The following is a 57027-nucleotide window of genomic DNA, read 5'->3' on the forward strand; positions in this document are numbered from 1 at the left end:
AAAAAGCACCATTGCAAAATACGCATTAAACCTGTTCCCGGCGCAGGCCGGGAAATCCTTTCAGGAGTATGACCATGACCGCCATTCCCCAACCGACGGCCATTGATGGATACCGCTGGCTGAAGAACGACATCATCCGCGGTGTGTATCAGCCTGATGAAAAACTGCGTATGAGCCTGCTGACCTCGCGTTATGATCTTGGCGTTGGGCCACTGCGCGAAGCGCTTTCGCAGTTAGTTGCCGAGCGGTTGGTGACGGTGGTGAATCAGAAAGGGTATCGTGTCGCCCCGATGTCAGAGCAGGAGTTGCTCGATATTTTCGATGCCCGCGCCAATATGGAAGCCATGCTGGTCGCGCTGGCCATTGAACGCGGCGACGACGCCTGGGAGGCTGAAATTCTGGCGCGCGCGCATATGCTTAGTAAGCTTGAAGCCATTGATGCCAGCGAACAGATGCTCGACGAGTGGGATCAGCGCCATCAGGCGTTTCACTCGGCGATTGTCGCCGGTTGCGGTTCACAATATCTGCTGCAAATGCGCGAACGACTGTTCGATTTGGCGGCGCGCTACCGGTTTATCTGGCTGCGAAAAACGGTGCTGTCGGTGGAGATGCTGGAAGACAAACACGATCAGCACCAAACACTGACCGAAGCTATTCTGGCACGCGATGCCGCGCGCGCCAGCGAATTAATGCGCCAGCACCTGCTGACGCCGATTCCGATTATTCAACAGGCGATGTCCGGTAAATTGCTGACGGAATAAGCCTGAATAATATTACTGCTCCGGAATACGTAAAACCTGCCCGGGATAAATTTTATCCGGGCTTTTCAGCATCGGTTTATTGGCTTCAAATATTTGATTATACAAATTGGCGTTACCGTAAACCTGTTTGGCAATCGCGCTCAGGGTATCCCCTGATTTCACGGTATAAAACTGGCTTTCGCTCGCGGGCGCAGAGGTTTTAACCTGATCATCGACGCTGGCGATACCAGAGATATTACCAATCGCAATCAGGATTTTTTCTTTCGCTTCCTGACTTAATCCATCACCAGAAACGGTGGCTTTGCCTTCGTTAATTTGGACGTCCACTTTATCCGCATCCGGAATACCGGTTTTATTCAGATGTTCCTGCACTTTTTTTGCCTGATCGGCTGTGTCATGATTTCCAGTGACCGCATCCCACAGTTTTTCACCCGCATCTTTTACAAAATTGAAGAGTCCCATATCCACCTCGGTAATTAACAATCAACCCCAAAAGTGTAGCAGAGGAGAACGAGGCGCAAAGAAAACGGCGCCAAAGCGCCGCTGTAGAAGGGGAATTAGTTACGCGTCTGTATCCAGAAGGCGTGGATCAGACCTGGGATGTAGCCCAGCAGCGTCAGAACGATATTGAGGATAAATGCCCAACCGAATCCTTTACCCAGCAACACGCCGAGCGGAGGCAAAATAATAGTAAAAACGATTCTCCAGAAACCCATACACACTCCCTACAAGCAAAAAATTAATCATTGTTTAAAAAGAGATTTTATCTCTAAGAGTAGCCATTCTACCCAACTCCGCCAGCATTCCGCGGCTGTTTTACCCTCCTTTACGCTCTTTACGCTGGCGTACGTTGGTTGTTTATTTTAGAATATGCTTAATTTAGATTATGCTTAAATACATATGACTGAACTTGAACAACTCCAGGCCAGCGCTGAACAAGCTGCCGCCCTGCTAAAAGCGATGAGTAACCCGAAACGGTTGCTGATTTTGTGCATGCTCTGCGGTTCACCCGGTACCAGCGCAGGCGAGTTAGCCCGTGTTACCGGCCTTAGCCCTTCCGCCACTTCCCAGCATCTGGCGCGTATGCGTGAAGAAGGTCTGATAGCAAGCCAGCGCGATGCCCAGCGCATCCTCTACTCCATTAAAAATGCGGCCGTGAATTCGCTGATCGCTACATTAAAAACACTGTATTGCCCATAAGGAGCCATCATGACTATTGGGACGATTTCCCCGCGCGAGGCGCAGACACTGGTCGCACAGGGTGCAAAATTGATTGATATCCGCGACGCTGACGAGTATCTGCACGAGCATATTCCTGAGGCTCATCTGGCACCGTTGCCCGCGCTTGAGCAGGGATCGCTGCCTGCGAATTTACGCGCCGAGCAGGTGATTTTTCACTGCCAGTCAGGCAAACGTACACAAAATGCGGCAACAAAACTGAGCGCCATTGCTGCGCCCGCGCAGGTCTGGCTGCTGGAAGGTGGAATTGACGGCTGGAAAGCCGCAGGGTTGCCGGTGGCGAAAGACAGTTCACAACCGTTACCGCTGATGCGTCAGGTGCAGATAGCCGCAGGTAGCCTTGCCTTGCTTGGCGTCATTCTCGGTTACGCCGTTAACAGCGGCTTCTTCTTACTCAGCGGTTTTGTCGGTGCGGGGCTGATTCTCGCTGGCGTGACCGGCTTTTGCGGCATGGCGCGTCTGCTGGACAAAATGCCCTGGAACCGACGTACTCATTAAGCAGTAATCATTGAAACAGCACTGTACCCGCCGGTTGACGTGATCTATGGTGAGTTCTGCGATAAATGATAAATAAAGGAGCGCAACAATATGTTTAAACCTGGCGATCTGGTTCAACCGCGTATGGGCGGTCCAAAACTGAAGGTTGTTGAAGTCAATGACGATCAAATTGTGGCGGTACAAGCCAGCAATGAAAGTGGCGAAAAATACACCCTAAAAGTTGCTGATGTCACGCGATATTCTGAAGAGGGTGATTTCGGCGTCTGCTGAAAATAAGCGGTGAGGTTCCCCTCACCGCATTGATATTAGATCAAAAAATCATCGAGAGATTTACCGGCAGCCAGCGCCTGTGCAATCGGCTTTGGCGTGCGGCCTTGTCCTGTCCATGTTTTTGTTTCACCATTAGTATCCGTAAAACGATATTTCGCCGGACGCGGCTGACGTTTCTTAACCGAACGCGATGTTGCCGCCGACATGCTCAACAGTTCTTCAGGATCAATCCCATCAACTCTCATCATCGCCAGCAGTGTATTAATTTTTTCCTGCTGTTCTGCACGTTGGCGCTGCAGCAGTTCTTCTTCGTCACGTCGTTCTTTGGTGACTACCCGAAGTTTTTCCAGCATATCGTCCAGAACCTCGACGGATAATTCACGCGCCATGACACGTAGCGATCGAATATTATTTAAGTTTTTTAACATTGAACTCATATTAATAAAACCTCTTTAACGCAAAAACAGAAATCGGTATTACGAAGCAAATTGTATGCGAGTGTTTTTTCTTTTTCCAGTCTCTTTTTTGTCGCAAGATATTAAAACGACAATCGCTATTATTATTTGTCTTATCATACGGTGATCTTTAGTTAGCGATATTTTATATTCGGCCAGCAACCAGAATAAATAGATTTGGGATATCTCGCTGCCGCACCAGATAAACCAATACAGGCATCGCGCAGGCGTTGCGGTAGATATGCACAATATTCGTCAACATTCAAAAAGGAGCGCAAAAAGTTCAGAAAAACAAGTCAAAACAACCTATTGATTTTTAATGGTTTTAATTTTCATGACAACGAAAATACCAAAACGAACAAAAAACAAACCACTACAGAGCATTTTATCGACAAAAAGGCAATAAATAAAAATTTTAAGCTAGTTGATAGTTATTATCCAGGCAGATATCCTACTCAAACGCGAAAGCAGCAAGACAAATCACTAGCAAGAAGGTATTGAAAACCTTTTTCCCCCTTTTTACAAGGAGCATTAACATGTTCTCTCCGCAGTCACGCTTGCGTCATGCAGTAGCAGACACGTTCGCGATGGTTGTTTATTGTTCTGTCGTGAACATGTTGATCGAGATATTCCTTTCAGGAATGAGTTTCGAACAGTCACTGTACTCCAGACTGGTCGCTATCCCCGTCAACATCTTGATCGCCTGGCCATACGGTATGTACCGCGATTTGTTTATGCGCGCGGCACGCAAAGCCACGCAGGCAGGCTGGGGGAAAAACCTGGCGGATGTGCTGGCCTATGTCACGTTCCAGTCACCGGTATATGTGATTATTCTGCTGACGGTTGGCGCAGACTGGCACCAGATCACAGCTGCGGTAAGCTCCAACATCGTGGTCTCAATGCTGATGGGTGCAGTGTATGGCTACTTCCTTGATTATTGCCGCCGCTTGTTTAAGGTCAGCAGCTATCATCAGGCTAAAGCCTGACACGCTTCTTCGCGACTGGCCCTGCCAGTCGCGTTATTAGTTAGAATTAACGTCGCCAAACAACCCACTCAGATAACGTTCCAGCGCGATACGCGAGCTAAAGCCGTGTGGAATACCATAATGCTCGTGTATCTCACCGGCTAAATACAGTGGGAATTGCTGATAGTGATCGCAGGTTTTAATATCCGTCGCGGGTTCTGCCAGCGAAGAGCTGCGCTCTTTTAGCGTGGGATGGATAATTAATGCGGTACGTCCCATACGTGCTTCACGGTTAACGTATACATAATTCTCACCACGTCGATAACCGTATGTTTTCTGTGTGACTACATCAACGGTAAAGCCCACTTTTTCAAGTACGCGCGCCACCTCATCAGGTCGTAAATACATATTATTTTCCTCGTTATCTTTTACTGCGGGCTTACCTTACCTGATTCAGCATTAGCAACGCTTTCAGAAAAGTCCATAAACGAGTGAACACGATGGGACGAATATCTTAAGAACCGTATATACCCTAAATAATTCGAGTTGCAGGAAGGCGGCAAGAGAGCGAATCCCCAGGAGCTTACTAAAGTAAGTGACTGGGGTGAACGAACGCAGCCAACGCACATGCAACTTGAAGTATGACGGGTATAGATTTATGTCAGCGCCATCCGCAGTTGGTACGCCGCCTGTTGCGCCATCTCCGCCGAGCTGATATTGGTAAATGACAGCAAGATCCCCCCTTTTCCTGCTGAAGTCATTCGCCAACGGCTTAAGGCCTGAACCGCCAGCCCGGCCTGATTCGCTTTGCACACTAGCGCAACATCATCGCCGTCTACGGTCATCACCAGTTGGATCCCCCCTTCCTGAGGAATGACATTAAATCCTTGTTCGGTCAGGGCGTTTTCCATCCATTGACGCCGCTCGGCATAATGCTGGCGCATGCGTTTTAAGTGCCGCCAGAAATGACCGTCTTGCATAAAATCTGCCAGCGTTTGCTGCCATAAAACCGGAACGCTACAGGCCGTTAGCGACGCCTGCTGGCGAAAACGTTCAACCTGGGTCAGGGGTACCACCAGCCATGCCGTGCGCAACGCCGGAAACATCGATTTGCTGAACGTGCCGGCATAAATCACCCGCTGGGGCGCATCCAGACTTTTAAGCGGCGGCAACGGTTTACCGTGGTAGCGAAATTCACTGTCGTAATCATCTTCAATAATCCACGCCTGTTCGCGAGTCGCCCACTCCAGCAACCGATGACGGCGATCTAATGACAGAGCCACGCCCAGCGGACTTTGGTGTGCGGGGGTGAGCATGACAAAACGCGCCTGTGGAAAGTCGCGGATCCCGGCGCAGACATCCAGACCATCGGCATCAACCGCCACCGGCATCAGCTCAATGCGTTCCTGAGCCACCACGGGCCGAATCAACGGAAAGCCGGGATCTTCGACCCACATTCCCTCACCGGGTTGAGACAGGGCGCGCAGAATTAACGTCACTGATGCCGCGTAGCCTGACGTAATAAAAATCTGCTCCGGCTGGCACTCAATGCTGCGTGAAACGCGCAGGTAATCCACAATCGCCTGACGTAACGCGCGTTCGCCGCAAACATCTCCCACCGCAAGGTCAAAACGCGTTTGGGTGCGTAAACGCCGTCCCATCACCCGCGCCCAGACGTCACGCGGGAAGAGATCGAGTGCGGGTAATCCCATTTGAAAAGGGTGCGGTCTGGGGTTTTCTCCGGCGAAGATCGCGGGAGACGCAGGCGCCCTTTCGGGTCGCAGTTGCTCACTGACAAATGTTCCGGCCTGCCCACGCCGCGCGAGCCAGCCCTGCGCCACCAGCTCGGCGTAGGCATTTTCCACCGTCGAGCGTGACACACCCAATTCCTGGGCCCAGGTCCGACTTGATGGCAATCGGGTTCCGGGTTTGAGTTCACCTTTCTCAATTGCGTTTTTTAACTGACGGGCGATGTGCTGATAACGCGGCATTTATGGTCTGCTTTTTTGGCAACAATATGGCTCTCTATAGCAGTCCATTATAGTGCTACATTGCGGGTCATCCAAACGAGGAGAAATACTATGACCATGTTACGCCAGCCCTATTATGAACTCAGCCCTGAAGTCTATAACGCCCTGGTTCAGGCAAGCAAAGCGCTGGAGAACTGCGCGCTGGAACCCACGCTGACGGAACTGATTTACCTGCGGGTCTCGCAAATCAACGGCTGCGCCTTTTGTCTGGAAATGCACAGTAAAGCGCTGCGCAAATCCGGTGTTGCGCAGGCCAAACTGGATGCGCTGGCAGGCTGGCGGGTGAGTCACCACTTCAGCGAGCAGGAACGTGCGGCGCTGGCGTGGGCCGAATCCGTCACCGATATCGCCAGCACCCATGCCGGAGATGATGTTTATCTGCCGCTGCTCGACCATTTTAGCGCGAAAGAAATTAGCGACCTGACGTTTGCCATTAGCCTGATGAACTGCTTTAACCGTCTGGCGGTGGGGATGCGCATGTGATTCTGCGCTGCCGGATGACGGCATTAATGCCTTCTCCGACCTGGGATGTGCTCTCCTGTTGCCCGTAGGCCCGATAAGCTTAGCGCCTTCGGGCAATTTAGAACCACCAGTTAACCTTCCCCCGCCCCGCTCATCACCCTGGGTATCATCAATCTAAAATTCCCATATCTTGTATGGTTGAATCTTTTTAAAACTACATCTAGTATCTTTCCTATCAGGACACACACAACCCGACGCCCTCTATCGCGCCGATCTCTTATCTTTAAATGGAAATACGAATCATGCGTATTATTATTTACACTCGCAATAACTGTGTTCAGTGCCATGCCACCAAACGGGCAATGGAAAGCCGTGGTTTTGACTTTGAGATGGTAAACGTCGATTTACAGCCCGATTTGGCTGATAACCTGCGCGATCAAGGGTTTCGCCAGCTACCGGTCGTGGTCGCGGGTGAAACCAGTTGGTCAGGTTTTCGCCCGGACATGATCAACCGTCTGCATCCGGAACACCGTGTGGCCAGCGCATGAGTCAGCTCGTCTACTTCTCCAGCAGCTCCGAAAATACGCACCGCTTTATGCAGCGTCTGGGGCTGCCTGCCATCCGCATTCCGCTTAACGAACGCGAGCGGATCCGGGTAGACGAACCTTACATTTTAATCGTGCCGTCTTACGGCGGCGGCGGTACGGCAGGCGCAGTCCCGCGTCAGGTGATCCGCTTTTTAAACGATACGCACAACCGGGCGTTAATCCGTGGAGTGATCGCCTCCGGCAATCGTAATTTCGGTGACGCCTACGGTCGCGCGGGTGATGTCATCTCACAAAAATGCGGCGTGCCGTGGCTCTATCGCTTTGAGCTGATGGGCACCCAAAGCGATATCGACAACGTTCGAAAAGGAGTGAGCGAATTTTGGCAACGACAACCGCAGAACGTGTAATGCAGCCAACGCTGGATTATCACGCCCTGAACGCCATGCTGAATCTGTATGATAAGGCCGGGCGCATTCAGTTCGACAAAGACCATCAGGCGGTGGAGGTTTTCTTTGCCGCCCACGTCCGCCCCAACTCGGTGGCGTTTGCCAGCCAACAGGAGCGCCTGGAAACGTTGGTGGATGAAGGCTATTACGATGCCAGCGTGTTAGCCCGCTACGATCGCGCGTTCGTGCTGAAGCTATTCGCCCATGCCCACGCCAGCGGATTCCGTTTCCAGACGTTCCTCGGCGCATGGAAGTTCTACACCAGCTATACGTTGAAAACGTTCGACGGTAAGCGCTATCTCGAAGACTTTGAGGATCGGGTAACGATGGTGGCGCTCACGCTGGCGCAGGGCGATGAAGTGCTTGCCATGCAGCTCACTGATGAAATGCTCTCTGGTCGTTTTCAACCCGCCACGCCAACCTTTTTAAACTGCGGTAAGCAACAGCGTGGCGAACTGGTTTCCTGCTTCCTGCTACGCATTGAAGACAACATGGAGTCCATCGGTCGGGCGGTTAACTCAGCGCTGCAGCTCTCTAAACGCGGCGGCGGCGTGGCATTTTTACTCTCGAATCTGCGCGAGGCAGGTGCGCCAATTAAGCGTATTGAAAACCAGTCTTCCGGGGTGATCCCGGTCATGAAAATGCTGGAAGATGCGTTTTCTTATGCGAATCAGCTCGGCGCGCGTCAGGGCGCGGGCGCGGTGTACCTGCACGCGCATCATCCGGATATTTTGCGTTTTCTCGACACTAAACGTGAAAATGCCGATGAAAAAATCCGCATCAAAACGCTCTCGCTTGGCGTGGTGATCCCGGATGTTACCTTTCGACTGGCGAAAGAAAATGCCCGGATGGCGCTGTTTTCACCCTATGATGTGGAACGCATTTACGGCAAACCGTTCGGTGATATCGCCGTGAGTGAGCGGTATGACGAACTGGTGGCCGACACGCGCGTGTGCAAAAAATACATTAACGCCCGCGATTTCTTCCAGCGGCTGGCCGAGATCCAGTTTGAGTCAGGCTACCCATACATCATGTTTGAAGATACGGTGAATCGTGCCAATCCGATTGCTGGTCGGATCAATATGAGCAACCTGTGCTCGGAGATTTTGCAGGTTAACAGTGCCTCCACCTACGATGAAAATCTCAATTACGAGCAGACCGGGCACGATATCTCCTGCAATCTCGGCTCGTTGAACATTGCCCATACCATGGATTCACCCGATTTTGGCCGCACCGTGGAGACGGCAGTTCGTGGCTTAACCGCCGTTTCGGACATGAGCCATATCCGCAGCGTACCCTCAATTGAAGCCGGGAACAGCGCGTCGCACGCGATTGGCCTTGGGCAGATGAACCTGCACGGATATCTGGCGCGGGAAGGGATTGCCTACGGTTCGCCCGAAGGGCTAGATTTCACCAATCTCTATTTCTACACCATCACCTGGCATGCGCTGAATACGTCAATGAAGATCGCCCGCGAGCGCGGTAAAACCTTTGCCGGATTCCAGCAGTCCCGCTACGCCAGCGGCGAGTATTTTAGCCAGTATCTGCAGGGCGACTGGCAGCCAAAAACCGACAAGGTACGCTCACTGTTCGCCGCCAGCGGCATTACGCTGCCGACGCGCGAGATGTGGGCGCAACTGCGTGAAGATGTGATGCGCTACGGCATTTATAATCAGAATTTACAGGCGGTTCCGCCCACCGGTTCTATTTCCTACATCAACCATGCCACGTCAAGCATTCACCCGATTGTATCGAAAGTGGAGATTCGCAAAGAGGGCAAAACCGGGCGCGTTTACTACCCTGCCCCGTTTATGACCAATGAGAATCTGGCCTTGTATCAGGATGCCTACGAGATTGGCCCACAAAAGATCATTGATACCTACGCCGAAGCGACGCGGCATGTTGATCAGGGACTCTCACTGACGCTCTTTTTCCCCGATACCGCTACCACTCGAGATATCAACAAGGCACAGATCTACGCCTGGCGTAAGGGTATCAAATCGTTGTACTACATCCGGTTACGCCAGTTGGCGCTGGAAGGAACCGAAATTGAGGGTTGCGTGTCATGCGCACTGTAAGGAGAACCAAATGAAACTATCTCGCGTCAGCGCCATCAACTGGAACAAGATTGAAGATGATAAAGACCTTGAGGTATGGAATCGCCTGACCAGTAACTTCTGGCTACCGGAAAAAGTCCCGCTTTCCAATGATATCCCGGCCTGGCAAACGTTGAGCGCTGCCGAGCAGCAGCTCACTATCCGCGTATTTACCGGTCTGACGCTGCTCGACACGATTCAGAATATCGCCGGAGCCCCCGCGCTGATGGCGGATTCAATCACGCCACATGAAGAGGCGGTACTGTCGAATATCAGCTTTATGGAAGCCGTGCACGCGCGTTCCTACAGTTCTATTTTTTCCACGCTTTGTCAGACCAAAGATGTGGATGCGGCTTACCTCTGGAGTGAAGAAAATACTCCACTCCAGCACAAGGCACAGATAATTCTGACGCATTACGCCGGCGCGGAGCCGTTGAAAAAGAAAATAGCCAGCGTATTTCTGGAATCCTTTCTGTTCTATTCCGGCTTCTGGCTACCGATGTATTTCTCCAGCCGCGGCAAGCTGACGAATACCGCTGACCTTATCCGCCTGATCATTCGTGATGAAGCGGTTCATGGTTATTACATTGGCTATAAATATCAAAAAGGTCTGGAGCACGTTTCACCCTCGACGCGTGAAGCGCTACAGAATTATGCCCTCGATCTGTTGATGGAATTATATGACAACGAAGTTCGTTATACGGAGGAATTGTATGCGGAAACCCCGTGGGTGGAAGACGTCAAAGCCTTCCTTTGCTACAACGCCAATAAGGCGTTAATGAATTTAGGTTATGAGGCCCTGTTCCCGGCAGAAATGGCGGATGTGAACCCGGCAATCCTCGCTGCACTCTCACCCAACGCTGACGAAAACCACGATTTCTTCTCGGGTTCTGGCTCATCCTATGTGATGGGAAAAGCGGTCGAAACCGAAGATGACGACTGGAATTTCTAGCAATCATTCCTACGGGAAATACCGTACATTTTTCGCGGAAATATTTTAACAGGATCACACTTTTGTCGTGCAAATATAATTGTGTGATCTACACTCAATATCAGCCGCATTATTCGCCTGCATTCCAACAATTCAGGCGATTTTTCATTGCCATTTACAAAAAATATTAACCCGTTCACATTCGCGCTCAGCCCTTATATCACGGGAAGTCCCGCCATCTGGCCTTTGGCAATATTCATGCCACAACCAAATTCAGGGTTGTCTCAGATTCTCAGTATGTTAGGGTAGAAAAAGGTCACTATTTCCATCAGGTAATATATCGATATAAACAAATAACAGGAATCATTCTATTGCATGGCAATTAAATTAGAAGTTAAAAATCTCTATAAGATATTTGGAGAGCATCCGCAGAGAGCCTTCAAATATATTGAAAAAGGACTTTCAAAAGAGCAGATTCTGGATAAAACGGGGCTATCGCTTGGCGTTAAGAACGCCAGTCTGGCCATTGAAGAAGGCGAGATATTTGTCATCATGGGATTATCCGGTTCGGGTAAATCCACAATGGTACGCCTTCTCAATCGCCTGATTGAACCCACCCGCGGGCAGGTATTGATTGACGGCGTAGACATCGCCCGGATATCCGATGCTGAGCTTCGCGAGGTGCGCAGAAAAAAGATTGCGATGGTGTTCCAGTCCTTTGCCCTGATGCCGCACATGACGGTGCTGGACAATACGGCATTCGGTATGGAATTAGCCGGTGTTGGTGCGGATGAACGTCGTGAAAAAGCGTTAGATGCGCTACGTCAGGTTGGTCTGGAGAATTATGCTCACGGATACCCGGATGAACTTTCCGGGGGGATGCGCCAGCGTGTGGGACTCGCCCGTGCGTTAGCCATTAACCCTGATATCTTATTAATGGATGAGGCTTTCTCAGCCCTCGATCCCTTAATTCGTACCGAAATGCAGGATGAGCTGGTAAAACTGCAGGCGAAGCATCAACGTACCGTGGTCTTTATTTCCCACGATCTTGATGAAGCCATGCGTATTGGCGACAGAATTGCCATTATGCAAAACGGTGAAGTGGTGCAGGTCGGCACGCCGGATGAAATTCTGAATAATCCAGCCAATGATTATGTACGCACCTTCTTCCGTGGCGTTGATATTAGCCAGGTCTTCAGTGCGAAAGATATATCCCGTCGTAGCCCTGAAGGGCTAATTCGTAAAACACCAGGCGTCGGCCCCCGTTCAGCCCTGCAATTACTGCAGGACAAAGATCGCGAATATGGTTACGTGATTGAACGCGGCAATAAATTCGTTGGCGTTGTTTCAATCGACTCCTTAAAAACAGCGTTAAGTCAGGCGCAAGGTATTGAAGCGGCATTGATCGATGAGCCGTTAGCCGTGGATGCACAAACTCCTCTCAGCGAGTTACTTTCTCATGTCGGCCAGGCCCCGTGCGCGGTGCCGGTTGTCGATGAGGAACAGCAGTATGTGGGCGTCATTTCAAAACGCATGCTGTTACAGGCTTTAGATCGTGAGGGGGTAAACAATGGCTGATCAAACTAATCCGTGGGATACCACACCAGCGGCCGACAGCGCCGCACAAACTGCCGATGCCTGGAGCACGCCATCCGGTGCACCCACTGACGGCGGTGGCGCGGACTGGCTGACCAGCGCCCCCGCGCCGGCACCAGAGCATTTCAATATTATGGATCCGTTCCATAAAACGCTGATCCCGCTGGATAGCTGGGTCACCGAAGGGATTGATTGGGTGGTCACTCATTTCCGTCCGGTCTTCCAGGGCATTCGTGTCCCGGTGGATTACATTCTCAACGGCTTTCAACAACTGCTGTTGGGTATGCCTGCGCCGGTCGCCATCATCATTTTTGCGCTTATTGCGTGGCAAATTTCTGGCGTCGGAATGGGCGTCGCCACGCTGATTTCATTGGTTGCGATCGGTGCTATCGGTGCCTGGTCGCAAGCCATGATCACCCTGGCGCTGGTACTGACCGCGCTGCTGTTCTGCGTGGTGATTGGCCTGCCAATGGGGATCTGGCTGGCGCGCAGCCCGCGTGCGGCGAAGATTGTTCGGCCACTGCTGGATGCGATGCAAACCACACCTGCGTTCGTCTATCTGGTGCCGATTGTCATGTTGTTCGGTATTGGTAACGTCCCGGGCGTAGTGGTGACGATTATCTTCGCCCTGCCGCCAATTGTGCGTCTGACTATTCTGGGGATTAACCAGGTGCCAGCCGATCTGATTGAAGCCTCGCGCTCGTTTGGTGCCAGCCCGCGTCAGATGCTGTTTAAAGTGCAGCTCCCGCTGGCGATGCCCACCATTATGGCCGGGGTGAACCAGACGCTGATGCTGGCACTCTCCATGGTGGTTATCGCGTCGATGATCGCCGTCGGCGGACTGGGTCAGATGGTTCTGCGCGGTATCGGTCGTCTGGATATGGGGCTTGCCACCGTCGGCGGGGTTGGGATCGTGATCCTCGCCATCATTCTTGACCGCCTGACGCAGGCCGTCGGTCGCGACTCGCGTAGCCGTGGCAACCGCCGCTGGTACACCACCGGTCCTGTTGGGCTTATCACTCGCCCTTTCACGAAGTAATTCACCCGTTGCCCGGTAGCGCATTGCTTACCGGGCCGACAATTCATTAACTTGCGCAAAATCGTTCAAGTTGCATCGCGGCGGCAAACGAATGTATCCCCAGGAGCGTACAAGTAGTACGTGACTGGGGTGCATGAGTGCAGCCAACAAAGAGGCGGCTTGAAGGATGAAGTGCAATAAGGAACAACGATGCGACAGAAAATCATTATTGCCACAGCGTTTGCCACCCTTGTCTCCACCAGCACTTTCGCTGCCGACCTGCCGGGCAAAGGCATCACTGTACAGCCAATCCAGAGCACCATCTCTGAAGAGTCCTTCCAGACGCAGTTAGTCGCCCGTGCGCTGGAGAAACTGGGTTACACCGTTAACAAAACCAGCGAAGTTGACTACAACGTCGGCTATACCTCTATTGCCTCTGGCGATGCGACGTTTACCGCCGTGAACTGGCAGCCGCTGCATGATGATATGTACGCCGCAGCGGGCGGAGACAAAAAGTTTTATCGCGAGGGGGTATTTGTTACGGGTGCCGCACAGGGTTATCTGATCGATAAGAAAACCGCTGAGCAGTACAAAATCACCAATATTGCCCAGCTAAAAGATCCGAAGATCGCCAAAATCTTTGATACTAACGGCGATGGTAAAGCTGACATGATGGGCTGCTCACCGGGCTGGGGCTGCGAAGCGGTTATTAACCACCAGAACAAAGCCTTCGATCTGGAAAAAACAGTCGAGGTCAGCCACGGTAACTATGCGGCGATGATGGCCGATACCATTACCCGCTTTAAAGAAGGCAAACCGATCCTGTACTACACCTGGACACCATACTGGGTGAGCGACGTGATGAAACCGGGCAAAGATGTCGTCTGGCTGCAGGTGCCGTTCTCTTCCCTGCCTGGCGAACAGAAAGACATTGATACCAAACTGCCCAACGGCGCCAACTACGGCTTCCCGGTGAACACGATGCATATTGTCGCCAATAAAGCCTGGGCGGAGAAAAACCCGGCTGCAGCGAAACTGTTTGCCATCATGAAGCTGCCGCTGGCGGATATCAACGCGCAGAACGCAATGATGCATGATGGGAAAGCCTCAGAAGCTGACGTTCAGGGCCACGTTGACGGCTGGATCAAAGCCCACCAGCAGCAGTTCGACGGCTGGGTGAAAGAAGCGCTGGCTGCGCAGAAATAACCCCCCGTAGGCCTGATAGGCATAGCGCTATCAGGCCCGGTAACCACACCAATGCCGGATGGTGGCGTGATGCGCCTTATCCGGCCTACACGCCCCTCCCTCACCGCACAATCCATCACCCAACAAATCAGCAACATTTAATCACTTCCGTTATGATTGTTTTCTGCACCCCATTATTCAGTTGAAAACAATGACCAAACCCACTCAAGGGCTTAGCCCGGCACTGATTGTTTTAATGTCTGTGGCGACCGGCCTCGCCGTTGCCAGTAACTATTACGCCCAACCGCTGCTCGACACCATCGCGAGAAACTTTTCGCTGTCGGCCAGTACTGCGGGCTTTATCGTCACTGCAGCCCAGCTTGGCTACGCTGCAGGTCTCCTGTTTCTGGTACCGCTTGGCGATATGTTTGAACGCCGGATGCTGATTGTCTCGATGACGTTGCTCGCCGCAGGCGGCATGCTGATTACTGCCAGCAGTCAGTCGCTGGGGATGCTGATCCTCGGTACTGCGCTAACCGGGTTGTTCTCAGTTGTGGCACAGATCCTGGTTCCGCTGGCGGCGACGCTCGCCACGCCAGACAAGCGCGGTAAGGTTGTCGGCACGATTATGAGCGGCCTGTTGCTGGGGATTTTGCTGGCGCGAACGGTTGCAGGATTGCTGGCGAATCTCGGCGGCTGGCGCACCGTGTTTTGGGTGGCCTCAGTATTGATGGCGTTGATGGCGATTGCCCTGTGGCGTGGTTTGCCAAAGATGAAATCAGAGACCCATCTTAACTACCCGCAGCTATTGGGCTCCGTGTTTAGCCTGTTTATCCACGATAAATTACTCCGCACCCGCGCGATGCTGGGCTGCCTGACCTTTGCCAACTTCAGTATCCTCTGGACATCGATGGCATTTTTACTCGCCGCACCGCCGTTTAACTATTCAGAGGGGATGATTGGTCTGTTCGGTCTGGCCGGGGCCGCCGGTGCGTTAGGCGCTCGTCCGGCGGGCGGTTTTGCCGATAAAGGTAAATCACACCTCACGACTACCGCAGGCCTGCTGCTACTGTTGCTCTCCTGGCTGGCTATCTGGTTCGGACATACTTCAGTGCCGATGCTGATTATCGGTATCCTGGTACTGGATCTGACCGTTCAGGGGGTACATATCACCAACCAGACCGTTATCTATCGCATTCACCCGGACGCACGTAATCGCCTGACTGCCGGGTACATGACCAGCTATTTCATTGGTGGTGCTGCAGGTTCGCTGATTTCAGCTTCAGCCTGGCAGCATGCCGGCTGGGCTGGCGTTTGTCTGGCAGGTGTGACTGTTGCCGTACTCAACCTGCTGGTCTGGTGGCGAGGTTTTCACCGCCAGGAAGCCGTAAATTAGGCGTATAACGTCTGTTTATCTTTGATTGGGCTCCTCAGGGTGTTAAGGAGCCCATCAGTCTGCTAAGGTTATAACGCATTGAGCCAGGTTATTTTAATTTCGGTAATGAAGCCTATAATCCTATGGAAAGCCCCGTTCCCCAGTCTGAATCCCGTTCTGCAACGTTAACTGAAGGATTCAAAGACAGCCTACCGATAGTTATCAGTTATATTCCGGTCGCATTTGCATTTGGTATGAATGCGACTCGCCTGGGCTTTACTCCCGTTGAAAGCGTTTTTTTCTCCTGCATCATTTACGCCGGCGCCAGCCAGTTTGTCATCACAACCATGCTCGCCGCAGGCAGCTCACTGTGGGTCGCGGCTCTGACCGTCATGGCGATGGATGTTCGCCACGTTTTGTACGGCCCTTCTCTGCGTAGCCGTATCGCCCGACAGCTGAGCAAACCTAAAAGCGCGCTATGGGCCTTTGGCCTCACCGACGAAGTCTTTGCCGCGGCAACGGCGAAGCTGGTGCGGGATAACCGGCGCTGGAGTGAAAACTGGATGATTGGCATCGCGCTATGCTCCTGGGCTTCCTGGGTGCTTGGCACGGTGATCGGCGCATTTTCCGGCACTGGCTTACTGAAGGGGTTCCCGGCGGTAGAAGCGGCGCTGGGGTTTATGCTCCCGGCACTGTTTATGAGTTTTCTGCTGGCCTCTTTCCAGCGTAAGCAAACGCTATGCGTCACGGCGGCATTAGCCGGTGCGCTGGCTGGCGTGACGCTGTTCTCTATCCCGGCGGCCATCCTGGCGGGCATAGCCTGTGGATGCCTGACCGCGCTCATTCAGTCGTTCTGGCAGGGAGGTCCTGATGAGTTATGAGGTTCTGCTGCTCGGCCTGCTGGTCGGCTGCGTCAATTACTGTTTTCGCTATTTACCACTGCGTCTGCGAATGGGGAATGTGCGCCCGACAAAACGCGGAGCCACTGGAATATTACTCGACACTATTGGCATTACATCAATTTGCGCCCTGCTGGTGGTGTCTACTGCGCCAGAAGTGATGCACGACGCCCGTCGTTTTGTGCCTACGCTGGTGGGGTTTGTGGTACTGGGTGCAAGCTTCTATAAGACCCGCAGCATCATCATTCCGACCTTACTGAGTGCCCTGGGCTATGGATTAGCCTGGAAAATGTTGTTTGTCTTATAGATTAAAATAATCATTTTAAATAAATAATACATTTACTTTATTTGTCACTGTCGTTACTATATCGGCTGAAATTAATGAGGTTATACCCAAATGGATAGTTCGTTTACGCCCATTGAACAAATGCTAAAATTTCGCGCCAGCCGCTACGAAGAGTTCCCTTATCAGGAAGTGCTTCTGACTCGTCTTTGCATGCATATGCAGGGCAAGCTGCTGGAAAACCGCAATAAGATGCTGAAAGCTCAAGGGATTAACGAGACGTTGTTTATGGCGTTGATTACGCTGGAGTCTCAGGAAAACCACAGTATTCAGCCTTCTGAACTGAGTTGCGCACTTGGCTCGTCACGGACTAACGCTACCCGCATCGCGGATGAGTTAGAAAAGCGTGGCTGGATCGAGCGCCGAGAAAGCGATAACGATCGCCGCTGTCTGCATCTGCAATTGACCGAAAAAGGCCATGCTTTTTTGCAGGAGGTATTACCGCCTCAGCATAACTGCCTTCATCAGCTTTGGTCATCTCTCAGCACCACCGAAAAAGATCAACTTGAGCATATCACCCGTAAACTTCTGACCCGTCTTGATCAGATGGAGCAGGATGGCGCGGTGTTAGAAGCGCTGCGCTAACGCGCTGACTCGCTCAGAAATCCAGATTTATAAATGAAAAACCGACAGGCCAGCACGCATACTGCTGGCCTGTCTGATAAACAGGTCGGCTCAGCCGATGTGAAAAAAATAAGATCGTGGAGAACAACATGAGCGCAAATGCGGAGACTCAAACCCCGCAGCAACCGGTCAAGAAGAATGGCAAACGTAAAAGTATGCTACTCCTGCTGACCTTGCTCTTTATTATCATTGCCGTGGCATATGGGATTTATTGGTTTTTAGTACTGCGTCATATCGAAGAGACAGACGATGCGTACGTGGCAGGGAACCAGGTTCAAATTATGGCGCAGGTATCAGGCAGCGTGACGAAAGTCTGGGCTGATAACACTGACTTTGTAAAACAGGGCGATGTGCTGGTCACTCTCGACCAGACAGATGCCAAACAGGCATTTGAAAAAGCCAAAACTGCGCTGGCCTCCAGCGTGCGCCAGACGCACCAGTTGATGATCAACAGCAAGCAACTGCAGGCCAGCATTGAAGTGCAGAGAACTGCACTGGCCCAGGCACAAAGCGACTTTAATCGCCGTGTCCCGCTGGGTAATGCCAACCTGATTGGCCGCGAAGAACTGCAACATGCCCGCGATGCCGTCGCCAGCGCTCAGGCTCAGCTTGATGTCGCAATCCAACAATATAATGCGAACCAGGCAATGATTCTGGGTAGCAAGCTGGAAGATCAACCTGCTGTACAACAGGCTGCCACCGAAGTGCGTAATGCCTGGCTGGCACTGGAACGTACCAAAATTGTTAGCCCGATGACCGGCTATGTTTCCCGTCGTGCCGTGCAGCCTGGCGCGCAAATTAGCCCGACTACGCCACTGATGGCGGTTGTTCCGGCCACTAACCTGTGGGTGGATGCCAACTTCAAAGAAACACAGCTGGCGCACATGCGTATTGGCCAACCGGCGACCGTTATCAGTGATATTTACGGCGATGACGTGAAATACACCGGGAAAGTCGTCGGCCTGGATATGGGTACGGGCAGCGCGTTCTCCCTGCTGCCGGCGCAAAACGCGACCGGTAACTGGATCAAAGTCGTCCAGCGTTTGCCGGTACGTATCGAACTGGATGCACAGCAGCTGGCACAACATCCACTGCGTATTGGTTTGTCAACACTGGTTACGGTAGATACCGCTAATCGTGACGGGCAGATCCTGGCAAGCCAGGTCCGCACCACGCCAGTATCAGAAAGTAATGCACGTGAAATCAACCTTGATCCGGTCAATAAGATGATCGAAGAGATCGTGCAGGCCAACGCGGGCTAATTTAAAGGTGCGTGTGATGCAACAGCAAAAACCGCTTGAAGGCGCGCAGCTCGTCATTATGACGATTGCGCTGTCCCTGGCGACATTCATGCAGGTGCTGGACTCCACCATTGCTAACGTGGCGATCCCCACTATCGCCGGGAACCTCGGCTCTTCGCTGAGCCAGGGAACCTGGGTGATCACCTCATTCGGGGTGGCGAACGCTATCTCAATTCCGATCACCGGCTGGCTGGCCAAACGCGTTGGCGAAGTCAGACTATTCATGTGGTCAACTATCGCCTTCGTCATTGCGTCGTGGGCATGCGGGATGTCCACCAGCCTGAACATGCTGATTTTCTTCCGCGTCATTCAGGGTATTGTCGCTGGTCCATTGATTCCGCTGTCACAAAGCCTGTTATTGAATAACTATCCTCCCGCCAAGCGTTCCATTGCCCTCGCGCTATGGTCGATGACGGTGATTGTTGCCCCGATATGTGGCCCCATTCTTGGGGGCTACATCAGCGACAACTATCACTGGGGCTGGATATTTTTCATCAACGTGCCAATCGGTGCTGTAGTGGTATTAATGACGCTGCAAACTCTGCGAGGTCGGGAAACCAAAACCGAGCAGCGGCGTATCGACGCCATTGGTCTGGCTTTGCTGGTCATTGGTATCGGCAGTTTGCAGATTATGCTCGACCGCGGTAAAGAATTGGACTGGTTCGCCTCACAGGAAATTATTATCCTGACGGTTGTCGCCGTGGTGGCAATCAGCTTCCTCATCGTCTGGGAGCTTACCGATGAGCACCCCATTGTCGATCTCTCGCTGTTTAAGTCGCGCAACTTTACCATCGGCTGTCTGTGTATCAGTCTGGCCTATATGCTCTACTTCGGCGCAATCGTCCTGTTACCGCAGTTATTGCAGGAGGTGTACGGATATACGGCAACCTGGGCAGGTCTGGCGTCTGCGCCGGTTGGGGTGATTCCGGTGATCCTGTCGCCGATTATCGGCCGTTTCGCACACAAGCTGGATATGCGTCGGCTGGTCACGTTCAGCTTCATCATGTATGCCGTCTGTTTCTACTGGCGTGCGTGGACATTCGAACCCGGTATGGATTTTGGCGCATCGGCCTGGCCGCAGTTTATTCAGGGGTTCGCGGTAGCCTGCTTCTTTATGCCACTGACCACCATCACGCTATCGGGGTTACCGCCTGAACGAATGGCGGCAGCATCGAGCCTGTCCAACTTTACGCGAACGCTGGCGGGTTCTATTGGCACATCGATCACCACAACTATGTGGACTAGCCGTGAGTCGCTGCACCATGCGCAACTGACGGAGTCAGTAAACCCTTATAATCCTAATGCGCAGGCCATGTATAACCAGCTGCAGGGATTAGGGATGACCAAAGAACAGGCATCCGGCTGGCTGGCGCAGCAAATCACCAACCAGGGGCTGATTATTTCTGCTAACGAAATATTCTGGATGTCTGCAGGGATTTTCCTCGTGCTTCTCGGCCTGGTATGGTTTGCCAAACCGCCATTCGGTGCAGGCAGCGGCGGCGGCGGCGCGCACTAATATCGATTTGTCGGTACTGAGAATCAAAACCCAATATAGATATTGAATCTATATTGGGTTCAATTCATTGACTAATTCAATATAAATTAATGCTAAACCAGAGCAGTTTTTGATATTTTTCGTTGTCTCTTAGTAAGAGAATCGCCTTAGTGATAAACCAATCAATAAGGCGATGTCAATGGACAACATTAATGCTTTAGCACAAAAACATATAGATATACTGGTAAGCGCTGCAATGAGCCCAGACGATAAAACATTGCACAAAGAAGCAACTAAACTACATGGCGTAGTCGAGTGTCTGAAGTACATTTTTACTTTTGGAATTAAGGACTCAGGGGAGAAGCGTCTTAAGTCAGTCATCAATAGTCTCGCGAGCTCTTTGGCTTCAGAGGGTATGTCCCCGCGAAAAACACTGAACAGTATTATTGATAACCCCGACATTTCTATTAGATTCACTATTGATAAGTCAGAAAAATCGCTACAAGGTGAATATGAATTATGTATAAGTAAGGACACGGATGGAGCATACTCACTGAATATTAGTGAAGAAAACGTATCTGAACCATTAGAGTTACAATTAAGTGAAGCGCAGTTCATATCAGGGGCCAGATATCTTAGCACCATATATTTTCTGGATACAAACAACCTATCAGAAGCCCAGCAAAAATATATTGATACTGGATGCCTCGATCTATCAGGGGAAGATTTAAGCGAACTTGATATGAGCGATTTGGATTTGAGTAATGCTGACCTTTCCGAGGCAAATCTAAGTAGAACAAGTATAGCAACTGAACAACTACTTGATACTAGTTTAATACGTGACAATTTTAGCGAAGATAATCAGCCTGAAGCAGCTGCAAGGTTGAATGAGATAATGTTGTTGGAAAAAAATATCTTCAGTAAAAATAATAAATTATTCGAATCCATTAAGAATATGGCTAAACCAGAGTGTCAACAATTGTTTAGTAAAACATTGATTGAAGAAAAAGATTCAGACATGATGGTTTCATATTCAATCGCAGGAAACATTATTGCTAATGAATCAATATTGCATTATACCATGCAGAAATTTTCAGAAGCAGGAATGGGTAACTTAAAGCAGGTTATCGACAAATTTTCAAAACTCTTTTTTGAACAACCTGCTGTATATAAAGATATCATTCCTGCCGAATCAAGCCTTAGGAAAATAACAACTCTAGATAAATGGAATGAAGCCGTACAATCCGGTTACTTTGATGCAGATAAAATGGCACTACTTTCGAGAGGACTCAGTACGACCACAGAGTACAAGGATTTCATCAAGGATCTAAAAGATGATCTGGAATCCTTTAACATCACTAGCCAAGAGAGTTATTGTAAAATACTGGACAAAGGTGAGATTATGATGGGGAAATATGACTATTGTACCAATGTCAGTGTAATAACCCCAGAAATCTTAGAAGACGTAGAAATCTTTGGACAATATACTTCTTTTTATAGAGAGTTTGGTAAATTAATTGATGTTATTTTTAATAAAACATAAAGGTAAAACTCAATAGTGCTTGCAACTACATTCTGACGATGTCATTTAAAGGTGCGATGGCCACGCGTATTGATAAAAAAAAGCCAGTTCATCTGAACTGGCTTTTTTTATACCGGCTGGAGCCTATTATTTGTAGACCAGATGAGAAACGTGAGCTTCACCATCCGGCATGACAACTAAATATGCAGTTCCTGCAGCTTGTCTTTTGGCAGCGCCAGCTCCTCATTGCTGTTAACGCGGACATCACGTTCCAGAATATGACGTGCAATGTCCTGCGCTTCGCTGAGGGAGTGCATCTGATACGTACCGCACTGGTAGACGTTCAGTTCCGGGATCTGACTCTGATCCTGCACTTTCAACACATCTGCCATTGCCGCTTTCCAGGCATCAGCTACGCGTTGTTCGTCCGGCGTTCCAATCAGGCTCATGTAGAAGCCGGTACGGCAACCCATTGGCGAAATATCGATAATCTCGACACCGTTGCCATTCAGGTGGTTACGCATAAAACCAGCAAACAGGTGTTCCAGCGTATGAATACCTTTCTCAGGCATCACTTCTTTGTTCGGAATGCAAAAACGCAGATCAAACACGGTGATTGCGTCGCCATGCGGGGTATTCATCGTTTTTGCAACCCGGACCGCGGGAGCTTCCATCCGGGTGTGATCGACAGTAAAACTATCTAACAACGGCATTTAGCCACCTCCGATAAATTTTTTTAAAATATTCTGAACTCTTTGTTCCGGGGCGAGTCTGAGTATATGAAAGACGCGCATTTGTTATCATCATCCCTGTTTTCAGAGATGAAATTTTGGCCACTCCCGAGTGGCCTTTTTCTTTTGTATCAGGCGTGCTTTTCCAGCCACACACCAAACGGCTCAGTATCTGCCGCTTCAATCTCCTGCTGACGGCGCTTAGAAGCCACACTTTCAGCAATAAATTCGTCTTCCTGCAGCAGTTCCAACGGCTCTTCGCGCAACAGGTTACGGTACGCTTCACCCAACGCTTTACCCGTGCCACCGATACCAGTATCAATCATAGACCGCAGGATCCGCGCTGAGAATGTCAGCTCAGGATTATCAAAGCAGGCAACCAGTTCGTCACATACTTTTTGATATTCCTCTCCTCCGTGAATGCCGTCCAGCGTTTGTGCCACACGTTTCAGATCACGGAACAGATCTTTACCCACTTTAGGCAACGGGAACTGAGCCGTTTCACAACCAATACCTAACGTCAGGCCTGGCTTGCGCCCTTCCAGAATAACGCGATTCCAGTTAGTACGCGTACACAGCAGCTCGTCGCTACTCATTTCCGGGGCATCAGCCAGAACGCACCAAACCATGAACAAATCGAGGAAGCGCACCTGTTGTTCATCTACGCCGATTGGCGAGAAGGGGTTGATGTCGAGCGAACGCACTTCGATATACTCAATGCCGCCGCGTAGAAGCGCATCAGACGGCGTTTCACCGCTGCGAGTCACGCGTTTCGGACGAATTGGCGCATACAGTTCATTTTCGATCTGCAAAACGTTGCTGTTGATTTGCAGGCGCTTACCGTCTTTCTCCAGACCGATCGCCGCGTACTCCTCTGAAGGCGTTTTAATCGCGCGCTTCAATCCTGCCACATACTCATGCAAATCGTTAAACGTAATTCCGAGATTGCTTTGCGACTTATTGGTATAACCCAGGTCACTCAGACGCAGCGACGTGGCATAAGGCAGGTAATACATACCACAATCGGTTTTTTCAAACGGCAGCGTTGTCGGTTTTCCTTGCAGGAAGGAGGAACAAATGGCCGGAGAGGCGCCAAACAGATACGGGATCACCCAACCAAAACGGTAGTAGTTGCGAATCAGACGGAAATACCCTGCTGACACTTTTTCTTTAGCGTCTTCATCGCCATCTGTTACGCCACATTTCGCCTGCCAGAAAGCCATCGGCAGCGAGAAGTTGTAGTGTACGCCGGAGATAGTCTGCATCAACGCGCCGTAACGGTTTTTGAGGCCTTCACGGTAAAGGGTTTTCAGACGACCGATATTCGACGTACCGTACTGCGCCAGCTCGATATCCTGACCTTCGGCAATATAGCAAGGCATGCTCAACGGCCACATACGCTCATCGCCAAGATTCCTGGCAGTATAGCGATGCAGATCGCGCATGAACGTGAGCATTTTGTGAATGTCATCGCCCGGTGGAGTAATAAACTCCAGCAGTGTTTCGGCAAAGTCAGTGGTTATCCATTTATGCGTTAGCGCTGAGCCTAACACTTCAGGATGGCCTGTCGTTGCCAATGAACCATCAGCATTAACACGCAGCGTTTCGCGCTCGAGCCCGCGTTGAATCCCCTCTAACGCATGAGGATGTTTTTCCAGCCAGGCCAGCGCCTGTGATACGTCCGGGATCAAATTGACCTCCCGCCTGTCAAAATCGTTTTAATTAGCATAATGGTATTGGTCAACCTGCAGGTTATTCCACAACACAATTAGTGCCACCACATAATGCCTTGCGTCGTAACCGCCGCAACCACAACATAGCGCAGCGCTTTGCCAAGACATAAAAAAAAGAGAACTGGGCCCCACGAGATGCGCATCCATCCCGCTAACAAGCACAGTAAATCACCCACAACCGGCATCCAGCTTAATAATAGTGTGACAGCGCCATAGCGCCTCAGCCAGCCAGTGGCTTTTTCTTGCCAGCGCGATGTTTTACGCAACGGAAAGAAACGCCCAAGGATAACGTTAGTTAACCCTCCAAGGCTATTACCCATTGTTGCTGTTAAAACTAAGACCCAGGGATGACTCGCTCCAGAAACCAGTAAGGCAACTAAAACAACTTCAGAATTTCCAGGTAATAGCGTGGCGCTGAGAAAGCTGCTGGCAAACAGCGAGAGGAGCGACAGTCCATCACTCACAATAACCGGACATCCACGGCGTCCATTCCTGCGGCACGCGCCGCCTGAAGTCCAAAATCGGCATCTTCAAACACGACGCAACGCGCCGGTTCAACGCCCATACGTTCAGCACAGAGCAAAAACGTATCAGGAGCCGGTTTGTGGCGTTGTACGTGATCGGCCGCCACCACGGCATCAAAATAACGACGCAGCCCAAGGTGAGTAAGCAGCGCTTCTGCAATCGCGCTTTCACTCCCCGTTCCTACCGCCATAGGCCGACGACCATGCCAGGCTTTCACGACGTCAACCAACGGCAGAGGCTGGACGCTATCCAGCAACATGCTTCTCACCTTGTCGGTTTTTTCACGCGCTAAGGCATGGAGGTCGAGATCGGCATGATTCAATTCAATTACCGACTGGGCAATACGCCACGTTGGGGAGCCGTTGAGGGCGACCATGGCTTGTTCATCAAAACGCAGCCCATAATGCCCCAATACCTCATGCCACGCCTTACGGTGCGTTGGCTCGGTATCCAGGATGGTGCCATCCATATCAAAAATCAAACCCGCATAACGTTCGTACATCGTCTTCTCACAAGCCGAATGACCAGACGTTATTTTATCGTAATTGATTGATTTTGTCGCTGACAGCGAATTGAGGGGCATTCAGAGAATATGTGGAAATAATTTAAAGGGGGAGATGGTGCATCCGGGAGGATTCGAACCTCCGACCGCTCGGTTCGTAGCCGAGTACTCTATCCAGCTGAGCTACGGATGCATCGGGAATTGCTGATTACTACTGATACTGCAGAGAAGATGGTGCATCCGGGAGGATTCGAACCTCCGACCGCTCGGTTCGTAGCCGAGTACTCTATCCAGCTGAGCTACGGATGCAAATGGCGGTGAGGCGGGGATTCGAACCCCGGATGCAGCTTTTGACCGCATACTCCCTTAGCAGGGGAGCGCCTTCAGCCTCTCGGCCACCTCACCAACACGCCTCTTGCGAGTGCTTCGAAGAACTTGTTTCTGCTCATCGTCGCTGCGTGGCGCACATATTACTTTCTGGGACTTATAAGTCAAACAATTTTTCCAGAGCTTTTATCGTTTGCACATTTCACGCGCAATTAGTCTGCAAAAACGGCAAAAAGAGTGTTTTATCAACAGATAAATTGGCAATTTCCTGAAGCAGTGAACAAACGGAAACTTCGTAGGGAAAGGCATTACGCCCAGTGGAATCGAAAAAATGGGGAGGACGAAGAAGAACAGAGAAGAAAAAGGGTAACTCAATCAGGTTGCGCCTCACCAGAAAGGTGAGACGCGAAAACCTTAGTAACTGGACTGCTGGGATTTTTCAGCCTGGATACGCTGGTAGATCTCTTCACGATGGACAGAAACTTCTTTCGGGGCGTTGACGCCAATGCGCACCTGGTTGCCCTTCACCCCTAAAACTGTCACGGTGACCTCATCGCCTATCATGAGGGTCTCACCAACTCGACGAGTCAGAATCAGCATTCTTTGCTCCTTGAAAGATTAAAAGAGTCGGGTCTCTCTGTATCCCGGCATTATCCATCATATAACGCCAAAAAGTAAGCGATGACAAACACCTAAGTGTAAGCAGTCACGGCATCACATTCTGTTAAACCTAAGTTTAGCCGATATACACAACTTCAACCTGACTTTATCGTTGTCGATAGCGTTGACGCAAACGCTGCGGATTGAAGTCCGCAGCGTCGGCTTACGCTTATAATTTTTACAGTTTTGCGCTAACCCAGCCTTTCACACTGGCTAACGCTGCCGGCAGAGCCGCAGCATCCGTACCACCGGCTTGCGCCATGTCCGGACGACCACCACCCTTGCCGCCTACCTGCTGAGCGACCATCCCAATCAGTTCCCCTGCTTTCACGCGGTCTGTCACATCCTTAGACACGCCCGCAATCAGAGAAACCTTACCTTCAGCAACTGTTGCCAGTACGACAACAGTAGAACCCAGCTGATTTTTCAGATCATCAACCATGGTACGCAGCATTTTCGGTTCAACGTCCGCAAGCTCGCTGACCAACAGCTTCACGCCGTTGATATCAACGGCTTTGCTGGAAAGGTTCGCACTTTCCTGCGCTGCGGCCTGTTCCTTCAATTGCTGCAATTCTTTTTCGAGCTGACGCGTACGTTCCAGTACGGAACGAACTTTGTCACCGATATTCTGGCTATCGCCTTTCAGCAACTGCGCAATATCGCTTAAGCGATCGCTTTCAGCATGCACGGTATTAAGAGCGCCTTCACCGGTCACGGCTTCGATACGACGAACGCCCGCAGCAGTACCAGACTCGGAGATAATACGGAACAGACCGATATCGCCCGTACGGCTGGCGTGAGTACCACCACACAGTTCGGTAGAGAAATCACCCATACTCAGTACACGCACGTGGTCATCGTATTTCTCACCAAACAGCGCCATTGCACCTTTGGCTTTCGCCGCCTCAAGATCCATGATGTTCGTTTCAATCGGCAGGTTGCGACGAATTTGCGCATTCACCAGATCTTCAACGGCACGGATTTCAGCAGGCTTCATCGCTTCGGTATGAGAGAAGTCGAAGCGCAGAATTTTATCGTTAACCAGCGAACCTTTCTGTGCCACGTGCGTGCCCAGAACCTGGCGCAGCGCCGCGTGCATCAGATGCGTTGCGGAGTGGTTCAGGCGAATACGTGCACGACGCGCTTCATCCACATCAGCCTGCACTGCATCGCCAACTTTCAGAGAGCCCGCAGACAGTTTGCCGATGTGACCAATCGCCTGACCATATTTCTGCGTGTCGCTAACGGCAAACGCGAAGCCCGCACCTTTCAGTTCGCCTTTATCGCCAACCTGACCACCAGATTCCGCATAGAACGGTGTCTGGTCAAGAACGACAACGGCATCCTGACCTGCGTTAATGGCGTCTACCGCTTTACCATCAACAAACAGCGCGGTGACTTTGCCGTTCAGTTCCAGGTGCTCGTAGCCTTTAAATTCAGAAGCACCATCAACGCGAATCATCGCATTGTAGTCTGCGCCAAAGCCGCTGGCTTCACGTGCGCGACGGCGCTGTTCTTCCATTGCGGCTTCAAAGCCCGCTTCATCAACCTTAATGTTACGCTCGCGGCAAACGTCTGCCGTCAGGTCAACCGGGAAACCGTAGGTGTCATACAGACGGAATGCGGTTTCGCCGTCCAGCGTATCGCCGGACAGTTTTGCCAGTTCTTCATCCAACAGCGCCAGGCCACGCTCCAGCGTACGCGCAAACTGCTCTTCTTCGGTTTTCAGAACCTGCTCAACCATAGACTGTTGACGCTTCAGCTCTTCGCCCGCGGAACCCATTACATCTACCAGCGGACCAACCAGCTTGTAGAAGAAGGTGTCCTTCGCGCCCAGCATGTTGCCATGACGAACTGCGCGACGAATGATACGGCGCAGCACATAGCCACGGTTTTCATTAGACGGAACAACGCCATCGGCAATCAGGAACGCACAGGAACGGATATGGTCGGCGATAACGCGCAGTGATTTATTGCTCAGATCGGTCGCGCCGGTGACTTTCGCCACGGACTCAATCAGTGAACGGAACAGGTCAATTTCATAGTTGGAGTTAACGTGTTGCAGCACGGCCGCAATACGCTCCAGACCCATACCGGTATCCACGGACGGTTTCGGCAGCGGTTCCATGGTGCCGTCAGCCTGACGGTTGAACTGCATGAAGACGATGTTCCAGATCTCAATGTAGCGATCGCCATCTTCTTCCGCGCTTCCCGGAGGGCCACCCCAAATGTGGTCGCCGTGGTCGTAGAAAATTTCGGTGCACGGACCGCAAGGACCGGTATCACCCATCTGCCAGAAGTTGTCGGAAGCATAAGCCGCGCCTTTGTTATCACCGATACGGATGATACGTTCGCGCGGAATACCGACTTCTTTTTCCCAGATTTCATAGGCTTCATCGTCAGTTTCATAGACGGTGACCCACAGACGCTCTTTTGGCAGGGCAAACCAGTTTTCACCGGTCAACAGTTCCCATGCGTATTGAATGGCGTCGTGTTTGAAGTAATCGCCGAAGCTGAAGTTGCCCAGCATTTCGAAAAAGGTATGGTGACGTGCAGTGTAACCGACGTTTTCCAGGTCGTTGTGCTTACCGCCCGCACGTACGCAACGCTGCGAGGTGGTTGCGCGGGAATAATTACGCTTGTCGAGGCCAAGGAAAACATCCTTGAACTGGTTCATCCCGGCGTTGGTAAACAACAAAGTAGGGTCATTGTTCGGTACCAGGGAGCTGCTGGCAACTACCTGATGTCCTTTACTATGGAAAAAATCGAGAAACGCCTGACGGATCTCAGCGGTGCTCTTGCTCATAATTATCCTGAAGAAATCAAGCTAACGAAATGTCATTACCAGCATCGGCACGTAAACTGCGCCTCTGGCAATCGAAAAGTGGGAATAAGATAAGTTTTCTTTACTGGGAAGTAAAATCCCGTATGCGCTCAATCGTCAAAATTTCGCCATATTGCCTGAATATCTTCCATCAGATAGCCGCGATAGAGCAAAAAACGCTGGACCTTTACCTTATCTGAAAATTCCACAGGTAAAGGTTCACCGTACTTCCGGACGGCCTGCTCGCGCGCAAGCACTGCCCAGTCAATTTCACACTCGCGCATAGCACGCTCAATGGACTCACGCGCGATCCCTTTCTGATTTAATTCCTGACGCACGCGGGCAGGTCCGTAGCCCTTACGACTGCGGCTGGCGATAAACTGCTGAACGAAGCGGTCATCATCCAGATAGCGACTTTCAATACACCAGGCGATGACCTTGTCGTAATCCTCCGGCGTAGCATCAATGTCTTCCGGTCCATTTTTTCCCATCACCGGAGCGGCCAGCTTACGCCGCAGTTCCTGCTCACTGTGGTCGCGCATCGCAAGTATTCGCACGGCGCGGTCAAGAAGTCGGGAATAAGCGGAACGGCGGGAAGTTGCGTCTGTCATAGTGAGCCTTCAGAAATGAAAAAGGGCTGCATGATATGCAGCCCTTTACTATATACGATTCAAAACATGCGATTCAAAACAGGTTATCAGAAATCTTCGTTCGTTTCTTTTACGTCTTCACCACTGTCATCAACGGAGAAATCAGGCGTTGAATCCTGGCTATTGAGCAGTAACTCACGTAATTTCTTCTCAATTTCTTTCGCGGTTGCCGGGTTTTCTTTCAGCCAGTTAGTTGCGTTCGCTTTACCCTGACCGATTTTCTCACCGTTGTAGCTGTACCATGCACCCGCTTTTTCAATCAGCTTCTCTTTCACGCCCAGGTCAACCAGTTCGCCGTAGAAGTTGATGCCTTCACCGTAAAGAATCTGGAATTCAGCCTGTTTGAACGGCGCTGCAATTTTATTTTTCACAACCTTAACGCGGGTTTCGCTACCTACCACGTTGTCGCCTTCTTTCACCGCGCCAATACGACGAATATCCAGACGAACAGACGCATAGAATTTCAGGGCGTTGCCACCGGTGGTGGTTTCCGGGTTACCGAACATAACGCCAATCTTCATACGGATCTGGTTGATGAAAATCAGCAGCGTGTTGGACTGCTTCAGGTTACCGGCCAGCTTACGCATCGCCTGGCTCATCATACGCGCCGCAAGGCCCATGTGAGAGTCGCCAATCTCGCCTTCGATTTCTGCCTTCGGCGTCAATGCGGCAACGGAGTCGACCACGATAACGTCAACCGCGCCGGAACGCGCCAGCGCATCACAGATTTCCAGCGCTTGCTCACCGGTATCCGGCTGAGAACACAGCAGATTATCGATATCAACACCCAGCTTACGGGCATAAACAGGGTCCAGCGCGTGTTCCGCATCGATGAACGCACAGGTTTTACCTTCGCGCTGTGCGGCGGCAATAACCTGCAGTGTCAGCGTTGTTTTACCGGAGGATTCTGGCCCGTAGATTTCGACGATACGGCCCATTGGCAAACCGCCCGCGCCCAATGCGATATCCAGAGAAAGCGAACCGGTGGAGATGGTTTCCACGTCCATGGAACGGTCTTCACCGAGGCGCATGATGGAGCCTTTACCGAATTGCTTTTCGATCTGACCCAGCGCTGCCGCCAACGCTTTCTGTTTGTTTTCGTCGATAGCCATTAATTACTCCTGTCATGCCGCTTTCGGGTTAAACCGCGAAACGTGATAGATAATGTTCTGTTGAGGCAATTATACTGTATGCTCATACAGTATCAAGTGTTTTGTAGAAATTGTTGCCACAGGGTTTGTAACGCGTAGACAGTCGCCTGTCGACGTACCGCATCGCGATCGCCGATAAAGCATTCCCGGCGGGTAATCCCCTCGCCGCTTGCGCTGGCAAAGGCAAACCATACCGTCCCCACGGGCTTGTCTTCACTACCGCCATCGGGTCCTGCGATACCGCTAATCGAGACGGCGAAGTCTGCACGGGCGGCTTTTAGCGCGCCAATCGCCATTTCAACGACCACCGGTTCACTCACCGCGCCATGCTGGGTCAGCGTCTCTTCGCGCACGCCAATCATCTGCGCTTTGGCTTCATTGCTGTAGGTCACAAACCCGCGTTCAAACCAGGCGGAGCTTCCGGCAATATCCGTAATCGCTTTGGCTACCCAGCCGCCGGTACAGGATTCCGCCGTCGTCACTGTTGCCCCGCGCGCTTTCAGCGCCAGGCCAACCTGCTCGCTTAACTGCATCAGTTCACTGTCGGTCATTTCAGCCTCTGTCAGTTAAAAAATATGCCGGACAAGATAGCACTTTCATAACCAATATGGGGATGGGGAGAACGTTTTACGAGGAGGATTCCAAAAATTGCTCCGTTGCACAAATAAGATCTGCCAGATGGGGATGTCAGGGCATCTTCTCCGGCCTACAAGAGATATCCTCCGGTAGGCCGGGGGAGCGATTACTGCACGCGCGCCAGCGCCACCGCCTGACCCAATTGCCACACGGCCATCGCGTAGTGGGTACTGTGGTTGTAGCGGGTGATGGTGTAGAAGTTCGGCAACCCATACCAGTACTGGTAGCCGGTACCGATATCCAGGCGCAGCAGGCTGGCCTGCTGATGATTCCCCAACGACTGCTGCGGCGTCAGGCCCGCGGCGGCAAGCTGAGAAATGCTGTACTGGGTTTTAAAGCCGTTAGCCAGCCCAGGCGCCTGACCATTTGCCGGAACCGCGACCGTATCGCCTTTCACCCAGCCGTGACCTTTGAAATAGTTCGCCACGCTACCGATGGCATCAACCGGATCCCACAGGTTAATGTGCCCATCGCCATTGAAATCAACGGCATATTGTTTATAGGAAGACGGCATAAATTGGCCGTAGCCCATTGCCCCCGCGAAAGAACCTTTCAAATCGAGCGGATCGTCGCTTTCATCTCGCGCCATCAGCAGGAAGGTTTCCAGTTCACCAGAGAAGTATTCCGCCCGACGAGGATAGTTAAACGACAGCGTCGCCAGCGCATCCAGAATCCGCGTTTTACCCATCACGCGGCCCCAGCGAGTTTCTACGCCAATAATACCAACGATAATTTCCGGCGGTACGCCGTATACCTGCCACGCGCGGTTCAGCGCATCTTCGTATTGATTCCAGAACGCCACGCCGTTTTGCACGTTATCCGGCGTGATGAACTGTTTACGATACCGCAGCCATGCGCCGTTAGGTCCGGCTGGCGGTTGCGTCGTCGGCGCCTGGCGGTCCATCAAACGCAATACCGAGTCCAGACGCTTGGCCTGCGACAGGATCTCCTGCAATTGCTGGCGGTCAAAGCCGTGCTTGTTCACCATTTTCTCGATGAACTGCTGTGCATTCGGATTATTGGCGAAGTCGCCGCTTGTTTGCATGACGTTGTGCTGCGGCTCAAGCAGGAAGCCGCCGGATGGCGTACCCGTAGTCGTTTGAGTCTCTGAAGGTTTGGGTTTGCTGCTACAGGCAGCAAGCAGTACGAAAAGGGGGAGTAACGCTACGTAACGACGCTTGAACATGAGACATCCATTAAACAAATTCAGCCTGGGGGAAGTATGGTAAAGCATCCTCCGTCATACAAGGAAGCGGTAGTCGCTCTCCTTCACAGAATTTACATCCCCTTTCATCTCTGAGCCGCACATTTGCGAGCACTCACGCAATAACTTTCAAATTAAAATATTTTACTTTCATTTTGAGATCAAAATAACACTTTTAAATCTTTCGATCTGATTAAAATTGGTTACCGTTTGGCAAGGTAACTAAAATCCCTACAGGAGAGAATAATGATCGACACCATCACACTCGGTGCGGAGTGGTTTATCGGGCTGTTCCAGAAAGGCGGAGAGGTCTTTACCGGCATGGTGACCGGTATTCTTCCACTGCTGATTAGCCTGCTGGTCATCATGAATGCGCTGATTAACTTTATTGGCCAGCAGCGTATTGAACGTTTTGCCCAGCGCTGCGCCGGAAACCCATTGTCCCGCTACCTGCTGCTGCCGTGCATCGGCACATTCGTTTTTTGTAACCCCATGACGCTGAGCCTGGGCCGTTTTATGCCAGAGAGATATAAGCCCAGCTATTACGCAGCAGCGTCCTATAGCTGCCACTCAATGAACGGCTTGTTCCCACACATTAACCCCGGAGAGTTGTTTGTCTATCTGGGGATTGCCAGCGGCTTGACGACGCTGGGCCTCCCGCTCGGCCCGCTCGCGGTGAGCTATTTGCTGGTCGGTCTGGTGACCAACTTCTTCCGTGGCTGGGTGACCGATTTCACCACCGCCATCTTTGAGAAAAAAATGGGCATTCAACTTGAGCAGAAAGTGCATCTGGCGGGAGCAACATCATGACGCGTATTCGTATTGAAAAAGGCACCGGTGGTTGGGGTGGTCCGCTTGAACTGGAAGCAACGCCCGGGAAGAAAATTGTCTATATCACTGCCGGAACGCGCCCGGCGATTGTCGACAAGCTGGCGAATCTGACCGGCTGGCAGGCCGTTGATGGCTTCAAAGAAGGTGAACCACCAGAGAATGAAATCGGTGTAGCGATCATCGACTGCGGCGGCACACTGCGCTGCGGGATCTATCCAAAACGTCGTATCCCGACGGTGAATATTCACGCGACCGGGAAATCCGGTCCACTGGCACAATACATTATTGAAGATATCTATGTCTCTGGCGTGAAAGAAGAAAATATCACCGTTGTCGGTGAAGCATCCGCTACGCCAACGCCGGCAAGCAGCACTATCGGTCGCGATTACGATACCAGCAAAAAGATTACCGAACAAAGCGACGGCCTGTTGGCAAAAGTGGGAATGGGCATGGGTTCAGCCGTTGCAGTGCTGTTCCAGTCCGGGCGCGACACGATTGATACTGTGCTGAAAACCATTCTGCCGTTTATGGCGTTTGTCTCGGCACTGATTGGCATCATTATGGCTTCCGGTTTGGGTGACTGGATAGCCCATGGACTCGCACCGTTAGCCAGCCATCCGCTGGGGCTGGTGACCCTGGCGCTGATTTGTTCTTTCCCGCTGCTGTCGCCTTTCCTCGGCCCCGGTGCGGTTATCGCCCAGGTTATCGGCGTTTTGATCGGCGTACAGATTGGTTTGGGGAATATTCCCCCTCATCTGGCGCTACCTGCCCTGTTCGCCATTAACGCTCAGGCTGCATGCGACTTTATTCCTGTCGGGCTGTCGCTGGCCGAAGCGCGTCAGGACACGGTTCGCGTCGGCGTGCCATCCGTTCTGGTGAGTCGTTTTCTCACCGGCGCGCCTACCGTTCTCATCGCCTGGTTTGTTTCCGGCTTTATTTACCAATAAGAGGCACTCAAAAATGACCGTGATTTATCAGACCACCATCACCCGTATCGGCCAGAGCGCCCCGGATGCACTCAGCGACCAGATGTTGATTACCTTTCGTGAAGGCGCGCCAGCGGATATCGAGGAGTTTTGCTTCATTCATTGCCACGGCGAGCTGAACGGTTCGTTGCAAGCCGGGATCCAGTTTGAACTGGGCCAGCATCACTACCCGGTCACCGCCGTTGGCAGCGTAGCGGAACAAAATTTACGTGAACTGGGGCATATCACCCTGCGTTTTGACGGACTGAGCGAAGCGGAATTCCCCGGCACCGTACACGTTGCAGGCCCCGTACCGGACGGTATCGCGCCGGGCTGTATTTTGAAGTTTGTTGCTTAAGATTGAAGGAGATAAAGATGAATCAGGTTGCCGTTGTCATTGGTGGAGGCCAGACCCTTGGGGCATTCCTTTGCCGTGGGCTTGCGACAGAAGGATACCACGTCGCGGTGGTGGATATTCAAAGTGATAAAGCCGCCAACGTGGCGCAAGAAATTAACGCCGAGTTTGGCGATGGCACCGCCTACGGTTTTGGCGCAGATGCCACCAGCGAACAGAGCGTGCTGGCGCTATCACGCGGAGTGGATGAAATATTTGGCCGTGTCGATCTGCTGGTTTACAGCGCCGGTATCGCTAAAGCCGCATTTATTAGCGATTTTCAGCTTGGGGATTTCGACCGCTCGCTGCAGGTGAATCTGGTCGGCTACTTCCTCTGCGCACGTGAGTTCTCACGCCTGATGATCCGCGATGGCGTTCAGGGGCGCATTATCCAGATCAACTCCAAATCAGGGAAAGTGGGCAGTAAACACAACTCTGGCTATAGCGCGGCAAAATTTGGCGGCGTGGGCTTAACCCAGTCGCTGGCGCTGGATCTGGCGGAATACGGGATCACCGTGCATTCATTGATGCTCGGCAACCTGCTGAAATCACCGATGTTCCAGTCGTTACTACCGCAATATGCGACCAAGCTTGGCCTTAAGCCAGACGAAGTTGAGCAGTACTACATTGATAAGGTTCCACTCAAACGCGGCTGCGATTATCAGGACGTGCTGAACATGCTGCTGTTTTACGCCAGTCCAAAAGCCTCTTACTGCACCGGGCAGTCCATCAACGTGACCGGCGGTCAGGTGATGTTTTAATGTTGAATTGCCGGATGGCGGCTACGCTTATCCGGCAAAATCAAAGGAGTACATTATGGTTTCCGCACTGATTACCGTCGCCGCTATCGCCTGGTGCCTGCAACTGGCGCTCGGTGGCTGGCAAATATCCCGCTTTAATCGGGCTTTCGATAAGCTCTGCCAACGGGGTCGGGTTGGCGTGGGGCGCTCCGGCGGACGTTTTAAACCCCGCGTGGTGATCGCCATTGCGTTAGATGAGCAGCAGCGGGTTACCGATACGTTATTTATGAAAGGTCTTACGGTATTCGCCAGACCCGGCAAAATTGCCACAATAATGGGCAAACATCTTGATGAATTACAGCCTGATGTGATCTTTCCCCATGATCCGCTATCGCAGAATGCACTATCATTAGCGCTTAAACTGAAACATGGGTAATTTCGTTGTGAATGCTAATAGCTTGCGAAATTATCATTTTGCAACCTATAGTCAGGGTAATCACGCCTATGAAACCTCGTCAGCGTCAGGCTGCCATACTGGAGCACCTGCAAAAGCAGGGAAAATGCTCGGTTGAAGAACTGGCCCACTACTTTGACACCACCGGCACGACCATTCGCAAAGACCTGGTCATTCTGGAAAATGCCGGCACCGTCATTCGTACCTATGGCGGCGTGGTATTAAATAAAGACGAATCCGACCCGCCAATCGATCACAAAACGCTAATCAACACGCATAAAAAAGAGCGGATTGCCGAAGCCGCCGTCCGTTTTATTCACGATGGCGACTCGATTATTCTGGATGCGGGCAGCACCGTACTGCAGATGGTGCCGATGCTCACGCGCTTTAGCAACATCACCGTTATGACCAACAGCCTGCACATTGTTAACGCCCTTTCGGAGCTGGACAACGAGCAAACCATCCTGATGCCCGGCGGGACCTTTCGCAAAAAATCTGCGTCATTTCACGGTCAGCTGGCAGAAAACGCCTTTGAGCAGTTCAGCTTTGATAAACTCTTCATGGGCACCGACGGCATTGACCTCAATGCCGGCGTGACCACTTTTAATGAGGTGTTTAGCGTCAGTAAAGCGATGTGTAATGCCGCTCGCGAAGTGATTCTGATGGCTGACTCGTCAAAATTTGGGCGCAAAAGCCCTAATGTTGTATGCAGTCTGGAAAGCGTCGACAAGCTGATTACCGATGCGGGTATCGACCCTGCATTTCGTCAGGCGCTGGAAGCAAAAGGGATTGAAGTGATCATAACCGGAGAAACCAATGAGTGATGCACTACTGAACGCGGGCCGTCAGACGTTAATGCTGGAACTACAGGAAGCCAGCCGTTTGCCTGAGCGACTGGGCGATGATTTTGTCCGCGCTGCCAATACTATCATCCACTGTGAAGGCAAAGTCATTGTCTCCGGGATTGGTAAATCAGGTCATATTGGCAAAAAAATTGCGGCGACCCTCGCCAGTACCGGCACGCCTGCCTTTTTTGTGCATCCGGCAGAAGCGCTGCACGGCGACTTAGGCATGATTGAAAGCCGCGATGTCATGCTGTTTATCTCCTACTCCGGCGGGGCTAAAGAGCTGGATCTCATCATCCCACGCCTGGAAGACAAATCCGTCGCCCTGCTGGCCATGACCGGAAAACCGACCTCACCGTTGGGCCTGGCCGCCAAAGCCGTGCTGGATATTTCCGTTGAGCGCGAAGCCTGTCCGATGCGCCTGGCGCCGACCTCCAGCACCGTTAACACGCTGATGATGGGCGACGCGCTGGCCATCGCCGTGATGCAGGCGCGCGGCTTTAACGAGGAAGATTTTGCCCGCTCGCATCCGGCAGGAGCGCTGGGTGCTCGTCTGTTAAATAAAGTGCATCATCTGATGCGCCGCGACGATGCCATCCCGCAGGTGACGCTTACCACCAGCGTCATGGAGGCGATGCTGGAACTCAGCCGCACGGGTCTTGGCCTGGTCGCGGTTTGCGACGACCAGTCACTGGTGAAAGGGGTCTTTACCGACGGCGACCTGCGCCGCTGGCTGGTTGGCGGCGGAGCGCTCAGCACTCAGGTTAGCGAAGCAATGACCCAGAATGGCATTACGCTGCAGGCGCAGAGCCGCGCGATTGACGCCAAAGAGATCCTGATGAAGCGCAAAATCACCGCCGCACCGGTGGTAGATGAAAACGGTAAACTCACCGGTGCTATCAACCTGCAGGATTTCTATCAGGCCGGTATTATCTAATCTTTCAGCCCCAGACGCTTCGCCAGCCGGTGCAGGTTGGCGACGTCTGTTTCCAGCGCCCGCGCACTTGCCGCCCAACTATGGTTATTTTGCGCCAGTGCCCGGCGGATCATCTCCCGCTGGAACGACTCTGTTGCTTCACGCAGGTTGTGATGCTGTGGGGTCTCCGCAACAACTTCCGCCACCTGCGGAACCGGGCCTTCATCCTGCAGGGCAAAATGCTGCGCCTCCAGTACCACTTCATCCCCTGCCCTGGTCGCCCTTGCCAGAACCACCGCCCGGTGAATGGCATGTTCCAGTTCACGCACGTTCCCGGGCCAGGCGTAGCTCAACAGATGACTACGCGCACCGGGGCTTAACACCACGCGGGACAGTCCCAGCCGCAGCCGACATTGCTCGCAAAAATAGCCGGCCAGCAGCACCACGTCTTCGCCGCGTTCACGAAGAGGCGGTACAGAAAGGGGAAAGACGCTCAGACGGTGGAACAAATCCGCACGGAAATTCCCGGCCAACACCTCTTCGCGTAAATCACGGTTCGTCGCCGCCAGCACTCGCACATTCACACGCAAGCTGCGATCGTCACCCACGCGCTGAATATCGCCGTACTGCAATACGCGCAGCAGCTTCGCCTGTAGCGCCAGCGAGAGTTCACCTATCTCATCGAGAAACAGCGTCCCATTGTCGGCCATTTCAAACTTACCGCTACGATTGCTGATAGCCCCGGTAAACGCGCCTTTTACGTGACCAAACAGTTCGCTTTCCGCTACGCTTTCCGGCAACGCCGCGCAGTTCAGATACACCAGTGGATTCACCGCGCGCGGCGAACCTTCATGGATAGCTTTAGCCACCAGCTCCTTCCCGGTCCCTGTTTCGCCGCTAATCAGCACGTTGAGATCGGACCCCGCCACAATCTCAATCTCTTTTTTCAACTGCATCATATTGGGCGACAGGCCAATCATCTGGGTTTCCGTCACCTGCTCGAAAGCCGTCGACGAACCTGGCAGCATATTCTGGCTTTCCAGCTGTTCAATCAGCAACGCATTGCTCAATGCGCCAGCCGCCAGCGCGGCAATCAGCCTAAGCTCCTCATCGCTGAAAACATCGAACTGATCGGGCTCCATGCCATCCAGGGTTAACGCACCAATCAAATTTTGACCGGCGAACAACGGCAGCCCAATACAGGCATGCACCTTCAGACTCTCCTGCCCCGGAATCAGACCATCATACGGGTCTGGCAAATCGCTGTCGGCAGGAAAACGTACCACGTCCCCGGCGCGGGCAATCGCCTCCAGACGCGGATGCCCTTCCAGAGTAAAGCGTCTGCCGAGAACATCCTGCGCCAGCCCATCGATCGCCAGCGGAATAAACTGTCGCGACTCGTAGCGCAGCAGTGCCGACGCGTCGCACTCCAGCACCTGACGCAAGGTGGTTATCAGTCGTTGAAAACGGTCCTGATGCCCAATACCGCTTTGTAATTCAATGGCGATGCCCGCCAGCACGTCTACGGAAAAGCTCATGGCTACCTCATTGTCATTTTGACAATTCATATTGTCATATTGACAATAAAACATATAGTCATTTTGACTACCACCTTATAGGTGGAAAAACAACTAATCCTTTAAAATCAAATAAATAAAAAGTTGGCACGCAACCTGCAATTAGCAAAATATCTTTTTTGAAAAACGCTGAATTAATTGAGGTTGTTATGTCTATTCTGGTTAAAAATAACATTCATTGGGTTGGCCAACGTGACTGGGAAGTGCGTGATTTCCACGGAACTGAATACAAAACGCTGCGCGGCAGCAGCTACAACAGCTATCTCATCCGTGAAGAAAAAAATGTCCTGATCGATACAGTAGACCACAAGTTTAGCCGTGAATTCGTGCAGAACCTGCGCAGTGAAATTGACCTCGCGGATATCGACTACATCATCATTAACCATGCAGAAGAAGACCACGCCGGGGCGCTGACCGAGCTGATGTCCTGCATCCCGGACACGCCGATTTACTGCACAGCCAACGCCATTGACTCTATCAACGGGCACCACCATCACCCGGAATGGAACTTTAACGTGGTGAAAACCGGTGATTCGCTGGACATTGGTAACGGCAAGCAGCTGATCTTCGTTGAAACGCCGATGCTGCACTGGCCGGACAGTATGATGACCTACATGACCGGCGATGCGGTGCTGTTCAGTAACGACGCCTTCGGTCAGCACTACTGCGACGAACGTCTGTTTAACGACGAAGTTGACCAGACTGAACTGTTCGAACAGTGCCAGCGTTACTACGCCAACATCCTGACGCCATTCAGCCGTCTGGTTACACCGAAAATTACTGAGATCCTCGGCTTCAACCTGCCGGTCGATATGATTGCCACTTCCCATGGCGTGGTATGGCGCGACAACCCGACACAAATCGTTGAGCTGTACCTGAAATGGGCGGCGGATTATCAGGAAGACCGCATCACCATTTTCTACGACACTATGTCCAACAACACCCGCATGATGGCGGACGCGATTGCCCAGGGCATCAACGAAGTTGACCCGAATGTAGCGGTGAAAATCTTTAACGTCGCCCGTAGCGACAAAAACGAAGTTCTGACCAACGTCTTCCGCTCTAAAGGCGTGCTGGTCGGGACTTCCACAATGAACAACGTGATGATGCCGAAAATCGCCGGTCTGGTGGAAGAGATGACCGGCCTGCGTTTTCGTAACAAGCGTGCCAGCGCCTTTGGTTCACACGGCTGGAGCGGCGGTGCAGTAGACCGTTTGTCCACGCGTTTGCAGGATGCAGGTTTCGAAATGTCGCTGAGCCTGAAAGCGAAATGGCGTCCGGACCAGGATGCACTGGAACTGTGCCGCCAGCACGGCCGTGAAATCGCGCGTCAGTGGGCGCTGGCTCCATTGCCGGAAACAACTGTGAAAGCCGTCGCCCAGGAAGAAGCCTGTGCGTGTGCCGCTGCGGCTGCCGCCGATCTTGGTCCAAGCATGCAGTGCAGCGTGTGCCAGTGGATTTACGACCCAGCAAAAGGTGAACCGTTGCAGGACGTTGCACCGGGTACGCCGTGGAGCGACGTGCCGGATAACTTCCTGTGCCCGGAATGTTCATTAGGTAAAGACGTCTTCGACGTACTGGCAACGGAGGCAAAATGAGCCACGGCATTGTCATTATTGGTTCGGGCTTCGCCGCCCGCCAGTTAGTCAAAAATATCCGTAAGCAGGATGCGAATGTTCCGCTGACCTTAATTGCCGCGGACAGCATGGATGAGTACAACAAGCCCGATCTCAGCCACGTTATCAGTCAGTCACAGCGTGCAGACGACCTCACCCGCCAGTCGGCGGGTGAGTTTGCCGAACAGTTTAATTTGCGCCTGTTCCCACATACCTGGGTAACCGACATCGACGCCGATGCCCACGTAGTGAAAAGTCAGGACAAGCAGTGGCAGTACGAAAAACTGGTGCTGGCAACGGGGGCTTCAGCCTTTGTACCTCCGGTTAGCGGGCGTGAGTTAATGCTTACATTGAACAGCCAACAAGAGTACCGCGCCTGTGAAACGCAGCTGCGTGACGCCCGGCGGGTACTGATTGTTGGCGGTGGCCTGATTGGTAGCGAACTGGCGATGGATTTCTGTCGTGCAAGTAAAGCGGTGACGCTTATCGACAACGCCGCCAGCATTCTGGCCTCGCTGATGCCGCCGGAAGTCAGCAGTCGCTTACAGCATCATCTGACCGATATGGGTGTCCATCTGCTGCTGAAATCACAGCTTCAGAGTCTGGAGAAAACCAGCACCGGTATTCGCGCCACGCTCGATCGTAGCCGCAACGTCGAAGTCGATGCGGTGATTGCCGCCACCGGCCTGCGCCCGGAAACCGCACTGGCGCGTCGCGCCGGATTGAACATCAATCGTGGCGTCTGCGTCGACAGCTACCTGCAGACCAGCCACCCGGACATTTATGCCCTCGGCGACTGTGCGGAGATTAACGGTCAGGTGCTCCCGTTCCTGCAGCCGATTCAGCTGAGCGCCATGTATCTGGCGAAAAACCTGCTCGGCGGCAATGCGCCATTGAAACTGCCAGCCATGCTGGTAAAAGTCAAAACGCCAGAACTGCCTTTGCATTTGGCCGGGGAAACCCAGCGCCGCGATCTAAACTGGCACATCGCCGCCGAAGCACAGGGGATGGTCGCCAGAGGGATGAACGACGAAGGCCAGCTGTGTGCGTTTGTCGTCAGTGAAGACCGCATGAAAGAGGCCTTTGCGCTGCTGAAAACGTTGCCCGTGTAAGTCCAGAGTACCGTTGCTTGATTTATTAACCTCACGCACATGGATGTGCGTTGCCACTTGTCGGTATGCCCCGACATGTTTTTCTTGCCCCGCCAGTCCCGGGGCTTTTTTTATTTTTGCGTCAACACCCGCGCCGCAGCAATCACGCCCTGCCCCAATGACAGCCCGCCGTCGCCCGCCGGTAAACGCTGCGGGAACAATAAGGTAAAATCACGCAGATAAAACGCCAGCCGGGATGACAGCAAGCGGTTATGCATCACGCCACCGCTGAATACTAACGTTTTAATTCCGCACGCTTCGGCCTGCTCACGCATCAGCGTGGCAAAACCACACGCCAGCGCGTCGTGAAACGCCCACGCTCTTTCTGCAGGGTCGGTCTGCCAGGTCAGCCATTGCTGCCAAAAAATCGCTAAGTCCAGTTGATTGCCATTAAGCGGCACCGTAACAGGGTGATCAACGCCTGCACACTGCGATGCCAGCGCCTCCAGCGCGCAGGCCGCCTCACCTTCATAACTCAACGATTCCGGCGCACAATGCAACGCGGCGGCAACCGCATCAAACAAGCGCCCACACGACGATGCCAGCGGGGCATTGATTCCCCGCTCGATGGCGCGCGCCAGTACGTTCCAGTTTTGATGCTGTAGCCCCGATGTTTCCGGGTAACGCTGCCAGTCAGGAACAAAACGCAGGCACTGCGCGAGCAAATTGCGCCATGGCTGTTTTGCCGCTAAATCGCCGCCCGCCAGCGCTACCGCCGGTAAGCCGCCAAGGTGTTCGCATTCACGGTAGTTGACCCGCAGACATTCGCCGCCCCACAGCACGCCATTTTCCCCCATGCCGATGCCATCCAGCGTCAGGGCAATCACATCGCCGCCGTCGAGCGGCCAGCCGTGCTCGGCCAGGCATGCCGCAGCATGCGCATGATGATGCAGCACCGTTTCGGTTGGCAGATTCATCTCGCTGGCCCACTGGCTGGAAACATAGCCAGGGTGCGCATCATGCACGATACGCTGCGGCGTAAAGTCATAAATGTTCTGGATCAGACGTAACGCATCACGCCACTGCTGCTGAATGCCGTCATCACTGAGATCGCCTAAATGCTGGCTGATAACCGCCTGTTCGCCGCGCACCAGGCAGAAAGTATTTTTCAGATCCGCGCCTAAGCACAGCATCGGCGGCACGTCACGAAACCCCGGCGGCAGTGCTATCGCATCCGGCACGTAACCCCGGGAGCGGCGCAGTATTTCCCCGCTTTGACGCACCACGGAGTCATCCATGCGCTGCACAATTTCGCGGTTATGCAGCAGGAAACCATCAGCAATCGCACTTAAATCTTCCAGCGCCTGGGCGTTGGTAATGGCCGGAGGCCTGCCGCTGAGATTGCCGGAGGTCATCACCAGTGGACAATTCATCTCTTGTAAGAGCAAATGCTGCAACGGATTCGCGGGCAGCATAACGCCTACTTCCGTTAACCCTGGCGCAATGCCCTCGCTCAATGCAGCGACATAGCGTTTCTGCATCAGCACGATTGGCGCGGCAGGGGTTGTCAGCAAATGACGTGCGGGTTCAGGTAATCCGTCATCAGCAGGCAGCATTACCGCCAGCGGTTTCGCCGGACGGTGTTTACGCAGCCTGAGCAGTGCGACGGCGTCATCATTGCGCGCATCGCACACCAGATGAAAGCCGCCAATGCCTTTCACGGCCACAATGCCGCCCGCTTTCAGCTGTGCCACCGCCGCCTGCAGGGCGTCTTCTTTTTCAGCCCGCACGTCAGTACTGATCCATTCCAGATGCGGGCCGCATGCCGGACAGGCAACAGGCTGGGCATGGAAGCGACGGTCATACGGGTCACGATACTCTTTGTCGCATTGCGCACAGAGTGGGAACGACGCCATCACGGTCAACGGACGGTCATACGGCATGGCGCGGATAATGGTAAAACGTGGGCCGCAGTGGGTGCAGTTGATAAAGGGATAACGATAGCGGCGTTCGCCGGGAGTGTTCATTTCAATCAGACATTCGGGGCAGGTCGCGGCGTCCGGGACGATTTGCGTATTCATCGTACCGCCAGCACTTTGACGAATCGAGAAGTCAGCAGGTTGCTGCGTCCAGGCGAATGCTTCGCTCTCAACGCTGTCAATGCGCGCCAGCGGTGGGCAGTGTTGATGTAACTGCGCAATAAACTCCGCCGGATCTTCCTGCAAGCGCACAACCACACCGTCACCGTCGTTACACACGTCGCCATGCAGCTGTAACCGTTGCGCCAGTTGCCAGACGTAGGGGCGAAATCCGACGCCCTGTACCTTGCCGCGAATACGCAACTGTACGCCGGAGGGGGTGTTTATTGTCATGATGAATTCCCGCGGTATTGTATCCCTGAAATATCCATTTGCCGGATGGCGGTTTCGCCTTATCCGGCATGTATTTTACGCGGATTTTCAGATATCAGAACAGCAAAGATGCGGTGGAATCCAGCGCCGCGCGACGGCGTTTTTCCGCGCTCAGTTGCTCAAGCTTGTTGCGATCCACATAAATCAGCGCGTGAGTCGGGCACACTTCCATACAGGCAGGACCGGCCTCACGGTGGTGGCACAGGTCGCACTTATTGGCTTCGGCTTTTTCTGCACGGACGTTCAGACCCGCGCCGCTGTTACGCACAACCGGACGCACGACCACTTCCATTGCGCCGTAAGGACAAGCCACAACGCAAGTTTTGCAACCAATGCAGCGTTCCTGCATCACGTGGACAAAGCCTTTATCACGGCTGATTGCACCGTTCGGACAGACATTAGCGCACGGCGCGTCTTCACACTGGCGGCACAGCGTCGCCGTGGAGACATTAACGCCTTTGATGACGTGAATACGGGGTAAAAAAGTTTCAGGGGTCAGCGATGCGCAGTCCTGGTTATCCTGATGGGATACCACGCAGGCCACTTCACAGGTACGGCAACCAATGCATTTATTGGCGTCTGCAATGATGAAACGGTTCATCAATTTCTCCAGCAATGACAGAATATCTGCCGAAGCATTCACAAATCGTGCCAGATTTTAATTTACTGTTATTAAAGGATTTTTATTATAATGAATACAAAGATGGCGTGTCATCGTCACTAGTGACGATGACAAATGACAGCCGTCAGCGCTAAGCGGGCGGCGCAACAGAGTCGCGCTGGATGAGTTCACCGGTGAAAGTCTTTGGCGGCGTAAACGCCCCGTCACCCAACATAAAGATCAGGCGCCCAATCGTTTCCTGAATCATTTCTGTTACCGGAATTTTTACGCTGGAAAGCGCAGGAATAGTGTATGGTGCGAGGGTGATATCATCGAAGCCAATCACCGACACCTGTAAAGGCACCCGCACACCATGGGCGTGTAACTGCTTCATCGCGCCGATCGCCATATCGTCATTGCTGGCCACCAGCGCGGTAAAATTGACCTTACGTGAAAGCAACGCATCAACGCCCGCAGCACCGCAGGCTGGCGTCCACTTTCCCTTAACAATCAAGTCATTATTAAGCGCAATACCATGATGTGCCAGCGCGTCTTTATAACCTGAAAGTCGCTCCACGCCGGTTGGAGAATCCATCGAGCCGGTAATAAAACCAATCTCTTTATGCCCGGCGGCAATGAGCTGAGTAACGGCGTTAAAGCTGGTCTGCTTTTGATCACACCATACGCTGTGGCTACTGTTTTTCCGCAGGCGTCGGTTAAGCACCATAATCGGCTGAGTATGGGCGTCGATGATATCGTCTATCTCATCCACACTGAGAAAACGCGGATAGATCATAATCGCGTCGCAGCGTAAGTCCAGAAGGTATTGGATCGCCTGGCGTTCTTCCTCAGCGCTGTGCTTACCGTCAGCCAGCAACAGCTGACGCCCCTTATCCTCCGCCATGCGTGCGGTATGAAACAACAGTTCGCTGAAATAGACGCCGTGATAAAGGGTGTTCGTCACCACCAGTCCCAGCGTCTGCGTGGTTTTCGCCGCCAGACTGCGCGCCAGCAAGTTTGGGCGGTAACCACTCTCTTCAATGGCCTGAAACACGCGGTCTTTGGTCTCCTGGCTGACATAACCGTTTCCGGAAAGCACCCGGGAAACTGTCGCTTTCGACACCCCGGCACGCTTCGCCACCTCCAGCATCGTGGTCATATTACTCATCCCTATTCTCTCAATGTGACGCAGTGTACTGCACCGTTTCGCCGCTGTCCTTGCTGCTACATCGCAGACGCCAACATCCAGTGACAAACATCACAATTACAATAAATGATCAAAATTAAATCTTGCTCAATATAAATAAATTAAACATTCTTTTGCGGAACCGGTTTCCTATCTGCGTTTCATAACCCAGAAAAGCGACCCAACGTAAACGGATAAAACATAACGTACCCTACTGATAAAACAGGATTAAATCCGATGTCCAAGAATTATGCAGCGCTGGCGCGCTCCGTTGTGACGGCTCTGGGAGGCGTTGACAACATCACAGCAGTGACCCACTGTATGACCCGTTTGCGTTTCGTTATCAAAGATGACTCGCAGGTCGACAGCGCGACGCTGAAGACGCTTTCTGGCGTACTTGGCGTGGTGCGTAGCGATAACCAGTGCCAGGTGATCATCGGCAACACCGTTTCGCAGGCGTATCGCGAAGTGGTCAGCCTGTTGCCTGCCAATATGCAGCCCGCTGAGCCGCAAACCAAACCCCGACTGACGCTGAAGCGGATTGGCGCGGGGATCCTCGACGCGCTGATCGGCACCATGTCGCCGTTGATCCCGGCAATTATCGGTGGATCAATGCTCAAGCTGCTGGCAATGATCCTCGAAATGACCGGCGTGCTGGAGAAAGGATCGTCCACGCTCACCATTCTTACCGTTATCGGTGACGGCTCATTTTTCTTCCTGCCGCTGATGGTCGCCGCGTCGGCCGCTATCAAATTCAAAACCAACATGTCGTTGGCAATCGCCATCGCGGGCGTACTGGTGCATCCCAGCTTCATCGATCTGATGGCGAAGGCTGCGCAGGGTGAGCACGTTGAGTTTGCCCTGATCCCGGTGACGGCAGTGAAATACACCTACACGGTGATCCCGGCGCTGGTGATGACCTGGTGCTTGTCATACATCGAACGTTGGGTCGATCGTATTACTCCGGCGGTGACCAAAAACTTCCTCAAACCGATGTTGATCGTGCTGATCGCCGCGCCGCTCGCCATCGTCATCATTGGCCCGATCGGCATCTGGATCGGTAGCGCAATTTCAGCGCTGGTGTATACCATTCACGGCTATCTCGGTTGGCTGTCAGTGGCCATTATGGGCGCATTGTGGCCGCTGCTGGTGATGACCGGTATGCATCGCGTTTTCACGCCAACCATTATTCAGACCATTGCCGAAACCGGAAAAGAAGGCATGGTGATGCCGTCGGAAATCGGCGCCAACTTGTCGTTAGGCGGTTCATCGCTGGCAGTGGCATGGAAAACCAAAAACCCGGAACTGCGTCAGACGGCGTTAGCGGCAGCCGCCTCTGCCATCATGGCAGGGATTTCCGAACCCGCGCTGTATGGCGTGGCGATCCGCCTGAAACGACCACTGATTGCGAGTCTTATCAGCGGTTTTATCTGCGGTGCCGTTGCCGGCATGGCCGGACTTGCAAGCCACTCCATGGCGGCTCCAGGTCTGTTCACCAGCGTACAGTTTTTCGATCCGGCCAATCCGATGACTATCGTATGGGTGTTTGGCGTGATGGCGCTGGCTGTGGTGCTTTCCTTTGTATTAACACTGATTCTCGGCTTTGAAGATATTCCTGTCGAAGATGCCGCCGCGCAGGCCAGAAAAAATCAGGCCGCACAACCGGGCAATATCAATGGAGCCAGCATTTGACTGGTATGAACTGAGGTTAATTATGTCTGTTTTTCCGCAAGGATTTTTATGGGGCGGCGCACTGGCCGCCAACCAGTCTGAAGGGGCGTACCGGGAAGGTGGCAAAGGGCTGACGACCGTCGATATGATCCCTCACGGCACAAGTCGCATGCCCGTCAAACTGGGACAGGAAAAGCGCTTTACGTTGCGGGATAACGAATTTTATCCCAGCCATCAGGCGATCGACTTTTATCATCGCTATAAAGAAGATATCGCGCTAATGGCGGAAATGGGGTTTACGGTATTTCGTACTTCCATTGCCTGGAGCCGTCTCTACCCTAACGGCGATGAGCTGACGCCGAATAAAGAGGGCATCGGGTTTTACCAGAACGTGTTTGCCGAGTGTAAAAAATACGGTATTGAGCCATTAGTCACGCTGTGTCACTTCGACGTGCCAATGCATCTGGTCACCGAGTACGGCTCCTGGCGTAACCGCAAAATGGTTGAGTTCTTTACCCGCTACGCCCGTACCTGCTTTGAGGCCTTTGACGGACTGGTGAAGTACTGGCTGACGTTCAACGAAATCAACATTATGCTGCACAGCCCCTTTTCAGGCGCCGGGCTGGTATTTGAAGAAGGTGAAAATCAGGATCAGGTGAAATATCAGTCCGCTCACCACGAACTGATAGCCAGCGCCCTGGCGACTAAAATAGCCCATGAAATTAATCCGCAAAACCAGGTCGGTTGTATGCTGGCTGGCGGTAATTTTTATCCTTATTCCTGTAAACCAGAAGATGTGTGGACCGCGCTGGAAAAAGACCGCGAAAACCTGTTCTTTATTGATGTGCAGGCGCGCGGGGCCTACCCGGCTTATTCTGCCCGCGTGTTTCGCGAAAAAGGCGTGGTCATAGAAAAAGCCCCGGAAGATGACGACATCCTGAAAAACACCGTCGATTTCGTCTCGTTCAGCTATTACGCATCGCGCTGCGCCTCGGCGGAAATGAACACCGGCAATACCAGCACCGCCAACGTGGTGAAATCGCTACGTAATCCATACATTGCCGCCAGCGAATGGGGATGGGGCATCGATCCGCTCGGTCTGCGCATCACCATGAATATGATGTATGACCGCTACCAGAAACCGCTATTTCTGGTGGAGAACGGGCTGGGGGCGAAAGATGAAATCGATGCCAATGGTGAGATCAATGACGACTATCGCATCAGCTATTTACGCGAGCACATTCGCGCCATGGCAGACGCGATTGAAGATGGCGTGCCGCTGATGGGTTACACCACCTGGGGCTGTATTGACCTGGTTTCTGCCTCAACCGGTGAGATGAGCAAACGCTACGGTTTTGTGTATGTGGACCGCGATGATGCGGGCAACGGCACGCTGTCGCGCACCCGTAAGAAATCATTCTGGTGGTACAAAAAAGTAATCGCCAGCAACGGTGCCGATCTGGCATAACAGATCTGTCGGAGGGGGTTACAGCCTTCCGGCAGAATTACATATTTTCATTTCATTTATTACATTCCAGATGTGGAATCGTCCTTCCAGTTTCAGGTTTGCCCTCATCTTTTTTTACTGGCATTTTATTCAGTAGTTTTTAATCCTGGCCGTTCACCACAAGGAAACGTGCATGTCTGATAAAAATGGCACAACAGCAGTGGCTATCACTAAACCCGTACGTCGATTGAAAGTTGGCTATGTCAGAAAACGCCATGAAGATCCCAAAACGGGTTACACGCGACGAATCAGTCGGCACGCCTCACTCACGCTGAACGGCGACTGGCTGGAACAAGCAGGGTTTCCTACCGGTACGGCAGTGAGTGTGTCAGTGATGCAGGGGAAATTAATTATAGAGCAGGCCATTGAGTAACGAGGAAGGCGGGAAACAGGCCGGATGTCACTCACATCCGGCACTGATACGGTTTACTCTTCTGGCGCTTCCAGCTCGGAGAATCCACCGTGTCCTTCCCAACCGGCTAATTGCTGATAGACGGTATCAACAGCATCTTTGATCGGCTGTGTCATCGGGTAGTAAAAACCGACGATGTCCGGTTGAATGCCGAGGAAAATCACCTCACCAACGTCGTCTTTCAACTGATCGACCAGGTAACTCAGCGGCATGTTATGGGTGGTCATCATGAACATCTCGGCAATGTCATCGGGATCGATAATGCGGATTTCACCTGGGGTCAGCCCCATATCGGTGGCATCAACAATCAACAAACGTTGCGGACGCAGTTCACGGATGGCGACAATATCGTTCTCCGGCGCGCTACCGCCGTCGATGACAACCCAGTTGCCTTGAGGATTTGCAGCACACATTTCAGCCAGCAGCGGGCCCGCGCCGTCATCGCCCATCATGCTGTTACCCACACATAATAAAACGTCAGTCACGGTGTCTCCTCACCATCAGATAGATGGCGCTTTCCTGGTGTATGTCGTGCAGCATGCTAAGCATCAGCTTGCTCCACTCCTGCTGCTGCGGGGTCTGTACGGCACGCGCATCATCGAACGCGCGTGCCAGCATTTGCACATGGTTGAAATCGATAACGATCTCGCCGTATTTCGGCACACCTTCCATTTTCCGGCGGGCTTCGCTTCCCTCAGCAAGGGTAGCAATCCATGCCAGATAGTCATCCCATGGACAAGTTAACGCCGCTTCCAGGCAATCGATGATCCCAAGGTGGTGACCAATCGCCAGGCTGTAATAGACAACCTGCTGCGCCTCGGCGGGCGTCGCATCGTTCTCATCAATAAACTTACGGCTCAGTTGGCTGAACACCACCGTTTCACTCATCGGATACGCGCCTCTTCGACAACATGGTTAAGATGCGTGACGATCTCGGTCAGACGCGGATCGTTTTCCGCCTCCAGCCAGCGCGCCACCTGATGCTCGCCCTGCCCTAACTGCGTCATATAGTCATCAGCAATCTGGCGACCATAGCGGTATCCCGCCAGACGGCGAGCCTCGCGATCCACCTTCACGCGCAGCGGCTGAACCATATCCGGATGCAGAATTTCAGCAGGTTGTTCGTCCAGTTCGCCCGGCGCACGTGCATGAATTTTCTGTTCCAACAGGCCAAGCGCCATCGCAAAACCATACAGCGTGGCTGCAGGCGTTGGCGGGCAGCCAGGGATATACACATCCACCGGTACGATTTTGTCGGTGCCGCCCCATACGCAGTATAAGTCGTGGAAAATACCACCGCTGTTACCGCAGGCACCGTAAGAGATACAAATTTTCGGGTCTGGCGCAGACTGCCAGGCGCGCAGCGCCGGAGAGCGCATGGCACGGGTTACCGCGCCGGTAAACAGCAGGATATCCGCATGGCGCGGGGACGGTACCACTTTGATGCCAAAACGTTCGGCGTCAAACAACGGAGACAGCGTGGCGAAGATTTCAATTTCGCAACCGTTGCAGCCGCCGCAGTCCACACGGTAAACGTACGCTGAACGCTTGATGCTTTTTAGCAGCGACGCTTTCATGCTGGCAATGGATTCATCCACCGTCATCGGTACCGGAATACCGTTGGCGTCACGTGGGCCTAATAAATTGCTCATCAGCTGGCCTCTTTCATATGGCGAGTCAGTTCAATACGGTCAGACGGCACCAGGCATTTCTGGCGCTTACAGTCCGGGCAGGTCTCAAAGCTGTCACGGTGATTTTCCGCGCGGCTATCACCGTTGTGCTTAAGCAGCGCAATGGCGTAATCAATCTCTTTTTGTACCGCAAACGGACGGTTACATACGCGGCAATTACACAGCGCAAAGCGGGACTGCTGCAGGAAATCCTCTTTCTTCCACACCGCCAGCTCATACTCCTGCGACAGCTTGATCGCCGCCGTCGGGCAAACTTCTTCGCAACGGGCGCAGAAGATGCAGCGACCGAGATTGAACTGCCACGCCAGCTCATTGGTGGCCAGATCGGTTTCTACCGTCAACGCGTTCGACGGGCACGCATTCACACAGGCCGCGCAGCCAATACACTGCTGCGGATTATGTTCCGGTTTGCCACGGAAGTTTTTATCGACCGCAATCGGCTCCAGCGGATACGACGACGTCGGCGCCCCGGTTTTGATGACTTTTTTGATAAAGGTAAACATGGCGATTCCTTATTTCAGCGGCGAGTTTTTACGCTCGATGCTGTAGCGCTCAAGTTCTTTGTACGGCACGACTTTGCTCTTCTTCTTACGTACATCGACCACGGTCATACGGTCAGTACAGGAGTAGCAAGGATCGAGGCTACCGATAATCAGCGGCGCATCGGAAACGGTATTACCACGCAGCATGTAGCGCAGCGTCGGCCAGTTGGCGTAGGTCGCCGCACGGCAGCGCCAGCGATACAGTTTCTGGTTGTCGCCGGTCATGCTCCAGTGGATGTCATCTCCACGCGGCGCTTCAGCAAAGCCCAGTGCGAAACGGTGAGGAATGTAGGTAAAGCCTTCCACCATCAGCGGGCCGCCCGGCAGGTTATCCAGACCAAAGTCGATCATATTCAGTGCGGTGTAGACTTCATTAATACGAACTTTCAGACGAGAAATAACGTCGCAGCCTTGCTCGCTATGAACTTCCATCGGCAGCAGACCATAACCGACAAACGGGTGATCGGCGCGGGTGTCGCGCGCGTGGCCGCTGGCGCGAACCATCGGGCCGACGTTACTGAAGTCACGAGCAATTTCCGGGTCCAGACGACCAATACCGACCGTACGCTGTTCCATATTCGGCGTGCTGAGCAGCATATCGACCAGTTCCTGCACGTCCCGACGCATCTGCTGCGCCAGTTGACGGGTCTGGATCATATCTTCTTTCAGCAGATCACGACGAATACCGCCGATCAGGTTCAGACCGTAAGTTTTACGCGCCCCGGTGAGGATCTCCGCCATCTTCATCGACGTTTCACGCACGCGGAAGAACTGCATAAAGCCGGAGTCAAAACCGGTGAAGTGACAGGCCAGGCCGAGGTTCAGCAGGTGCGAGTGCAGACGCTCAACTTCCAGTAGAATGGCGCGGATCATCTGCGCACGTTCCGGCACCACGATGCCCATCGCATTCTCAACGGAGGTGGTATAGGCGGTGCTATGCGCAAAGCCGCAGATACCACACACGCGATCTGACAGGAACGTCACTTCGTTGTAACCCATGCGGGTTTCCGCCAGTTTCTCCATGCCGCGGTGGACATAGAACAGGCGGTAGTCGGCGTCGATGATGTTCTCGCCGTCAACGAACAGGCGGAAGTGACCGGGTTCATCGGAGGTGACGTGCAGCGGACCAATTGGCACCACGTTGTTTTTCTTGTCGCCCAGTTCGTTGATGAACTCGTAGGTTTCAGCATCGGTAGTCGGCGCCGGGCGCTGACGATAATCCATGCTGTCTTTACGCAGCGGATAGAGTTCGTCCGGCCAGTCATCGGGCAGTACCAGACGACGCTCATCCGGCAAACCTACCGGGATCAAACCGTACATATCGCGCACTTCGCGCTCGCCCCAGACCGCAGCCGGAACGCGCGGCGTGACGGACGGGAACTCCAGCTTATTGGCATCGACTTCAACGCGGACGGTTATCCAGCATTTGGTGCCCTGCTCCATCGACATCACATAATAAACAGCGTAATGGCCGCACAGCTGGCGTTCGTCGTTACCAAACAACACGGACAACCAGCCGCCCTGTTTGTAGTACAGGAACTCCACCACTTCCGGCAGGTAGTTCACCTTGACGGTGATCGTCAGCTGATCTTTGGTCTGCCAGGCTTCATCCAGCACCACGCCCGGAAAGGCCTGGTGCAGCGCAGCGAGATAGTGTTGACCTAATTTTTCTTCAGACATGCTCAAACTCTCTTAAATCACGCCACCAGCAAGGAGACGAACGCTAAAAACGCAAACCCAAAACCGGCCCAGGTCACGCGTGAAGTGGCGCAAAAACGCAGACGCGCCATGCTGTTTTCGAACAGGGCGATGACCAGCACGCCGAGGACCAGCTTGACGACGGCAATCACCAGCGCCAGCAGCAGTCCACCTGCGGTAAAGGTTTCCATCTGTCCCCACGGCAGGAACACACCGACGAACATTTGCAGAACGACCAGTTGCTTGAGGCTAATGCCCCATTTCAGCACCGCAAAACCGCTGCCGCTGTATTCGGTCAATGGACCTTCCTGCAGCTCCTGCTCGGCTTCCGCCAGATCGAACGGCAGTTTGCCCATTTCGATAAAGGTGGCGAAAGCACAGGCGCACAGTGCCAGAATCAGCGGGATGCTGCGCGCAGCAGGCCAGTGGTAAATGGTATCGGCGATATTGCTGATATGGGTTGAACCTGCAACCTGTGCCGCTACCCACAGCCCCAGCAGCAGGATAGGTTCAACCAGCACGCCGAGCATCGCTTCACGGCTGGCACCAATGGCGGTAAACGGGCTACCGGTATCCAGTCCCGCGATAGAGAAGAAAAAACGGGCAATGGCGAACAGGTAAATTAAGGTGATCAGATCGCCCAGTCGCGGCAGCGGTGAGCCAACGGTCACTACCGGTAGCGCAGTGGCGATAGTCAGCATCACGCCCACCATCACAAACGGCGTCAGGCGGAAAACCCAGCTGGAATCCGCAGGCGCAATGCTCTGACGGCCCAGCAGTTTGATAATGTCGCGGTATTCCTGCAACACGCCTGGACCGCGACGGTTGTGCAAACGCGCGCGCGCCACGCGGGTAACGCCGGACAGCAGCGGCGCAACGGCAAACAGCACCAGCGCCTGAATTAACGGATATAAAACACTCATTTTCAGGCTCCTCGTGAAACCACAATCACCACCAGCACCGCCAGCTCAATCAGCGCCAGGCGACGGAACAGCACCGGCGCAGCTGCATTCTGCCAGCCCGGAACCAGTGATACCGGATTCAACCAGTTACGCAGTTTGAGTACCGGGGCAAAGGCTTCTTTCACCGGCATGGCAAAACCGTGCGCGGTAATGACCATTGACTGCTCGTGATCGTAACCACACACCCATGCCGCACCGCGTGAACGCGACGGCAGACGGTTGCCTTTGAAAATTGCCATGATGATGAACGGCAGCAGCGGACATGCGATCAGCAGCAGCGTGATCATTGGCTGAGAAACGGTGGTGTTCGCAGTTTCCAGCGGCAGCGGAACGGCAGAGGAAATCATCGGCAGCAGCCACGGCGCAGCCACGCCGCCGATCACGCAACAGATAGCCAGCGCAACCACGCTCACGCCCATCAGGATTGGCGCGCAGCAGGCGTTTTCAGCTTCCTTCGTGCGCGGTGCGCCAAGGAACGTAACGCCATAGACTTTCGCCATACACATCACCGCCAGTGCGCCGGTAATCGCCAGCCCGACCGCCAGCAACGGCCCTAACAAACTGCCGACAAAAGCGCCACTGTTGCCGAGCTTAAAGAAGGATTGATAGATAACCCACTCACCGGCAAAACCGTTCAGCGGCGGCAGTGCTGCCATCGCCATCAGACCAACCAGCATCGCCAGAGAAATCACCGGCATGCGTTTACCGATCCCGCCCAGTTTTTCGATATCACGATGACCGGTACGGAACCAGATGCTGCCCGCGCCCAGGAACAGGACGCTTTTGAACAAACTGTGGTTAACCAGATGATACAGACCGCCGGTCAGACCCAGCGCAATCAGTGCCGGTTGATTGAGGGAAATCCCGGTCACGCCAGCGCCCAGCCCCAGCAGAATAATGCCGATGTTTTCCAGCGTGTGGTACGCCAGCAGACGCTGGATGTTATGTTCCATCAGCGCATACAACCCACCGACAAACGCGGTGATCATGCCTAACACCAGCAGCGTAACGCCCCACCACAGCGGCGCGTTACCGCCCAGCAGCGACAGGGAGAGAATGCCCAGCAAACCGACTTTCATAACCACGGTAGAGAACAATGCCGCCGCCGGCGCGCTGGCGTTAGCATGTGCCTGAGGCACCCAACCGTGCAGCGGGATAATCCCTGCCAACAAGCCAAAGCCCGCCACGCCCAGCAGCCAGATATCGGAGCCGAGCGGCAGCTCCTGGGTACGCAGGTCAAGCAGACGCAGCTCGAGGGTGCCGTAGCGTTGCCACACCAGATAACACGCGAGCGCCAGCAGCAGCGTACCGATACGCCCCAGCGCAAACCACAGCTTGCCTTCTTTGCTGCAGCCAGTCAGGAACACCGCGCACAGCGCCATGATTTCCGCCATCACCACCAGCGTACCGAGGTTGCTGGCAACCACTGCGCACACTGCCGCGGCCATCAGCAGATTCACCAGCAGGCCGTTAGCCTTCACCTGCGGATGACGATGCCAGTCAATGTTGTACAGGCTGACAAACAGGCCGCACAGGCCCAGCGTAATCAGCCAGATAGCATTCAGCGGCGTCACTTGCAGACTGTGACCGATAAACGGCATCACGCCAGTCACCGCCAGCGCATTGGTCAGAACGGTAAAACCGGCGGCTGCGGTACACAGGCTGCCTACCGCACCGCCAACCCCGGCAATCCAGCCGCTCAGCGATTTATGAAATGAAAACAGAAAAGCCAGAACCGCAGCCGCTGTAAACCAGGCCACGCCGCTGTTAATCAGTGAAATTGCGCTCATTTTGCATCCCCACTCTGAGCCTGCTGAAACAAGGTGAGATCGCCGAAATCGGTATTGAAAGTCAGCTCACGCTTACGTTTGCTGGCGCGGGCGATATCCATGTTGCTCACCAGGTGCAGGGCTTT

The 57027-nt window shown here is 53.0% G+C and carries 60 protein-coding genes and 3 tRNA genes (1 of these 63 only partly in view); 33 read left to right on the plus strand and 30 right to left on the minus strand.

Features of this window, described 5'->3' with window-relative positions; genetic code table 11:
- Positions 1-74: 74 nt before the first annotated feature.
- Complete coding sequence (gene csiR / locus EHN13_RS02270; RefSeq protein WP_016150866.1) at positions 75-761, plus strand: DNA-binding transcriptional regulator CsiR; 687 nt, start codon at positions 75-77, stop codon at positions 759-761.
- A gap of 12 nt (positions 762-773) precedes the next feature.
- Here the strand turns inward: csiR and lysM are convergent, their stop codons facing one another.
- Both lysM and EHN13_RS02280 read right to left on the minus strand, forming a co-directional pair.
- Complete coding sequence (gene lysM / locus EHN13_RS02275) at positions 774-1223, minus strand: peptidoglycan-binding protein LysM (protein WP_124020809.1); 450 nt, start codon at positions 1221-1223, stop codon at positions 774-776.
- Between the two features lie 95 nt (positions 1224-1318).
- On the minus strand, positions 1319-1477 hold the full coding sequence (locus EHN13_RS02280; RefSeq protein ID WP_003037242.1) for a YqaE/Pmp3 family membrane protein: 159 nt from the start codon (positions 1475-1477) through the stop codon (positions 1319-1321).
- Positions 1478-1661: 184 nt separating this feature from the next.
- Between EHN13_RS02280 and EHN13_RS02285 the strand changes: the two genes are divergently transcribed.
- The 3 genes from EHN13_RS02285 to EHN13_RS02295 all read left to right on the plus strand — a co-directional run bounded on the left by EHN13_RS02285 (position 1662) and on the right by EHN13_RS02295 (position 2768).
- Positions 1662-1961, plus strand: a complete 300-nt coding sequence (locus EHN13_RS02285) for an ArsR/SmtB family transcription factor (protein ID WP_048212993.1) — start codon at positions 1662-1664, stop codon at positions 1959-1961.
- A 9-nt stretch (positions 1962-1970) separates the two neighbouring features.
- A complete protein-coding gene (locus EHN13_RS02290; RefSeq protein WP_101742945.1) occupies positions 1971-2498 on the plus strand; it encodes a rhodanese family protein in 528 nt (175 codons plus the stop codon).
- Positions 2499-2588: 90 nt separating this feature from the next.
- Positions 2589-2768 (plus strand): hypothetical protein, encoded by a 180-nt coding sequence (locus tag EHN13_RS02295; RefSeq protein WP_048212995.1) that lies wholly within the window; start codon positions 2589-2591, stop codon positions 2766-2768.
- A 35-nt stretch (positions 2769-2803) separates the two neighbouring features.
- Here the strand turns inward: EHN13_RS02295 and stpA are convergent, their stop codons facing one another.
- A complete protein-coding gene (gene stpA, locus EHN13_RS02300; protein WP_124020810.1) occupies positions 2804-3205 on the minus strand; it encodes a DNA-binding protein StpA in 402 nt (133 codons plus the stop codon).
- 195 nt (positions 3206-3400) lie between these two features.
- On the opposite strand from stpA, the gene EHN13_RS24195 reads away from it, so the two are divergent.
- Positions 3401-3724: a hypothetical protein gene (locus EHN13_RS24195; protein WP_167469974.1), complete on the plus strand. Its 324-nt coding sequence runs from the start codon at positions 3401-3403 to the stop codon at positions 3722-3724.
- Positions 3725-3759: 35 nt separating this feature from the next.
- Positions 3760-4209 carry an L-alanine exporter AlaE gene (gene alaE / locus EHN13_RS02305; protein WP_016154144.1) on the plus strand — a complete coding sequence of 150 codons (450 nt, stop codon included), beginning with the start codon at positions 3760-3762 and terminating at the stop codon, positions 4207-4209.
- Positions 4210-4245: 36 nt separating this feature from the next.
- Here the strand turns inward: alaE and EHN13_RS02310 are convergent, their stop codons facing one another.
- Both EHN13_RS02310 and pdxR read right to left on the minus strand, forming a co-directional pair.
- Positions 4246-4596 carry a DUF2002 family protein gene (locus EHN13_RS02310; protein ID WP_124020811.1) on the minus strand — a complete coding sequence of 117 codons (351 nt, stop codon included), beginning with the start codon at positions 4594-4596 and terminating at the stop codon, positions 4246-4248.
- A gap of 248 nt (positions 4597-4844) precedes the next feature.
- Positions 4845-6179 (minus strand): MocR-like pyridoxine biosynthesis transcription factor PdxR, encoded by a 1335-nt coding sequence (gene pdxR, locus EHN13_RS02320; protein ID WP_124020812.1) that lies wholly within the window; start codon positions 6177-6179, stop codon positions 4845-4847.
- 90 nt (positions 6180-6269) lie between these two features.
- Here pdxR and EHN13_RS02325 point away from each other — a divergent pair, with 90 nt between their 5' ends.
- From EHN13_RS02325 to EHN13_RS24200, 15 genes are all read left to right on the plus strand, one after another.
- Entirely contained in the window at positions 6270-6701 is a 432-nt protein-coding gene (locus EHN13_RS02325; protein WP_116360834.1) for a carboxymuconolactone decarboxylase family protein, read from the plus strand.
- Positions 6702-6982: 281 nt separating this feature from the next.
- Complete coding sequence (gene nrdH / locus EHN13_RS02330) at positions 6983-7228, plus strand: glutaredoxin-like protein NrdH (RefSeq protein ID WP_003037270.1); 246 nt, start codon at positions 6983-6985, stop codon at positions 7226-7228.
- Positions 7225-7635: a class Ib ribonucleoside-diphosphate reductase assembly flavoprotein NrdI gene (gene nrdI / locus EHN13_RS02335; protein WP_003825987.1), complete on the plus strand. Its 411-nt coding sequence runs from the start codon at positions 7225-7227 to the stop codon at positions 7633-7635. Before nrdH ends, nrdI begins: the two co-directional genes overlap by 4 nt.
- Positions 7608-9752 (plus strand): class 1b ribonucleoside-diphosphate reductase subunit alpha, encoded by a 2145-nt coding sequence (gene nrdE / locus EHN13_RS02340; RefSeq protein ID WP_124020813.1) that lies wholly within the window; start codon positions 7608-7610, stop codon positions 9750-9752. Before nrdI ends, nrdE begins: the two co-directional genes overlap by 28 nt.
- A 10-nt stretch (positions 9753-9762) precedes the next feature.
- On the plus strand, positions 9763-10722 hold the full coding sequence (gene nrdF, locus EHN13_RS02345) for a class 1b ribonucleoside-diphosphate reductase subunit beta (protein ID WP_061068438.1): 960 nt from the start codon (positions 9763-9765) through the stop codon (positions 10720-10722).
- Between the two features lie 354 nt (positions 10723-11076).
- Positions 11077-12279, plus strand: a complete 1203-nt coding sequence (gene proV, locus EHN13_RS02355) for a glycine betaine/L-proline ABC transporter ATP-binding protein ProV (protein ID WP_003037282.1) — start codon at positions 11077-11079, stop codon at positions 12277-12279.
- On the plus strand, positions 12272-13336 hold the full coding sequence (gene proW / locus EHN13_RS02360; protein ID WP_116360838.1) for a glycine betaine/L-proline ABC transporter permease ProW: 1065 nt from the start codon (positions 12272-12274) through the stop codon (positions 13334-13336). Before proV ends, proW begins: the two co-directional genes overlap by 8 nt.
- 189 nt (positions 13337-13525) lie before the next feature.
- Positions 13526-14521 carry a glycine betaine/L-proline ABC transporter substrate-binding protein ProX gene (gene proX, locus EHN13_RS02365; protein ID WP_115601593.1) on the plus strand — a complete coding sequence of 332 codons (996 nt, stop codon included), beginning with the start codon at positions 13526-13528 and terminating at the stop codon, positions 14519-14521.
- Positions 14522-14711: 190 nt separating this feature from the next.
- A complete protein-coding gene (locus EHN13_RS02370; RefSeq protein WP_124020814.1) occupies positions 14712-15896 on the plus strand; it encodes an MFS transporter in 1185 nt (394 codons plus the stop codon).
- Between the two features lie 122 nt (positions 15897-16018).
- The gene (locus EHN13_RS02375) at positions 16019-16756 is read left to right on the plus strand and encodes an AzlC family ABC transporter permease (protein WP_101742935.1); all 738 of its coding nucleotides are present in this window, start codon (positions 16019-16021) and stop codon (positions 16754-16756) included.
- The gene (gene ygaH / locus EHN13_RS02380; protein WP_124020815.1) at positions 16746-17081 is read left to right on the plus strand and encodes an L-valine transporter subunit YgaH; all 336 of its coding nucleotides are present in this window, start codon (positions 16746-16748) and stop codon (positions 17079-17081) included. The genes EHN13_RS02375 and ygaH overlap by 11 nt, the downstream gene beginning before the upstream one ends.
- Before the next feature lie 90 nt (positions 17082-17171).
- The gene (gene mprA / locus EHN13_RS02385; RefSeq protein WP_005122929.1) at positions 17172-17702 is read left to right on the plus strand and encodes a transcriptional repressor MprA; all 531 of its coding nucleotides are present in this window, start codon (positions 17172-17174) and stop codon (positions 17700-17702) included.
- A gap of 128 nt (positions 17703-17830) precedes the next feature.
- The gene (gene emrA, locus EHN13_RS02390) at positions 17831-19003 is read left to right on the plus strand and encodes a multidrug efflux MFS transporter periplasmic adaptor subunit EmrA (RefSeq protein ID WP_048213008.1); all 1173 of its coding nucleotides are present in this window, start codon (positions 17831-17833) and stop codon (positions 19001-19003) included.
- A gap of 16 nt (positions 19004-19019) precedes the next feature.
- Entirely contained in the window at positions 19020-20558 is a 1539-nt protein-coding gene (gene emrB / locus EHN13_RS02395; RefSeq protein ID WP_061068443.1) for a multidrug efflux MFS transporter permease subunit EmrB, read from the plus strand.
- A 178-nt stretch (positions 20559-20736) separates the two neighbouring features.
- A complete protein-coding gene (locus EHN13_RS24200) occupies positions 20737-22080 on the plus strand; it encodes a pentapeptide repeat-containing protein (protein WP_061068444.1) in 1344 nt (447 codons plus the stop codon).
- A 176-nt stretch (positions 22081-22256) separates the two neighbouring features.
- Here EHN13_RS24200 and luxS read toward each other — a convergent pair whose 3' ends face one another.
- The 13 genes from luxS to mltB all read right to left on the minus strand — a co-directional run bounded on the left by luxS (position 22257) and on the right by mltB (position 32984).
- Positions 22257-22772 (minus strand): S-ribosylhomocysteine lyase, encoded by a 516-nt coding sequence (luxS, locus tag EHN13_RS02405; RefSeq protein WP_061068445.1) that lies wholly within the window; start codon positions 22770-22772, stop codon positions 22257-22259.
- 149 nt (positions 22773-22921) lie between these two features.
- Positions 22922-24481, minus strand: a complete 1560-nt coding sequence (gshA, locus tag EHN13_RS02415; RefSeq protein WP_048213011.1) for a glutamate--cysteine ligase — start codon at positions 24479-24481, stop codon at positions 22922-22924.
- Positions 24482-24558: 77 nt separating this feature from the next.
- Positions 24559-24987, minus strand: a complete 429-nt coding sequence (locus EHN13_RS02420; RefSeq protein ID WP_042313100.1) for a YqaA family protein — start codon at positions 24985-24987, stop codon at positions 24559-24561.
- Entirely contained in the window at positions 24984-25550 is a 567-nt protein-coding gene (gene yqaB, locus EHN13_RS02425; RefSeq protein WP_124020816.1) for a fructose-1-phosphate/6-phosphogluconate phosphatase, read from the minus strand. The genes EHN13_RS02420 and yqaB overlap by 4 nt, the downstream gene beginning before the upstream one ends.
- A gap of 116 nt (positions 25551-25666) precedes the next feature.
- Positions 25667-25743 (minus strand) — tRNA-Arg (locus EHN13_RS02430).
- 39 nt (positions 25744-25782) lie between these two features.
- Positions 25783-25859, minus strand: a tRNA-Arg gene (locus EHN13_RS02435).
- A gap of 3 nt (positions 25860-25862) precedes the next feature.
- Positions 25863-25955, minus strand: a tRNA-Ser gene (locus EHN13_RS02440).
- 336 nt (positions 25956-26291) lie between these two features.
- Entirely contained in the window at positions 26292-26477 is a 186-nt protein-coding gene (gene csrA / locus EHN13_RS02445) for a carbon storage regulator CsrA (RefSeq protein WP_000906486.1), read from the minus strand.
- A 238-nt stretch (positions 26478-26715) separates the two neighbouring features.
- A complete protein-coding gene (gene alaS / locus EHN13_RS02450; RefSeq protein ID WP_048213013.1) occupies positions 26716-29343 on the minus strand; it encodes an alanine--tRNA ligase in 2628 nt (875 codons plus the stop codon).
- A 128-nt stretch (positions 29344-29471) separates the two neighbouring features.
- Entirely contained in the window at positions 29472-29972 is a 501-nt protein-coding gene (recX, locus tag EHN13_RS02455; RefSeq protein ID WP_116361109.1) for a recombination regulator RecX, read from the minus strand.
- An 86-nt stretch (positions 29973-30058) separates the two neighbouring features.
- Entirely contained in the window at positions 30059-31123 is a 1065-nt protein-coding gene (recA, locus tag EHN13_RS02460) for a recombinase RecA (protein WP_121584967.1), read from the minus strand.
- A gap of 92 nt (positions 31124-31215) precedes the next feature.
- Positions 31216-31713 carry a nicotinamide-nucleotide amidase gene (gene pncC / locus EHN13_RS02465; protein WP_115601590.1) on the minus strand — a complete coding sequence of 166 codons (498 nt, stop codon included), beginning with the start codon at positions 31711-31713 and terminating at the stop codon, positions 31216-31218.
- A 191-nt stretch (positions 31714-31904) separates the two neighbouring features.
- Positions 31905-32984, minus strand: coding sequence for a lytic murein transglycosylase B (mltB, locus tag EHN13_RS02470; RefSeq protein ID WP_048213016.1), 1080 nt, complete (start codon positions 32982-32984; stop codon positions 31905-31907).
- A gap of 264 nt (positions 32985-33248) precedes the next feature.
- On the opposite strand from mltB, the gene srlA reads away from it, so the two are divergent.
- From srlA to gutQ, 7 genes are all read left to right on the plus strand, one after another.
- The gene (gene srlA, locus EHN13_RS02475) at positions 33249-33812 is read left to right on the plus strand and encodes a PTS glucitol/sorbitol transporter subunit IIC (protein WP_048213017.1); all 564 of its coding nucleotides are present in this window, start codon (positions 33249-33251) and stop codon (positions 33810-33812) included.
- Positions 33809-34780, plus strand: a complete 972-nt coding sequence (gene srlE, locus EHN13_RS02480; RefSeq protein ID WP_124020818.1) for a PTS glucitol/sorbitol transporter subunit IIB — start codon at positions 33809-33811, stop codon at positions 34778-34780. Before srlA ends, srlE begins: the two co-directional genes overlap by 4 nt.
- A 13-nt stretch (positions 34781-34793) precedes the next feature.
- A complete protein-coding gene (srlB, locus tag EHN13_RS02485) occupies positions 34794-35156 on the plus strand; it encodes a PTS glucitol/sorbitol transporter subunit IIA (RefSeq protein ID WP_048213019.1) in 363 nt (120 codons plus the stop codon).
- Positions 35157-35173: 17 nt separating this feature from the next.
- Entirely contained in the window at positions 35174-35953 is a 780-nt protein-coding gene (gene srlD / locus EHN13_RS02490) for a sorbitol-6-phosphate dehydrogenase (protein WP_124020819.1), read from the plus strand.
- 55 nt (positions 35954-36008) lie between these two features.
- On the plus strand, positions 36009-36368 hold the full coding sequence (gene gutM, locus EHN13_RS02495; RefSeq protein WP_048213020.1) for a transcriptional regulator GutM: 360 nt from the start codon (positions 36009-36011) through the stop codon (positions 36366-36368).
- Between the two features lie 68 nt (positions 36369-36436).
- The gene (srlR, locus tag EHN13_RS02500) at positions 36437-37210 is read left to right on the plus strand and encodes a glucitol operon DNA-binding transcriptional repressor SrlR (RefSeq protein WP_048213021.1); all 774 of its coding nucleotides are present in this window, start codon (positions 36437-36439) and stop codon (positions 37208-37210) included.
- Positions 37203-38168, plus strand: a complete 966-nt coding sequence (gene gutQ / locus EHN13_RS02505) for an arabinose-5-phosphate isomerase GutQ (RefSeq protein WP_124020820.1) — start codon at positions 37203-37205, stop codon at positions 38166-38168. Before srlR ends, gutQ begins: the two co-directional genes overlap by 8 nt.
- Here the strand turns inward: gutQ and norR are convergent.
- A complete protein-coding gene (gene norR, locus EHN13_RS02510) occupies positions 38165-39685 on the minus strand; it encodes a nitric oxide reductase transcriptional regulator NorR (RefSeq protein WP_124020821.1) in 1521 nt (506 codons plus the stop codon). The two genes, gutQ and norR, sit on opposite strands and share 4 nt — an antisense overlap.
- 188 nt (positions 39686-39873) lie before the next feature.
- On the opposite strand from norR, the gene norV reads away from it, so the two are divergent.
- Complete coding sequence (norV, locus tag EHN13_RS02515) at positions 39874-41322, plus strand: anaerobic nitric oxide reductase flavorubredoxin (protein WP_124020822.1); 1449 nt, start codon at positions 39874-39876, stop codon at positions 41320-41322.
- The gene (gene norW, locus EHN13_RS02520; RefSeq protein ID WP_124020823.1) at positions 41319-42452 is read left to right on the plus strand and encodes an NADH:flavorubredoxin reductase NorW; all 1134 of its coding nucleotides are present in this window, start codon (positions 41319-41321) and stop codon (positions 42450-42452) included. The genes norV and norW overlap by 4 nt, the downstream gene beginning before the upstream one ends.
- A 110-nt stretch (positions 42453-42562) precedes the next feature.
- Here norW and hypF read toward each other — a convergent pair whose 3' ends face one another.
- The 3 genes from hypF to EHN13_RS02535 form a co-directional block, all read right to left on the minus strand.
- Positions 42563-44803 (minus strand): carbamoyltransferase HypF, encoded by a 2241-nt coding sequence (gene hypF / locus EHN13_RS02525; RefSeq protein ID WP_124020824.1) that lies wholly within the window; start codon positions 44801-44803, stop codon positions 42563-42565.
- A gap of 94 nt (positions 44804-44897) precedes the next feature.
- Complete coding sequence (hydN, locus tag EHN13_RS02530; RefSeq protein ID WP_003037366.1) at positions 44898-45443, minus strand: electron transport protein HydN; 546 nt, start codon at positions 45441-45443, stop codon at positions 44898-44900.
- A gap of 151 nt (positions 45444-45594) precedes the next feature.
- The gene (locus EHN13_RS02535) at positions 45595-46602 is read right to left on the minus strand and encodes a LacI family DNA-binding transcriptional regulator (RefSeq protein ID WP_048213491.1); all 1008 of its coding nucleotides are present in this window, start codon (positions 46600-46602) and stop codon (positions 45595-45597) included.
- A gap of 264 nt (positions 46603-46866) precedes the next feature.
- On the opposite strand from EHN13_RS02535, the gene ascF reads away from it, so the two are divergent.
- The 3 genes from ascF (at position 46867) to EHN13_RS02550 (ending at position 50180) form a co-directional block, all read left to right on the plus strand.
- Positions 46867-48321, plus strand: coding sequence for a PTS cellobiose/arbutin/salicin transporter subunit IIBC (gene ascF, locus EHN13_RS02540; RefSeq protein ID WP_124020825.1), 1455 nt, complete (start codon positions 46867-46869; stop codon positions 48319-48321).
- A 22-nt stretch (positions 48322-48343) separates the two neighbouring features.
- Positions 48344-49768 (plus strand): 6-phospho-beta-glucosidase, encoded by a 1425-nt coding sequence (locus EHN13_RS02545; protein ID WP_124020826.1) that lies wholly within the window; start codon positions 48344-48346, stop codon positions 49766-49768.
- A gap of 172 nt (positions 49769-49940) precedes the next feature.
- Positions 49941-50180, plus strand: coding sequence for a SymE family type I addiction module toxin (locus EHN13_RS02550; protein WP_061068454.1), 240 nt, complete (start codon positions 49941-49943; stop codon positions 50178-50180).
- Between the two features lie 53 nt (positions 50181-50233).
- Here EHN13_RS02550 and hycI read toward each other — a convergent pair whose 3' ends face one another.
- The 8 genes in view from hycI to hycB are tightly spaced (at most 17 nt apart) and all read right to left on the minus strand, a layout consistent with a single transcriptional unit that may run on beyond the window.
- Positions 50234-50704 (minus strand): hydrogenase maturation peptidase HycI, encoded by a 471-nt coding sequence (hycI, locus tag EHN13_RS02555; RefSeq protein ID WP_124020827.1) that lies wholly within the window; start codon positions 50702-50704, stop codon positions 50234-50236.
- Entirely contained in the window at positions 50697-51107 is a 411-nt protein-coding gene (locus tag EHN13_RS02560) for a formate hydrogenlyase maturation HycH family protein (protein ID WP_005130585.1), read from the minus strand. Before EHN13_RS02560 ends, hycI begins: the two co-directional genes overlap by 8 nt.
- On the minus strand, positions 51104-51871 hold the full coding sequence (gene hycG / locus EHN13_RS02565) for a formate hydrogenlyase subunit HycG (RefSeq protein ID WP_003037388.1): 768 nt from the start codon (positions 51869-51871) through the stop codon (positions 51104-51106). The genes EHN13_RS02560 and hycG overlap by 4 nt, the downstream gene beginning before the upstream one ends.
- A complete protein-coding gene (gene hycF / locus EHN13_RS02570; RefSeq protein WP_101741657.1) occupies positions 51871-52413 on the minus strand; it encodes a formate hydrogenlyase subunit HycF in 543 nt (180 codons plus the stop codon). Before hycF ends, hycG begins: the two co-directional genes overlap by 1 nt.
- Positions 52414-52422: 9 nt before the next feature.
- Positions 52423-54132, minus strand: a complete 1710-nt coding sequence (hycE, locus tag EHN13_RS02575) for a formate hydrogenlyase subunit HycE (protein ID WP_005130590.1) — start codon at positions 54130-54132, stop codon at positions 52423-52425.
- 17 nt (positions 54133-54149) lie between these two features.
- Positions 54150-55073 carry a respiratory chain complex I subunit 1 family protein gene (locus EHN13_RS02580; RefSeq protein WP_124020828.1) on the minus strand — a complete coding sequence of 308 codons (924 nt, stop codon included), beginning with the start codon at positions 55071-55073 and terminating at the stop codon, positions 54150-54152.
- Positions 55074-55075: 2 nt separating this feature from the next.
- On the minus strand, positions 55076-56902 hold the full coding sequence (gene hycC, locus EHN13_RS02585; protein ID WP_124020829.1) for a formate hydrogenlyase subunit 3: 1827 nt from the start codon (positions 56900-56902) through the stop codon (positions 55076-55078).
- Positions 56899-57027 carry the final stretch of a formate hydrogenlyase subunit HycB gene (gene hycB / locus EHN13_RS02590; protein ID WP_043017341.1) on the minus strand. 483 nt of this gene lie beyond the right edge of the window, so only the last 129 of its 612 coding nucleotides appear in the window; the start codon falls outside the window, past its right edge; its stop codon occupies positions 56899-56901. Before hycB ends, hycC begins: the two co-directional genes overlap by 4 nt.

It is taken from the genome of Citrobacter youngae (assembly GCF_003818115.1).
Lineage (GTDB): Bacteria > Pseudomonadota > Gammaproteobacteria > Enterobacterales > Enterobacteriaceae > Citrobacter > Citrobacter youngae.

What these genes read in the sequence shown, in the direction of transcription:
- csiR (WP_016150866.1), top strand. Translation starts at nt 75, where the DNA reads ATGACCGCCATTCCCCAACCGACGGCCATTGATGGATACCGCTGGCTG.
- lysM (WP_124020809.1), bottom strand. Translation starts at nt 1,223, where the DNA reads ATGGGACTCTTCAATTTTGTAAAAGATGCGGGTGAAAAACTGTGGGAT.
- EHN13_RS02280 (WP_003037242.1), bottom strand. Translation starts at nt 1,477, where the DNA reads ATGGGTTTCTGGAGAATCGTTTTTACTATTATTTTGCCTCCGCTCGGC.
- EHN13_RS02285 (WP_048212993.1), top strand. Translation starts at nt 1,662, where the DNA reads ATGACTGAACTTGAACAACTCCAGGCCAGCGCTGAACAAGCTGCCGCC.
- EHN13_RS02290 (WP_101742945.1), top strand. Translation starts at nt 1,971, where the DNA reads ATGACTATTGGGACGATTTCCCCGCGCGAGGCGCAGACACTGGTCGCA.
- EHN13_RS02295 (WP_048212995.1), top strand. Translation starts at nt 2,589, where the DNA reads ATGTTTAAACCTGGCGATCTGGTTCAACCGCGTATGGGCGGTCCAAAA.
- stpA (WP_124020810.1), bottom strand. Translation starts at nt 3,205, where the DNA reads ATGAGTTCAATGTTAAAAAACTTAAATAATATTCGATCGCTACGTGTC.
- alaE (WP_016154144.1), top strand. Translation starts at nt 3,760, where the DNA reads ATGTTCTCTCCGCAGTCACGCTTGCGTCATGCAGTAGCAGACACGTTC.
- EHN13_RS02310 (WP_124020811.1), bottom strand. Translation starts at nt 4,596, where the DNA reads ATGTATTTACGACCTGATGAGGTGGCGCGCGTACTTGAAAAAGTGGGC.
- pdxR (WP_124020812.1), bottom strand. Translation starts at nt 6,179, where the DNA reads ATGCCGCGTTATCAGCACATCGCCCGTCAGTTAAAAAACGCAATTGAG.
- EHN13_RS02325 (WP_116360834.1), top strand. Translation starts at nt 6,270, where the DNA reads ATGACCATGTTACGCCAGCCCTATTATGAACTCAGCCCTGAAGTCTAT.
- nrdH (WP_003037270.1), top strand. Translation starts at nt 6,983, where the DNA reads ATGCGTATTATTATTTACACTCGCAATAACTGTGTTCAGTGCCATGCC.
- nrdI (WP_003825987.1), top strand. Translation starts at nt 7,225, where the DNA reads ATGAGTCAGCTCGTCTACTTCTCCAGCAGCTCCGAAAATACGCACCGC.
- nrdF (WP_061068438.1), top strand. Translation starts at nt 9,763, where the DNA reads ATGAAACTATCTCGCGTCAGCGCCATCAACTGGAACAAGATTGAAGAT.
- proV (WP_003037282.1), top strand. Translation starts at nt 11,077, where the DNA reads ATGGCAATTAAATTAGAAGTTAAAAATCTCTATAAGATATTTGGAGAG.
- proW (WP_116360838.1), top strand. Translation starts at nt 12,272, where the DNA reads ATGGCTGATCAAACTAATCCGTGGGATACCACACCAGCGGCCGACAGC.
- proX (WP_115601593.1), top strand. Translation starts at nt 13,526, where the DNA reads ATGCGACAGAAAATCATTATTGCCACAGCGTTTGCCACCCTTGTCTCC.
- EHN13_RS02370 (WP_124020814.1), top strand. Translation starts at nt 14,712, where the DNA reads ATGACCAAACCCACTCAAGGGCTTAGCCCGGCACTGATTGTTTTAATG.
- EHN13_RS02375 (WP_101742935.1), top strand. Translation starts at nt 16,019, where the DNA reads ATGGAAAGCCCCGTTCCCCAGTCTGAATCCCGTTCTGCAACGTTAACT.
- ygaH (WP_124020815.1), top strand. Translation starts at nt 16,746, where the DNA reads ATGAGTTATGAGGTTCTGCTGCTCGGCCTGCTGGTCGGCTGCGTCAAT.
- mprA (WP_005122929.1), top strand. Translation starts at nt 17,172, where the DNA reads ATGGATAGTTCGTTTACGCCCATTGAACAAATGCTAAAATTTCGCGCC.
- emrA (WP_048213008.1), top strand. Translation starts at nt 17,831, where the DNA reads ATGAGCGCAAATGCGGAGACTCAAACCCCGCAGCAACCGGTCAAGAAG.
- emrB (WP_061068443.1), top strand. Translation starts at nt 19,020, where the DNA reads ATGCAACAGCAAAAACCGCTTGAAGGCGCGCAGCTCGTCATTATGACG.
- EHN13_RS24200 (WP_061068444.1), top strand. Translation starts at nt 20,737, where the DNA reads ATGGACAACATTAATGCTTTAGCACAAAAACATATAGATATACTGGTA.
- luxS (WP_061068445.1), bottom strand. Translation starts at nt 22,772, where the DNA reads ATGCCGTTGTTAGATAGTTTTACTGTCGATCACACCCGGATGGAAGCT.
- yqaB (WP_124020816.1), bottom strand. Translation starts at nt 25,550, where the DNA reads ATGTACGAACGTTATGCGGGTTTGATTTTTGATATGGATGGCACCATC.
- csrA (WP_000906486.1), bottom strand. Translation starts at nt 26,477, where the DNA reads ATGCTGATTCTGACTCGTCGAGTTGGTGAGACCCTCATGATAGGCGAT.
- alaS (WP_048213013.1), bottom strand. Translation starts at nt 29,343, where the DNA reads ATGAGCAAGAGCACCGCTGAGATCCGTCAGGCGTTTCTCGATTTTTTC.
- recX (WP_116361109.1), bottom strand. Translation starts at nt 29,972, where the DNA reads ATGACAGACGCAACTTCCCGCCGTTCCGCTTATTCCCGACTTCTTGAC.
- recA (WP_121584967.1), bottom strand. Translation starts at nt 31,123, where the DNA reads ATGGCTATCGACGAAAACAAACAGAAAGCGTTGGCGGCAGCGCTGGGT.
- pncC (WP_115601590.1), bottom strand. Translation starts at nt 31,713, where the DNA reads ATGACCGACAGTGAACTGATGCAGTTAAGCGAGCAGGTTGGCCTGGCG.
- mltB (WP_048213016.1), bottom strand. Translation starts at nt 32,984, where the DNA reads ATGTTCAAGCGTCGTTACGTAGCGTTACTCCCCCTTTTCGTACTGCTT.
- srlA (WP_048213017.1), top strand. Translation starts at nt 33,249, where the DNA reads ATGATCGACACCATCACACTCGGTGCGGAGTGGTTTATCGGGCTGTTC.
- srlE (WP_124020818.1), top strand. Translation starts at nt 33,809, where the DNA reads ATGACGCGTATTCGTATTGAAAAAGGCACCGGTGGTTGGGGTGGTCCG.
- srlB (WP_048213019.1), top strand. Translation starts at nt 34,794, where the DNA reads ATGACCGTGATTTATCAGACCACCATCACCCGTATCGGCCAGAGCGCC.
- srlD (WP_124020819.1), top strand. Translation starts at nt 35,174, where the DNA reads ATGAATCAGGTTGCCGTTGTCATTGGTGGAGGCCAGACCCTTGGGGCA.
- gutM (WP_048213020.1), top strand. Translation starts at nt 36,009, where the DNA reads ATGGTTTCCGCACTGATTACCGTCGCCGCTATCGCCTGGTGCCTGCAA.
- srlR (WP_048213021.1), top strand. Translation starts at nt 36,437, where the DNA reads ATGAAACCTCGTCAGCGTCAGGCTGCCATACTGGAGCACCTGCAAAAG.
- gutQ (WP_124020820.1), top strand. Translation starts at nt 37,203, where the DNA reads ATGAGTGATGCACTACTGAACGCGGGCCGTCAGACGTTAATGCTGGAA.
- norR (WP_124020821.1), bottom strand. Translation starts at nt 39,685, where the DNA reads ATGAGCTTTTCCGTAGACGTGCTGGCGGGCATCGCCATTGAATTACAA.
- norV (WP_124020822.1), top strand. Translation starts at nt 39,874, where the DNA reads ATGTCTATTCTGGTTAAAAATAACATTCATTGGGTTGGCCAACGTGAC.
- norW (WP_124020823.1), top strand. Translation starts at nt 41,319, where the DNA reads ATGAGCCACGGCATTGTCATTATTGGTTCGGGCTTCGCCGCCCGCCAG.
- hypF (WP_124020824.1), bottom strand. Translation starts at nt 44,803, where the DNA reads ATGACAATAAACACCCCCTCCGGCGTACAGTTGCGTATTCGCGGCAAG.
- hydN (WP_003037366.1), bottom strand. Translation starts at nt 45,443, where the DNA reads ATGAACCGTTTCATCATTGCAGACGCCAATAAATGCATTGGTTGCCGT.
- EHN13_RS02535 (WP_048213491.1), bottom strand. Translation starts at nt 46,602, where the DNA reads ATGACCACGATGCTGGAGGTGGCGAAGCGTGCCGGGGTGTCGAAAGCG.
- ascF (WP_124020825.1), top strand. Translation starts at nt 46,867, where the DNA reads ATGTCCAAGAATTATGCAGCGCTGGCGCGCTCCGTTGTGACGGCTCTG.
- EHN13_RS02545 (WP_124020826.1), top strand. Translation starts at nt 48,344, where the DNA reads ATGTCTGTTTTTCCGCAAGGATTTTTATGGGGCGGCGCACTGGCCGCC.
- EHN13_RS02550 (WP_061068454.1), top strand. Translation starts at nt 49,941, where the DNA reads ATGTCTGATAAAAATGGCACAACAGCAGTGGCTATCACTAAACCCGTA.
- EHN13_RS02560 (WP_005130585.1), bottom strand. Translation starts at nt 51,107, where the DNA reads ATGAGTGAAACGGTGGTGTTCAGCCAACTGAGCCGTAAGTTTATTGAT.
- hycG (WP_003037388.1), bottom strand. Translation starts at nt 51,871, where the DNA reads ATGAGCAATTTATTAGGCCCACGTGACGCCAACGGTATTCCGGTACCG.
- hycF (WP_101741657.1), bottom strand. Translation starts at nt 52,413, where the DNA reads ATGTTTACCTTTATCAAAAAAGTCATCAAAACCGGGGCGCCGACGTCG.
- hycE (WP_005130590.1), bottom strand. Translation starts at nt 54,132, where the DNA reads ATGTCTGAAGAAAAATTAGGTCAACACTATCTCGCTGCGCTGCACCAG.
- EHN13_RS02580 (WP_124020828.1), bottom strand. Translation starts at nt 55,073, where the DNA reads ATGAGTGTTTTATATCCGTTAATTCAGGCGCTGGTGCTGTTTGCCGTT.
- hycC (WP_124020829.1), bottom strand. Translation starts at nt 56,902, where the DNA reads ATGAGCGCAATTTCACTGATTAACAGCGGCGTGGCCTGGTTTACAGCG.